This is a genomic window from Pseudomonas sp. ML2-2023-6 (assembly GCF_037055265.1).
Lineage (GTDB): Bacteria > Pseudomonadota > Gammaproteobacteria > Pseudomonadales > Pseudomonadaceae > Aquipseudomonas > Aquipseudomonas kulmbachensis.
This window is the reverse complement of record NZ_CP146347.1, coordinates 1150355-1208025: the sequence shown is the minus strand read 5'-3', so window position 1 is coordinate 1208025 and position 57671 is coordinate 1150355. Positions and strand designations below refer to the sequence as shown.

52 protein-coding genes, 4 tRNA genes and 3 rRNA genes (1 of these 59 cut by a window edge) are annotated in these 57671 nt (G+C 55.9%); 23 read left to right on the top strand and 36 right to left on the bottom strand.

Annotated features, from left to right (window positions below; all coding sequences use genetic code 11):
* The 15 genes from rplA to tyrS form a co-directional block, all read right to left on the bottom strand.
* A protein-coding gene (rplA, locus tag V6L79_RS05530) for a 50S ribosomal protein L1 (RefSeq protein ID WP_261740735.1) crosses the window boundary here: on the bottom strand, positions 1-574 show its 5' portion. It extends 122 nt beyond the left edge of the window; only the first 574 of its 696 coding nucleotides appear in the window; its start codon is at positions 572-574; the stop codon falls past the left edge of the window.
* The gene (rplK, locus tag V6L79_RS05525; RefSeq protein ID WP_008008888.1) at positions 574-1005 is read right to left on the bottom strand and encodes a 50S ribosomal protein L11; all 432 of its coding nucleotides are present in this window, start codon (positions 1003-1005) and stop codon (positions 574-576) included. The genes rplA and rplK overlap by 1 nt, the downstream gene beginning before the upstream one ends.
* 116 nt (positions 1006-1121) lie before the next feature.
* Positions 1122-1655: a transcription termination/antitermination protein NusG gene (nusG, locus tag V6L79_RS05520; protein ID WP_003444397.1), complete on the bottom strand. Its 534-nt coding sequence runs from the start codon at positions 1653-1655 to the stop codon at positions 1122-1124.
* Between the two features lie 9 nt (positions 1656-1664).
* Positions 1665-2033: a preprotein translocase subunit SecE gene (secE, locus tag V6L79_RS05515; protein WP_016779165.1), complete on the bottom strand. Its 369-nt coding sequence runs from the start codon at positions 2031-2033 to the stop codon at positions 1665-1667.
* 45 nt (positions 2034-2078) lie between these two features.
* Positions 2079-2154, bottom strand: a tRNA-Trp gene (locus V6L79_RS05510).
* Positions 2155-2396: 242 nt separating this feature from the next.
* Positions 2397-2472 (bottom strand) — tRNA-Thr (locus V6L79_RS05505).
* A gap of 26 nt (positions 2473-2498) precedes the next feature.
* Positions 2499-2572: transfer RNA gene (locus V6L79_RS05500), tRNA-Gly, on the bottom strand.
* 25 nt (positions 2573-2597) lie between these two features.
* Positions 2598-2682 (bottom strand) — tRNA-Tyr (locus V6L79_RS05495).
* 110 nt (positions 2683-2792) lie between these two features.
* Positions 2793-3269 (bottom strand): hypothetical protein, encoded by a 477-nt coding sequence (locus V6L79_RS05490; RefSeq protein WP_338579911.1) that lies wholly within the window; start codon positions 3267-3269, stop codon positions 2793-2795.
* A gap of 7 nt (positions 3270-3276) precedes the next feature.
* Positions 3277-4020: a pantothenate kinase gene (locus V6L79_RS05485; RefSeq protein WP_261740733.1), complete on the bottom strand. Its 744-nt coding sequence runs from the start codon at positions 4018-4020 to the stop codon at positions 3277-3279.
* Positions 4010-4957: a bifunctional biotin--[acetyl-CoA-carboxylase] ligase/biotin operon repressor BirA gene (gene birA, locus V6L79_RS05480; RefSeq protein ID WP_261740732.1), complete on the bottom strand. Its 948-nt coding sequence runs from the start codon at positions 4955-4957 to the stop codon at positions 4010-4012. Before birA ends, V6L79_RS05485 begins: the two co-directional genes overlap by 11 nt.
* A gap of 196 nt (positions 4958-5153) precedes the next feature.
* A 5S ribosomal RNA gene (rrf, locus tag V6L79_RS05475) occupies positions 5154-5269 on the bottom strand.
* A 161-nt stretch (positions 5270-5430) separates the two neighbouring features.
* Positions 5431-8322: ribosomal RNA gene (locus tag V6L79_RS05470) — 23S ribosomal RNA — on the bottom strand.
* 327 nt (positions 8323-8649) lie between these two features.
* Positions 8650-10186, bottom strand: a 16S ribosomal RNA gene (locus V6L79_RS05465).
* Together the 16S, 23S and 5S rRNA genes form the textbook arrangement of a ribosomal RNA operon.
* Before the next feature lie 479 nt (positions 10187-10665).
* Positions 10666-11865, bottom strand: a complete 1200-nt coding sequence (tyrS, locus tag V6L79_RS05460) for a tyrosine--tRNA ligase (protein WP_261740731.1) — start codon at positions 11863-11865, stop codon at positions 10666-10668.
* A 213-nt stretch (positions 11866-12078) separates the two neighbouring features.
* On the opposite strand from tyrS, the gene V6L79_RS05455 reads away from it, so the two are divergent.
* Both V6L79_RS05455 and V6L79_RS05450 read left to right on the top strand, forming a co-directional pair.
* Positions 12079-13482: a peptidoglycan DD-metalloendopeptidase family protein gene (locus V6L79_RS05455; RefSeq protein ID WP_261740730.1), complete on the top strand. Its 1404-nt coding sequence runs from the start codon at positions 12079-12081 to the stop codon at positions 13480-13482.
* A gap of 3 nt (positions 13483-13485) precedes the next feature.
* Complete coding sequence (locus tag V6L79_RS05450; protein ID WP_261740729.1) at positions 13486-14577, top strand: anhydro-N-acetylmuramic acid kinase; 1092 nt, start codon at positions 13486-13488, stop codon at positions 14575-14577.
* A gap of 65 nt (positions 14578-14642) precedes the next feature.
* Here V6L79_RS05450 and erpA read toward each other — a convergent pair whose 3' ends face one another.
* Together erpA and argC are read right to left on the bottom strand one after the other, a co-directional pair.
* Positions 14643-14993, bottom strand: coding sequence for an iron-sulfur cluster insertion protein ErpA (gene erpA / locus V6L79_RS05445; protein ID WP_016782396.1), 351 nt, complete (start codon positions 14991-14993; stop codon positions 14643-14645).
* 167 nt (positions 14994-15160) lie between these two features.
* Positions 15161-16195: an N-acetyl-gamma-glutamyl-phosphate reductase gene (gene argC, locus V6L79_RS05440; protein ID WP_321835556.1), complete on the bottom strand. Its 1035-nt coding sequence runs from the start codon at positions 16193-16195 to the stop codon at positions 15161-15163.
* A gap of 133 nt (positions 16196-16328) precedes the next feature.
* On the opposite strand from argC, the gene hemJ reads away from it, so the two are divergent.
* The 6 genes from hemJ (at position 16329) to coq7 (ending at position 20370) form a co-directional block, all read left to right on the top strand.
* Positions 16329-16754, top strand: a complete 426-nt coding sequence (hemJ, locus tag V6L79_RS05435; RefSeq protein ID WP_261740727.1) for a protoporphyrinogen oxidase HemJ — start codon at positions 16329-16331, stop codon at positions 16752-16754.
* 30 nt (positions 16755-16784) lie between these two features.
* Positions 16785-17756 carry a nitronate monooxygenase family protein gene (locus V6L79_RS05430; protein ID WP_321835554.1) on the top strand — a complete coding sequence of 324 codons (972 nt, stop codon included), beginning with the start codon at positions 16785-16787 and terminating at the stop codon, positions 17754-17756.
* A 62-nt stretch (positions 17757-17818) separates the two neighbouring features.
* Complete coding sequence (locus tag V6L79_RS05425) at positions 17819-18334, top strand: DUF805 domain-containing protein (RefSeq protein WP_261740725.1); 516 nt, start codon at positions 17819-17821, stop codon at positions 18332-18334.
* Between the two features lie 76 nt (positions 18335-18410).
* Positions 18411-19199, top strand: coding sequence for an SDR family oxidoreductase (locus tag V6L79_RS05420; RefSeq protein WP_261740724.1), 789 nt, complete (start codon positions 18411-18413; stop codon positions 19197-19199).
* Between the two features lie 66 nt (positions 19200-19265).
* Positions 19266-19604, top strand: coding sequence for a histidine triad nucleotide-binding protein (locus V6L79_RS05415; protein ID WP_083369746.1), 339 nt, complete (start codon positions 19266-19268; stop codon positions 19602-19604).
* Between the two features lie 118 nt (positions 19605-19722).
* Positions 19723-20370, top strand: coding sequence for a 2-polyprenyl-3-methyl-6-methoxy-1,4-benzoquinone monooxygenase (gene coq7, locus V6L79_RS05410; RefSeq protein ID WP_261740723.1), 648 nt, complete (start codon positions 19723-19725; stop codon positions 20368-20370).
* A 105-nt stretch (positions 20371-20475) separates the two neighbouring features.
* Here coq7 and V6L79_RS05405 read toward each other — a convergent pair whose 3' ends face one another.
* Entirely contained in the window at positions 20476-20898 is a 423-nt protein-coding gene (locus V6L79_RS05405; RefSeq protein WP_003444470.1) for an OsmC family protein, read from the bottom strand.
* A 222-nt stretch (positions 20899-21120) separates the two neighbouring features.
* On the opposite strand from V6L79_RS05405, the gene crp reads away from it, so the two are divergent.
* Positions 21121-21765, top strand: coding sequence for a cAMP-activated global transcriptional regulator CRP (gene crp / locus V6L79_RS05400; RefSeq protein WP_261740722.1), 645 nt, complete (start codon positions 21121-21123; stop codon positions 21763-21765).
* Here crp and V6L79_RS05395 read toward each other — a convergent pair.
* The 4 genes from V6L79_RS05395 to V6L79_RS05380 all read right to left on the bottom strand — a co-directional run bounded on the left by V6L79_RS05395 (position 21762) and on the right by V6L79_RS05380 (position 25081).
* Positions 21762-22463: a lipoyl protein ligase domain-containing protein gene (locus V6L79_RS05395; RefSeq protein ID WP_261740721.1), complete on the bottom strand. Its 702-nt coding sequence runs from the start codon at positions 22461-22463 to the stop codon at positions 21762-21764. The two genes, crp and V6L79_RS05395, sit on opposite strands and share 4 nt — an antisense overlap.
* 132 nt (positions 22464-22595) lie before the next feature.
* Positions 22596-23432 (bottom strand): indole-3-glycerol phosphate synthase TrpC, encoded by an 837-nt coding sequence (trpC, locus tag V6L79_RS05390; RefSeq protein WP_261740720.1) that lies wholly within the window; start codon positions 23430-23432, stop codon positions 22596-22598.
* The gene (trpD, locus tag V6L79_RS05385; protein WP_261740719.1) at positions 23429-24478 is read right to left on the bottom strand and encodes an anthranilate phosphoribosyltransferase; all 1050 of its coding nucleotides are present in this window, start codon (positions 24476-24478) and stop codon (positions 23429-23431) included. Before trpD ends, trpC begins: the two co-directional genes overlap by 4 nt.
* 9 nt (positions 24479-24487) lie before the next feature.
* On the bottom strand, positions 24488-25081 hold the full coding sequence (locus V6L79_RS05380) for an aminodeoxychorismate/anthranilate synthase component II (protein WP_261740718.1): 594 nt from the start codon (positions 25079-25081) through the stop codon (positions 24488-24490).
* 397 nt (positions 25082-25478) lie between these two features.
* Here V6L79_RS05380 and estP point away from each other — a divergent pair, with 397 nt between their 5' ends.
* Positions 25479-27410, top strand: coding sequence for an esterase EstP (gene estP, locus V6L79_RS05375; protein WP_338579910.1), 1932 nt, complete (start codon positions 25479-25481; stop codon positions 27408-27410).
* A 56-nt stretch (positions 27411-27466) separates the two neighbouring features.
* On the opposite strand, the gene trpE is transcribed toward estP, so the two are convergent.
* From trpE to rpe, 3 genes are all read right to left on the bottom strand, one after another.
* On the bottom strand, positions 27467-28948 hold the full coding sequence (gene trpE, locus V6L79_RS05370) for an anthranilate synthase component I (protein WP_261740716.1): 1482 nt from the start codon (positions 28946-28948) through the stop codon (positions 27467-27469).
* 70 nt (positions 28949-29018) lie between these two features.
* Positions 29019-29837, bottom strand: a complete 819-nt coding sequence (locus V6L79_RS05365) for a phosphoglycolate phosphatase (protein ID WP_338579909.1) — start codon at positions 29835-29837, stop codon at positions 29019-29021.
* Positions 29834-30508 carry a ribulose-phosphate 3-epimerase gene (gene rpe, locus V6L79_RS05360; RefSeq protein ID WP_019823117.1) on the bottom strand — a complete coding sequence of 225 codons (675 nt, stop codon included), beginning with the start codon at positions 30506-30508 and terminating at the stop codon, positions 29834-29836. Before rpe ends, V6L79_RS05365 begins: the two co-directional genes overlap by 4 nt.
* A 333-nt stretch (positions 30509-30841) precedes the next feature.
* On the opposite strand from rpe, the gene V6L79_RS05355 reads away from it, so the two are divergent.
* Positions 30842-31300, top strand: a complete 459-nt coding sequence (locus tag V6L79_RS05355) for an REP-associated tyrosine transposase (RefSeq protein WP_338579908.1) — start codon at positions 30842-30844, stop codon at positions 31298-31300.
* Here the strand turns inward: V6L79_RS05355 and V6L79_RS05350 are convergent.
* The 6 genes from V6L79_RS05350 to V6L79_RS05325 form a co-directional block, all read right to left on the bottom strand.
* The gene (locus tag V6L79_RS05350) at positions 31297-32121 is read right to left on the bottom strand and encodes an ABC transporter permease (RefSeq protein WP_261740713.1); all 825 of its coding nucleotides are present in this window, start codon (positions 32119-32121) and stop codon (positions 31297-31299) included. The two genes, V6L79_RS05355 and V6L79_RS05350, sit on opposite strands and share 4 nt — an antisense overlap.
* A 10-nt stretch (positions 32122-32131) precedes the next feature.
* A complete protein-coding gene (locus V6L79_RS05345) occupies positions 32132-33379 on the bottom strand; it encodes an ABC transporter permease (RefSeq protein WP_338579907.1) in 1248 nt (415 codons plus the stop codon).
* Between the two features lie 68 nt (positions 33380-33447).
* Positions 33448-34488 (bottom strand): ABC transporter substrate-binding protein, encoded by a 1041-nt coding sequence (locus V6L79_RS05340; protein WP_261740711.1) that lies wholly within the window; start codon positions 34486-34488, stop codon positions 33448-33450.
* Between the two features lie 40 nt (positions 34489-34528).
* Positions 34529-35653 (bottom strand): ABC transporter ATP-binding protein, encoded by a 1125-nt coding sequence (locus V6L79_RS05335; RefSeq protein WP_261740710.1) that lies wholly within the window; start codon positions 35651-35653, stop codon positions 34529-34531.
* 252 nt (positions 35654-35905) lie between these two features.
* On the bottom strand, positions 35906-36541 hold the full coding sequence (locus V6L79_RS05330; RefSeq protein ID WP_261740709.1) for a response regulator transcription factor: 636 nt from the start codon (positions 36539-36541) through the stop codon (positions 35906-35908).
* Between the two features lie 7 nt (positions 36542-36548).
* Positions 36549-38939, bottom strand: coding sequence for a PAS domain S-box protein (locus V6L79_RS05325; protein WP_261740708.1), 2391 nt, complete (start codon positions 38937-38939; stop codon positions 36549-36551).
* Between the two features lie 74 nt (positions 38940-39013).
* On the opposite strand from V6L79_RS05325, the gene V6L79_RS05320 reads away from it, so the two are divergent.
* Positions 39014-39991, top strand: coding sequence for an alpha/beta hydrolase family protein (locus V6L79_RS05320; protein WP_261740707.1), 978 nt, complete (start codon positions 39014-39016; stop codon positions 39989-39991).
* 6 nt (positions 39992-39997) lie between these two features.
* Here the strand turns inward: V6L79_RS05320 and V6L79_RS05315 are convergent, their stop codons facing one another.
* The 3 genes from V6L79_RS05315 to V6L79_RS05305 are packed head-to-tail and all read right to left on the bottom strand — an operon-like array spanning position 39998 to position 42457.
* A complete protein-coding gene (locus V6L79_RS05315; protein WP_338579906.1) occupies positions 39998-40762 on the bottom strand; it encodes a DnaJ domain-containing protein in 765 nt (254 codons plus the stop codon).
* A 1-nt stretch (position 40763) separates the two neighbouring features.
* The gene (gene murU, locus V6L79_RS05310; RefSeq protein WP_338579905.1) at positions 40764-41435 is read right to left on the bottom strand and encodes an N-acetylmuramate alpha-1-phosphate uridylyltransferase MurU; all 672 of its coding nucleotides are present in this window, start codon (positions 41433-41435) and stop codon (positions 40764-40766) included.
* Positions 41432-42457, bottom strand: coding sequence for a phosphotransferase (locus V6L79_RS05305; protein WP_321835536.1), 1026 nt, complete (start codon positions 42455-42457; stop codon positions 41432-41434). Before V6L79_RS05305 ends, murU begins: the two co-directional genes overlap by 4 nt.
* 131 nt (positions 42458-42588) lie before the next feature.
* Here V6L79_RS05305 and V6L79_RS05300 point away from each other — a divergent pair, with 131 nt between their 5' ends.
* From V6L79_RS05300 to V6L79_RS05250, 11 genes are all read left to right on the top strand, one after another.
* Positions 42589-45342, top strand: a complete 2754-nt coding sequence (locus tag V6L79_RS05300) for an LPS-assembly protein LptD (protein WP_338579904.1) — start codon at positions 42589-42591, stop codon at positions 45340-45342.
* Positions 45323-46657 (top strand): peptidylprolyl isomerase SurA, encoded by a 1335-nt coding sequence (gene surA / locus V6L79_RS05295; RefSeq protein ID WP_395247281.1) that lies wholly within the window; start codon positions 45323-45325, stop codon positions 46655-46657. The genes V6L79_RS05300 and surA overlap by 20 nt, the downstream gene beginning before the upstream one ends.
* Positions 46654-47643 (top strand): 4-hydroxythreonine-4-phosphate dehydrogenase PdxA, encoded by a 990-nt coding sequence (gene pdxA / locus V6L79_RS05290; protein WP_261740701.1) that lies wholly within the window; start codon positions 46654-46656, stop codon positions 47641-47643. The genes surA and pdxA overlap by 4 nt, the downstream gene beginning before the upstream one ends.
* On the top strand, positions 47640-48458 hold the full coding sequence (gene rsmA, locus V6L79_RS05285; protein ID WP_261740700.1) for a 16S rRNA (adenine(1518)-N(6)/adenine(1519)-N(6))-dimethyltransferase RsmA: 819 nt from the start codon (positions 47640-47642) through the stop codon (positions 48456-48458). Before pdxA ends, rsmA begins: the two co-directional genes overlap by 4 nt.
* A gap of 123 nt (positions 48459-48581) precedes the next feature.
* Complete coding sequence (apaG, locus tag V6L79_RS05280) at positions 48582-48962, top strand: Co2+/Mg2+ efflux protein ApaG (RefSeq protein WP_261740699.1); 381 nt, start codon at positions 48582-48584, stop codon at positions 48960-48962.
* Positions 48962-49843: a symmetrical bis(5'-nucleosyl)-tetraphosphatase gene (locus tag V6L79_RS05275; RefSeq protein WP_261740698.1), complete on the top strand. Its 882-nt coding sequence runs from the start codon at positions 48962-48964 to the stop codon at positions 49841-49843. Before apaG ends, V6L79_RS05275 begins: the two co-directional genes overlap by 1 nt.
* Before the next feature lie 32 nt (positions 49844-49875).
* Entirely contained in the window at positions 49876-50205 is a 330-nt protein-coding gene (glpE, locus tag V6L79_RS05270; RefSeq protein WP_261740697.1) for a thiosulfate sulfurtransferase GlpE, read from the top strand.
* A gap of 299 nt (positions 50206-50504) precedes the next feature.
* Entirely contained in the window at positions 50505-52427 is a 1923-nt protein-coding gene (locus V6L79_RS05265; RefSeq protein ID WP_261740696.1) for a PrkA family serine protein kinase, read from the top strand.
* 99 nt (positions 52428-52526) lie between these two features.
* Positions 52527-53801 (top strand): YeaH/YhbH family protein, encoded by a 1275-nt coding sequence (locus tag V6L79_RS05260; protein WP_261740695.1) that lies wholly within the window; start codon positions 52527-52529, stop codon positions 53799-53801.
* Positions 53798-55360, top strand: coding sequence for a SpoVR family protein (locus V6L79_RS05255; RefSeq protein WP_261740694.1), 1563 nt, complete (start codon positions 53798-53800; stop codon positions 55358-55360). The genes V6L79_RS05260 and V6L79_RS05255 overlap by 4 nt, the downstream gene beginning before the upstream one ends.
* Before the next feature lie 63 nt (positions 55361-55423).
* Entirely contained in the window at positions 55424-56653 is a 1230-nt protein-coding gene (locus V6L79_RS05250; RefSeq protein WP_338579903.1) for a multifunctional CCA addition/repair protein, read from the top strand.
* A 142-nt stretch (positions 56654-56795) separates the two neighbouring features.
* Here the strand turns inward: V6L79_RS05250 and folK are convergent, their stop codons facing one another.
* Complete coding sequence (gene folK / locus V6L79_RS05245; RefSeq protein WP_338579902.1) at positions 56796-57323, bottom strand: 2-amino-4-hydroxy-6-hydroxymethyldihydropteridine diphosphokinase; 528 nt, start codon at positions 57321-57323, stop codon at positions 56796-56798.
* Positions 57314-57667 carry a dihydroneopterin aldolase gene (folB, locus tag V6L79_RS05240; protein ID WP_261740691.1) on the bottom strand — a complete coding sequence of 118 codons (354 nt, stop codon included), beginning with the start codon at positions 57665-57667 and terminating at the stop codon, positions 57314-57316. The genes folK and folB overlap by 10 nt, the downstream gene beginning before the upstream one ends.
* Between the last annotated feature and the right edge of the window lie 4 nt (positions 57668-57671).

Genomic DNA, 57671 nt, shown 5'->3' with positions numbered 1-57671 from the left:
GGGCTTCAACGTTTTCCTTCAGCTTGACGGCGTCGAAACCGACCTTGCCAACGGAAGTGTGGATGATACCGTTTTTGTCAGTGCGATAACGAACCTGACCAGCCTTCGCGTTCTTAACAGCGGTGGCTACGTCTGGAGTTACAGTACCAACCTTAGGGTTAGGCATCAGACCACGTGGGCCGAGGATCTGACCCAACTGACCTACAACACGCATTGCGTCCGGGGAGGCAATAACTACGTCATAGTTCAGGTCGCCGCCTTTCATTTCGGCAGCCAGGTCGTCCATACCAACGCGATCAGCACCGGCAGCCAAAGCAGCTTCAGCAGCTGGACCCTGAGTGAACACAGCAACACGTACAGTCTTGCCAGTGCCGTGTGGCAGCACAGTAGCGCTACGAACAACCTGGTCAGATTTACGTGGGTCTACGCCCAGGTTAACGGCGATGTCAAAAGACTCGCTGAATTTTACAGTCGACAGCTCAGCCAGCAAAGCAGCAGCGTCTACAAAGTTGTAAGACTTGCCAGCTTCAATTTTACCGGCGATTGCCTTTTGACGCTTAGTCAGCTTAGCCATTACACACCCTCCACGTTAAGGCCCATGCTACGAGCAGAACCGGCGATAGTACGCACGGCTGCTTCCATATCAGCTGCAGTCAGATCCGCGTTTTTGGTTTTCGCGATTTCTTCCAGCTGAGCACGAGTTACTGTGCCAACCTTAACGGTGTTTGGACGAGCGGAACCGCTAGTCAGACCAGCAGCCTTCTTCAGCAGAACCGAAGCAGGGGTCGACTTGGTTTCGAACGTGAAGCTACGGTCGCTGTATACAGTGATGATCACTGGAGTCGGCAGGCCTGGCTCAATACCCTGAGTACGGGCGTTGAAAGCTTTGCAGAATTCCATGATGTTCACGCCGTGCTGACCCAGAGCCGGGCCTACGGGTGGACTTGGGTTGGCCTGAGCGGCCTTCACTTGCAGCTTGATGTAAGCGGTAATCTTCTTAGCCATGAGGCACTCCAATTACGGGTTCAAGCGCCTAAAGAGGCTCCCCGGTTACTTGCGCGTTTATCCCAGTGACGACAAAACCCCACAGCCTAGGCCATGGGGTTGGGATGCGTGTTTAACTAGACCTTCTCGACCTGGCTAAACTCTAGCTCTACCGGAGTAGAGCGACCGAAAATGAGCACCGCCACTTGAATGCGGCTCTTTTCGTAGTTAACTTCTTCGACTGTACCGTTAAAATCAGCAAACGGACCGTCGGTAACACGGACAACTTCGCCCGGTTCGAATAGTGTTTTTGGCTTGGGCTTGTCGCTACCATCAGCAACGCGACGCAGAATTGCTTCTGCCTCTTTATCAGTGATCGGAGCCGGTTTGTCGGCAGTCCCACCAATGAAGCCCATTACGCGCGGAGTGTCCTTGACCAAGTGCCAAGTACCTTCGCTCATATCCATCTGAACCAGCACATAACCAGGGAAGAACTTGCGCTCGCTTTTGCGTTTCTGGCCATTACGCATTTCAACCACTTCTTCAGTGGGAACCAGAATTTCGCCGAAGCCTTCTTCCATGCCTGCCAGCTTAATACGCTCAATCAAAGAGCGCATAACATGCTTTTCGTAACCCGAATAAGCATGCACTACGTACCAACGCTTAGCCACGGGACACCCTTAGCCAACAATCAAGGAAACGAGCCAACCGAGCAGGGAATCTAAACCCCACAACAGCAACGCCATAACAAGAACAACAGCCACCACGATCAACGTGGTCTGCGTAGTTTCTTGGCGAGTTGGCCATACGACTTTACGAATCTCAGTACGAGCTTCCTTTACCAGGACAGCGAACGACTTGCCTTTTGCCGTCTGCAAGCCTACATAGGCAGCAACAGCAGCAATCACAAGAAGTGCAATGACACGATACAGGATCGGCGAACCAGAATAATACTGATTCCCAACAACGCCAACCACCACAAGAGCAACCACTACAAGCCACTTGAGGAGATCGAAGCGAGAGCCTTGAACTTCAGCCTTGGGAGTCATCTAAGAGGATCCTGTGAAAAGAAAGCCAGACGCAATGAGCGAATCTGGCAGGTCAGGAGGGAATCGAACCCCCAACCTACGGTTTTGGAGACCGTCGCTCTGCCAATTGAGCTACTGACCTAAAACATTATCGAGCCGCCGATTATGCCGACACGAGAGAGACTTTTCAACAACCTATGCAATTACTTTTGCAATCAACCCTATCAAAGCAGAAAATTGCAGCGAGTAGCAGAATGCGAGCTACCTGCACCGTAACAACCAACCAGGGCAGCAACACCCAAAACAGGCATCACCAGCAAACACCCAGACAGGTTATGCACCTGTTAAAACAAAGGCAGATATTTTCATATCTGCCTTGTTATATGGAGCTCTTGAGCGGATTTGAACCGCTGACCTCACCCTTACCAAGGGTGTGCTCTACCAACTGAGCTACAAGAGCAAAACACATCGCACAAACAGCGAGACTGGAGCGGGTGGCGGGAATCGAACCCGCATCATTAGCTTGGAAGGCTAAGGTTCTACCACTAAACTACACCCGCAAATCTTGCTGTTCTTGCTTAAATATGGTGGAGGGAGAAGGATTCGAACCTTCGAAGTCGTAGACGTCAGATTTACAGTCTGATCCCTTTGGCCGCTCGGGAACCCCTCCAGAGCTAGGCAGAATTCTATATCATTCTAGCCTTATGTCAACCACTTTCTTCAATTAAATCAGGAAGTTAGCAACTTGACTCGCTTCACACCTAGTAGCCTGTCTGGCGTTCACTGTGGAGCGGGCGCCATTCTATGCAAACTATCGGGTACCTGCAAGCCCTCACAGCGCATTTTTTTGTAATTTAACCCATTGAATTCATTGGCAAGGTTACGCAGAGCCGTTTCAGTCACCGCCGCGCTGCTTTGCGACGTGATTTTGAGTACATATCCCACCAAATCATTACGCTCAGCTTCAGCCAGCAGGGACTGCATACCCATATCAGAAAGCCTGCGCTGCACTCTTCGCAAGAGATCCTCACCGGATATACCACTCAGATAGAAGCACTCCACACCGTCCACATGCACTCCCTGCACATCACTGCCAGCCACCTGAGGCCGAGCCTCACTGAGCAGCCGTATACCTTGCTGACTCCCCTTATACAAAGACAAGGAAACAACCTCCTTGGCCCTAAGCGGCGCCTCTTGCTGATGCCATACGTAATAAAAAATATTCAGAACAACCAGCAGCAGAAACAGCCAACGCATAGGAACCTCAAGGAAGGGGACAAACTACCGCCAAACCGACAAATACAAGGTCTTGAACCAAACGCGCATCAGGCACCATATCCCTCACCAGGCTTGCATCACCACCCGTGAGAAAAACCTCAAAATCCTGCCCCCAATACTCACGCGCCAACTCCAGTTGAGTCAAAACAAATCCCCTCATCATGAGCAAGCAACCACGCTCTACAGCCTCAACCGTCGTACGGCCCGGGGTGCGCTGGAGCAATGCCTGTTCCGCCGACAAGTTGTCATATCTGATTCGCCGGGTATGCGTGCGCAACTGGTCGCGCATCAATGGCATTCCTGGGCATATAAAACCACCTAGATGCTGTCCGTCGGATGTAACAAAATCTGCCGTTACCGCCGTACCGAAATCCAGAACTAGACACGCACTTTTCGCCAACTCAAAAGCACCAACCACAGCCAGCCAGCGATCCAGGCCCAGCAGGGCAAACTCCTCATATCCGTTGCGAACCCCGGCAACAGCCTTGGCTGGCTTTGCGCACTCCACCGCAACACCAAACGTTGCGGCAATCGATGCGACTAGACTCGATGTTTCATCATCACTACGCACACTAACCAGCCGGCAATGCGTCAAACACAGTGCAGGAGCAGCCAATATTGCGGCTACCAGCCCCGCATCAGAATCAACAACCCCGCCACTCACGACAACTGCGCCATCGAGAGCACGCCACTTAATAAAGCTATTACCGCAGTCCATCTCAAGAATCATGGCGCAACCTCAGACTAAGCTCGCCGCCACTGAACACTTTCTCCTCACCCTCAACTCTCATACGTAGCGCACCCTGCTGATCAATACCCAAGACTGTACCGTCCACTCGGTGCACTCCAGCAATCAAGGATACTTCACGACCTTGCCACAAATGATTTTGCTCCCACTCCGCCTGTATAGCCGAAAAACCCGAGACTTCATGGCGCTTGAGATACATGAGCAGACTATCGTTTAGCCGCGAAACCAATACATTCCGGTTTACCGCAGCCCCGGACTCCAGAAAAACAGAAGTCCACGCCTGATCAACCTCACTGGCCACTCTCATGTTGACGTTGATGCCTATACCAAGAACCACATGACATACGTCGGCCGGATCTCCGACGAGCTCAAGCAAGATGCCGGCAATTTTCTTATTGCCCACCAGGACATCATTTGGCCACTTGAGACCTACGCCTGAAACACCAACATCCCTGAGCGCATTCAGCACCGCCAGGCCAACCACTAGACTGAGCCCCTCGAGCTGACGCATCCCCCCGTCCATTCGAAGAACCAGGCTGTAGTAAATATTCTCTGCGAAAGGGCTCACCCACTTACGGCCCCGACGACCTCTCCCCGCAGTTTGCCGCTCAGCCAGAACCACAAAGGGCGCAGTTACACCACGGTCAACCGCGCGCAGAGCCTCAGCATTAGTGGAGTCTAACGAGTGATGAATTGAGACAGGCCAAGGACTGGCGGCCAATTGATCCTGCTCAAGGAGCTCAAGCGGTGCAGCCAGCTGATAGCCACGACCACGAACCTTATGAATTGATAAATTCAAGTCGGACTCCAGGTGCTGGAGCTGCTTCCATATAGCACTGCGACTAACGCCAAGCGCAGCCCCAAGTGCTTGCCCTGAATGGAATCGACCGTCTCTTAAGAGTTTCAACAACGTCAGCATGCAAGTATCGCCTCACAATGAGGCACGCATAATAGCCATGAGCAGTGCGATTGCATAGAAACCCTGTGGCTCCTTGCAAACCAGAACACGACTAAAGCGAAACCTTGATAATCAGAGCGCAGCGCTAGCCGCAACTTTTCTCGGCCCAAAAACAAACCCCCTGTCTGCGTGAGCAGACAGGGGGTTTGGAATTTAATCTTGACGATGACCTACTCTCACATGGGGAAACCCCACACTACCATCGGCGATGCATCGTTTCACTACTGAGTTCGGGATGGGATCAGGTGGTTCCAATGCTCTATGGTCGTCAAGAAATTCGGTAGCCAGGTCGTTTGCCTTTCGGCTCACGCTCCAGCGAATGGGTATGTAATAGAGGGGTGTTTTGTGAATCGCAAACTTTCGGTTTGTATCGTCTTCACACACCGCAACTTGCAGGCTCTTGTATTCAAGGGCGCAAATTGCTTGGGTGTTATATGGTCAAGCCTCACGGGCAATTAGTATTGGTTAGCTCAACGCCTCACAGCGCTTACACACCCAACCTATCAACGTCGTAGTCTTCGACGGCCCTTTAGGGAACTCAAGGTTCCAGTGAGATCTCATCTTGAGGCAAGTTTCCCGCTTAGATGCTTTCAGCGGTTATCTTTCCCGAACATAGCTACCCGGCAATGCCACTGGCGTGACAACCGGAACACCAGAGGTTCGTCCACTCCGGTCCTCTCGTACTAGGAGCAGCCCCTCTCAAATCTCAAACGTCCACGGCAGATAGGGACCGAACTGTCTCACGACGTTCTAAACCCAGCTCGCGTACCACTTTAAATGGCGAACAGCCATACCCTTGGGACCGGCTTCAGCCCCAGGATGTGATGAGCCGACATCGAGGTGCCAAACACCGCCGTCGATATGAACTCTTGGGCGGTATCAGCCTGTTATCCCCGGAGTACCTTTTATCCGTTGAGCGATGGCCCTTCCATACAGAACCACCGGATCACTAAGACCTACTTTCGTACCTGCTCGACGTGTCTGTCTCGCAGTCAAGCGCGCTTTTGCCTTTATACTCTACGACCGATTTCCGACCGGTCTGAGCGCACCTTCGTACTCCTCCGTTACTCTTTAGGAGGAGACCGCCCCAGTCAAACTACCCACCATACACTGTCCTCGATCCGGATAACGGACCTGAGTTAGAACCTCAAAGTTGCCAGGGTGGTATTTCAAGGTTGGCTCCATGCAGACTGGCGTCCACACTTCAAAGCCTCCCACCTATCCTACACAAGCAAATTCAAAGTCCAGTGCAAAGCTATAGTAAAGGTTCACGGGGTCTTTCCGTCTAGCCGCGGATACACTGCATCTTCACAGCGATTTCAATTTCACTGAGTCTCGGGTGGAGACAGCGCCGCCATCGTTACGCCATTCGTGCAGGTCGGAACTTACCCGACAAGGAATTTCGCTACCTTAGGACCGTTATAGTTACGGCCGCCGTTTACCGGGGCTTCGATCAAGAGCTTCGCGTTAGCTAACCCCATCAATTAACCTTCCGGCACCGGGCAGGCGTCACACCCTATACGTCCACTTTCGTGTTTGCAGAGTGCTGTGTTTTTAATAAACAGTCGCAGCGGCCTGGTATCTTCGACCGGCGTGGGCTTACGCAGTAAATGCTTCACCCTCACCGGCGCACCTTCTCCCGAAGTTACGGTGCCATTTTGCCTAGTTCCTTCACCCGAGTTCTCTCAAGCGCCTTGGTATTCTCTACCCAACCACCTGTGTCGGTTTGGGGTACGGTTCCTGGTTACCTGAAGCTTAGAAGCTTTTCTTGGAAGCATGGCATCAACCACTTCGTTGTCTAAAAGACAACTCGTCATCAGCTCTCGGCCTTAGAATCCCGGATTTACCTAAGATTCCAGCCTACCACCTTAAACTTGGACAACCAACGCCAAGCTGGCCTAGCCTTCTCCGTCCCTCCATCGCAATAACCAGAAGTACAGGAATATTAACCTGTTTTCCATCGACTACGCTTTTCAGCCTCGCCTTAGGGACCGACTAACCCTGCGTCGATTAACGTTGCGCAGGAAACCTTGGTCTTTCGGCGTGGGTGTTTTTCACACCCATTATCGTTACTCATGTCAGCATTCGCACTTCTGATACCTCCAGCAAGCTTCTCAACTCACCTTCACAGGCTTACAGAACGCTCCTCTACCGCATCACCTAAGTGATACCCGTAGCTTCGGTGTATGGTTTGAGCCCCGTTAAATCTTCCGCGCAGGCCGACTCGACTAGTGAGCTATTACGCTTTCTTTAAAGGGTGGCTGCTTCTAAGCCAACCTCCTAGCTGTCTAAGCCTTCCCACATCGTTTCCCACTTAACCATAACTTTGGGACCTTAGCTGACGGTCTGGGTTGTTTCCCTTTTCACGACGGACGTTAGCACCCGCCGTGTGTCTCCCATGCTCGGCACTTGTAGGTATTCGGAGTTTGCATCGGTTTGGTAAGTCGGGATGACCCCCTAGCCGAAACAGTGCTCTACCCCCTACAGTGATACATGAGGCGCTACCTAAATAGCTTTCGAGGAGAACCAGCTATCTCCGAGCTTGATTAGCCTTTCACTCCGATCCACAGGTCATCCGCTAACTTTTCAACGGTAGTCGGTTCGGTCCTCCAGTTAGTGTTACCCAACCTTCAACCTGCCCATGGATAGATCGCCCGGTTTCGGGTCTATTCCCAGCGACTAGACGCCCTATTAAGACTCGCTTTCGCTACGCCTCCCCTATTCGGTTAAGCTTGCCACTGAAAATAAGTCGCTGACCCATTATACAAAAGGTACGCAGTCACCCAACAAAGTGGGCTCCCACTGCTTGTACGCATACGGTTTCAGGATCTATTTCACTCCCCTCTCCGGGGTTCTTTTCGCCTTTCCCTCACGGTACTAGTTCACTATCGGTCAGTCAGTAGTATTTAGCCTTGGAGGATGGTCCCCCCATATTCAGACAAAGTTTCTCGTGCTCCGTCCTACTCGATTTCACTGTAAAGATGTTTTCGCGTACAGGGCTATCACCCACTATGGCCGCACTTTCCAGAGCGTTCCGCTAACATCAATACAGCTTAAGGGCTGGTCCCCGTTCGCTCGCCACTACTAAGGGAATCTCGGTTGATTTCTTTTCCTCAGGGTACTTAGATGTTTCAGTTCCCCTGGTTCGCTTCTTAAGCCTATGTATTCAGCTTAAGATACCTAACTTATGTTAGGTGGGTTCCCCCATTCAGACATCTCCGGATCAAAGTCTGTTTGCCGACTCCCCGAAGCTTTTCGCAGGCTACCACGTCTTTCATCGCCTCTGACTGCCAAGGCATCCACCGTATGCGCTTCTTCACTTGACCATATAACCCCAAGCAATCTGGTTATACTATGAAGACGACATTCGCCGAAAATTCGCATGTTCAATTAAGAACTCATTCACAAATTTTACCTTAGCCTGAATAAACACCAGTGAAAGTGTTATCCAGTCTAACTTTCTATTACATACCCAAATTTTTAAAGAACGATCTAATCAAAAGATCAGAAATCAACATTCACTCTCTTTCGAGAAAATGTTCATTTCTAAGCTTTACGATAGAGAAGCCGTACAACTTAAGTGGCTTCTACCGTCTTTTACAGTGAATCAAGCAATTCGTGTGGGAACTTATGGAGCAGCTGATGTCGTCGATTAAGGAGGTGATCCAGCCGCAGGTTCCCCTACGGCTACCTTGTTACGACTTCACCCCAGTCATGAATCACACCGTGGTAACCGTCCTCCCGAAGGTTAGACTAGCTACTTCTGGTGCAACCCACTCCCATGGTGTGACGGGCGGTGTGTACAAGGCCCGGGAACGTATTCACCGTGACATTCTGATTCACGATTACTAGCGATTCCGACTTCACGCAGTCGAGTTGCAGACTGCGATCCGGACTACGATCGGTTTTATGGGATTAGCTCCACCTCGCGGCTTGGCAACCCTTTGTACCGACCATTGTAGCACGTGTGTAGCCCAGGCCGTAAGGGCCATGATGACTTGACGTCATCCCCACCTTCCTCCGGTTTGTCACCGGCAGTCTCCTTAGAGTGCCCACCATTACGTGCTGGTAACTAAGGACAAGGGTTGCGCTCGTTACGGGACTTAACCCAACATCTCACGACACGAGCTGACGACAGCCATGCAGCACCTGTCTCAATGTTCCCGAAGGCACCAATCTATCTCTAGAAAGTTCATTGGATGTCAAGGCCTGGTAAGGTTCTTCGCGTTGCTTCGAATTAAACCACATGCTCCACCGCTTGTGCGGGCCCCCGTCAATTCATTTGAGTTTTAACCTTGCGGCCGTACTCCCCAGGCGGTCAACTTAATGCGTTAGCTGCGCCACTAAGAGTTCAAGACTCCCAACGGCTAGTTGACATCGTTTACGGCGTGGACTACCAGGGTATCTAATCCTGTTTGCTCCCCACGCTTTCGCACCTCAGTGTCAGTATCAGTCCAGGTAGTCGCCTTCGCCACTGGTGTTCCTTCCTATATCTACGCATTTCACCGCTACACAGGAAATTCCACTACCCTCTACCATACTCTAGCTTGCCAGTTTTGGATGCAGTTCCCAGGTTGAGCCCGGGGATTTCACATTCAACTTAACAAACCACCTACGCGCGCTTTACGCCCAGTAATTCCGATTAACGCTTGCACCCTCTGTATTACCGCGGCTGCTGGCACAGAGTTAGCCGGTGCTTATTCTGTCGGTAACGTCAAGACAATCACGTATTAGGTAACTGCCCTTCCTCCCAACTTAAAGTGCTTTACAATCCGAAGACCTTCTTCACACACGCGGCATGGCTGGATCAGGCTTTCGCCCATTGTCCAATATTCCCCACTGCTGCCTCCCGTAGGAGTCTGGACCGTGTCTCAGTTCCAGTGTGACTGATCATCCTCTCAGACCAGTTACGGATCGTAGCCTTGGTGAGCCATTACCTCACCAACTAGCTAATCCGACCTAGGCTCATCTGATAGCGCAAGGCCCGAAGGTCCCCTGCTTTCTCCCGTAGGACGTATGCGGTATTAGCGTCCGTTTCCGAACGTTATCCCCCACTATCAGGCAGATTCCTAGGTATTACTCACCCGTCCGCCGCTCTCAAGAGAAGCAAGCTTCTCTCTACCGCTCGACTTGCATGTGTTAGGCCTGCCGCCAGCGTTCAATCTGAGCCATGATCAAACTCTTCAGTTCAAACATCTTTGGGTTTTTAAGAAACCCTAAACTTGGCTCAGCAATCGTTGGTTACATCTTTGATTTCTCGCGGAGTAACTTGTGATGCTGATAATCTTGTTGACTATCAGTCTGACTCCACAAGCACCCACACGAATTGCTTGATTCAGTTGTTAAAGAGCGGTTGGTTAGCTTTCGCTGAACCGAGGCGCGCATTCTACAGCAGCCTCTGTTGCTGTCAAGCGGTTATTTTAAGATGTTTTCAAAGTTTCCTCTGTAACATCAACCACTTGCGCTTTCGATCTCTCGTTAGCGGGAGGCGAATTCTACAGCGTTACACGCTGCTGTCAACACCTCATTTCCTGCTTCGATGACTTGAAGCTGACACTGCCGAAAACCAATCCAACTCATTGAAACCCAAGGAGTTTTCCGTTTCGACTGCGCCGGAAGTGGGCGCATTATAGGCTAATAAAATGCGCCGTCCAGCACTAACATCCGGTTTATTCAGCTTTTAGCGTGATTCGTGCAAAAGCCTTCTTCCCGGCCTGGCAAACGTGAGTGGAACCCAGTGCATATATATAGGTGCGATCAACCACCTCACCATCTATACGCACACCACCCGAACCAAGCAGATCTCGCGCCACCGCAGAGTTCTTCACCAAGCCCGCCTTATTAAGGACAGCTGCAATAGGCATGTCTTCAGCAGCCGTCAGTTCGATCTCTGGCAGATCTTCTGGCAGCTCGCCATCTTTCATCCGGTTACCGGCACCACGATGAGCATTAGCTGCTGCCTCTTCACCATGGAAACGAGCAACAATTTCTTCAGCCAGCTTGATCTTGATATCGCGCGGATTAGCCCCCGCCTCGACCTCAGCCTTGAAAGCAATGATTTCGTCCATCGAGCGAAAGCTCAACAGCTCGAAGTAACGCCACATCAATACATCAGGAATAGACACCAGCTTGCTGTACATCACCCCCGGCGCTTCCTGGATACCCACATAGTTACCCAGGGACTTGGACATCTTCTTGACACCATCCAACCCTTCAAGCAGAGGCATCGTCACAATGCACTGCGCTTCCTGACCGTAGCCACGCTGCAGCTCACGCCCCATCAGCAAGTTGAACTTCTGATCAGTACCACCCAACTCAACGTCGGCCTTCAATGCGACCGAGTCATACCCTTGCACCAACGGATAAAGAAACTCATGGATAGCGATAGGCTGATTAGTGGTGTAGCGCTTATCAAAGTCATCGCGCTCAAGCATGCGAGCAACGGTGTATTGGGACGTCAGACGAATGAAATCGGCAGGACCCATTTGATCCATCCAGGTGGAGTTGAATGCCACCTCGGTTTTCGCCGGATCAAGGATCTTGAACACCTGAGTCTTATAAGTCTCCGCGTTCGCAAGGACCTGCTCGCGCGTCAACGGTGGACGCGTTGCACTCTTGCCGCTCGGATCACCGATCATCCCGGTGAAGTCACCTATAAGGAAGATCACGTGATGGCCCAGTTCCTGGAACTGGCGCAGCTTATTGATGAGCACGGTATGACCCAAGTGCAGATCGGGCGCCGTCGGGTCGAATCCGGCCTTGATACGCAACGGCTGGCCGCGCTTGAGTTTCTCGACCAATTCAGACTCGACCAGTACCTCTTCGGCACCCCGCTTTATTAGCGCTAGCTGCTCTTCAACCGACTTCATATCAGACCCGTAAGGCTCAAATTCAAAGGGAACCAACGATACAAGATCAGGGACTAATTACAAGTTCTGGCCGGCATACGGCTGATATACGCGCGCGAATAGCTCGCGGACTTGCTTCAAGGGCGATTTGGTTATATTTTATACAGTTATTTCATATTCATTGTGCCAGTCATCTTTTCCAATTCATCCTTTATCTCAAAGTCAAAATCATCTATGACCAGTCAACCGCCTAAAGCGCCACCGCTTTATCCGAAGACCCACCTGCTTGCAGCAAGTGGTATCGCCGCTCTCTTAAGCTTGGCCTTGCTGGTATTTCCTTCCAGCGAAGTAGAAGCCAAAAGAACGACTCTGAATCTGGAGTTGGAAACCCCTGCTGAACAACTGACACAAGATCAAGACGCTTCAGAGCTCGTCCAAGCCACAAATGAAGCGAGCCCACCACCATTTGCCCAGATTGAACAGCAGGACAGCGCCCCTGTAGAAACGGCCAAAATCGAGCCACCAAAGGCTCCCAGCCACCGCGAAGTCATCGTCAGCAAGGGTGATACGCTCTCGACCTTGTTCCAGAAGGTTGGCCTGCCTGCGACCTCCGTACATGAAGTACTGGCCAGCGACAAACAAGCCAAGCAGTTCAGCCAGCTCAAGCACGGCCAGAAGCTCGAATTTGAAATGAGCCCCGACGGCCAGCAGTTGAACAAATTGCACAGCCAGGTCAGCGATCTTGAGACGATCACCCTCAACAGAAGCGCCAAAGGCTATACCTTTCGCCGGGTCACCACCCAACCAACCATGCGTTCGGCGTATGTACACGGCGTTATCAGCAGCTCGCTTTCTGTCTCCGGCCAGCGTGCAGGCCTGCCACACAGCATGACGATGGACATGGCCAAAGTGTTTGGTTACGACATCGACTTCGCTCAGGATATTCGCCCAGGCGACCAATTCGAAGTGGTCTACGAGCAGAAAGTGGTCAACGGCAAAGCTGTTGGCACGGGCAATATCCTCTCGGCTCGCTTCACTAACCGCGGTAAAACCTTTACCGCCGTGCGTTACACCAGCAAGCAGGGCATTACCAATTACTACACCGCTGATGGCAACAGCATGCGCAAGGCATTTATCCGTACACCGGTAGACTTCGCCCGCATCAGCTCGCGCTTCTCCTCGGGCCGCAAGCACCCGATCCTGAACAAGATCCGCGCCCACAAAGGCGTGGATTACGCAGCACCGCGCGGCACACCAATCAAGGCAACCGGTGACGGCAAAGTACTCTTGGCTGGCCGTCGCGGCGGCTATGGCAACACCGTCATCATTCAACACGGCAATACCTATCGCACGCTTTACGGGCACATGCAGGGCTTCGCCAAAGGCGTTAAAACTGGCGGTTCGGTCAAGCAAGGCCAAGTGATTGGCTACATCGGTACAACCGGCCTTTCGACCGGCCCGCACCTGCACTACGAGTTCCAGGTCAATGGCGTACACGTTGATCCATTGGGCCAGAAGCTGCCGATGGCCGACCCGATTGCCAAAGCCGAGCGCACTCGCTTCCTGCAACAAAGCCAGCCATTGATGGCCCGCATGAACCAGGAAAAGGCCACCCTCCTGGCCTCGAGCAAGCGCTAAGTCATGGCCCTCTATATAGGTGTGATGTCCGGAACCAGCCTCGACGGTATGGACATCGCCCTTGTTGAGCTGGGGCCGAGCATCACCTTGCTCGCCACCCATTACACCCCCATGCCAGAAGCCTTGCGAAGTGAGCTGCTTGGCTTGTGCGCGAGCGGCCCGGACGAAGTGGCACGCTGTGCAATCGCAGAGAACCATTGGGTCGAGCTGGCTGCACAGGGGGTTAACGCACTCCTCGCGCAGCAACAACTCTCCCCGACAGATATCCGCGCTATCGGCAGTCATGGCCAGACCATACGCCACGAACCCGCCCGGGGCTTTACCGTACAGATCGGCAATCCGGCTCTGCTGGCCGAACTAACCAGCATCTGTGTCGTAGGTGACTTTCGTCGTCGCGATGTGGCTGCCGGAGGCCAGGGTGCACCCTTGGTTCCCGCTTTCCACGAAGCCTTGTTCACGAATGAAATCGGAAACAGGGCAGTGCTGAACGTAGGCGGATTCAGCAATCTAAGCCTGATAACACCTACTGCTCCGGTTGCAGGGTTCGATTGTGGCCCAGGAAATGTCCTGCTGGATGCCTGGATACAAGAGCAGCGCGGCGAACTGTACGACCGCAGCGGTCAGTGGGCCGCCAGCGGCAAGATTGAGCCACTGCTGCTCAACGCCCTGCTCAGCGATCCTTTCTTCCAGACCAAGGGCCCAAAAAGCACAGGGCGTGAGGTTTTCAATCTGGCGTGGCTGAAACAGCACCTGTTCCGCCTGCCAACCTTCCCAGCAGAAGATGTTCAGGCAACCCTGCTGGAGCTCACCGCGCAGACCATCGTGCAGTCACTGCGCGCTGCTCAGCCACATACTGATGAACTGCTGGTATGTGGTGGCGGCGCCCACAATGCGGCGCTGATGGCCCGCCTGGCAGACTTGCTGGCGCCAGCCAAGGTAAGCAGCACCCAAGCCAAGGGCGTTGATCCCGACTGGGTTGAAGCAATGGCCTTTGCATGGCTTGCGCACTGTTGCCTGGAAAGCATCCCCACCAACCGCCCCAGCGTCACGGGCGCACGCGGTTTACGCGTATTGGGCGCCATCTACCCTGCCTGACAAAGTGCAGACAGCAAAACGCCGCGAATCTACGCGGCGTTGAGTTTGAAGCCTTTACAACACAATCAGATCGAGAACGATGATCCGCAACCACAGGTTGTGGTGGCATTCGGGTTCTTGATCACAAAGCGCGAGCCTTCCAGACCTTCCTGATAATCCACCTCGGCGCCCGCCAGGTACTGGAAGCTCATTGGATCGACCACCAGGCTAACGCCTTCGCGCTCAACAAGGGTGTCGTCATCGGCCACTTCTTCATCGAAGGTGAAACCATACTGAAAACCGGAACAACCGCCGCCCGTAACGAATACGCGCAACTTCAAACGATCATTACCCTCTTCATCGACCAGGCTCTTCACCTTGTGCGCAGCACCTTCGGTGAATTGCAAAGCCATGGGGGTGAAGGATTCGACGCTCATGCTGACTATCTCCCGGCGTTATGCCGCCATAATGCGTGATAACGCGCATTATCCGCTTCTCCTAGAAAAGCGGTCAACTATTTGAGGGTAGCGGCAAGCGATCAGCTACCAGCCGCAAGTGAAAAGCTCGCTACTTGCAGCTTATAGCTTGAAACCTGCAGCTGCTTTTAAGGCAGCATCCCTGCGTGCGACAAGCCCAGGCGCTCGTCCAGACCGAACATGATGTTCATGTTCTGCACTGCTTGGCCAGAAGCGCCCTTGACCAGGTTGTCGATGACCGACAACACCACAACCAGGTCGCCGTCCTGCGGCCGATGCACGGCAATACGGCACACGTTGGCGCCGCGTACGCTACGGGTTTCCGGATGGCTGCCCGCTGGCATCACATCCACGAAAGGCTCGTTGGCGTAACGCTTCTCGAACAGTGCCTGCAAATCGACAGAACGATCGACCACGGTCGCATACAACGTGGAGTGAATGCCGCGAATCATCGGTGTCAGATGCGGCACGAAGGTCAGACCCACGTCTTTGCCGGCAGCACGACGCAAACCTTGGCGAATCTCTGGCAGATGACGATGACCTTTAACTGCATACGCCTTCATGCTTTCTGACGTTTCGGCATACAACGAGCCCACGCTTGCACCACGACCGGCGCCGCTCACACCCGACTTGCAGTCCGCGATCAATTGCGCGGTATCAGCCAGGCCCGCTTCCAGCAAAGGAATAAAGCCCAGTTGTGTTGCCGTTGGATAGCAACCCGGCACAGCAATCAGCCGCGCCTGTTTGATTTGCTCACGATTGACTTCCGGCAAGCCGTAAACGGCCTCCCCCAGCAATTCTGGCGCACCATGGGGCTGGCCGTACCACTTGGCCCACTCATCAGCATCCTGCAGCCGGAAATCAGCCGAGAGGTCGATAACCTTTGTACCTGCAGCCAGCAATTCGCCAGCCAACGCATGGGCTACACCGTGTGGTGTTGCGAAAAACACTACATCGCACGCGGCCAGCGTTTGTGTGTCCGGCACGCTGAAGGCCAGACCATCGTAGTGACCGCGCAGGTTGGGATACATATCGGCAACTGGCAGGCCAGCCTCGGATCGAGAAGTGATGACAACCACTTCAGCCTGCGGATGCTGTGCCAGCAAACGCAGCAATTCGACCCCGGTGTAACCCGTGCCGCCGACAATACCGACCTTGACCATAACCTGCCCTCAACGAAACCACTGGAAAGCCTTCGATAATAGGGACACCACGCCCCTGCGACAACCGCCAAGGTGACTCCCGGACGCTCTACTACTACTATTTGATCTACCGTGAACCTGGGAATAACTAAAAATGCTTTATCTATGGCTCAAAGCCTTCCACATCATCAGCATCGTCTGCTGGTTTGCTGGCCTTTTTTACCTTCCGCGCCTCTTTGTTTACCACGCACAAAGCGAAGATTCCGTTAGCAAAGAACGATTCATCATCATGGAGCGCAAGCTGTATCGCGGCATCATGGGCCCGGCAATGATCGCATCCCTGATTTTCGGGGGCTGGTTGCTCATGCTCAACCCTGGCTTTCTCAGCCAAGGATGGATGCACGTCAAACTGACGCTGGTCTTTCTGCTCATCGGTTATCACCACATGTGTGGCGCGCAGCTAAAACGCTTCGCTCGTGGTGAAAACAAGCGCACTCACGTGTTCTATCGCTGGTTCAACGAAGTGCCCGTGGTGTTCTTGCTGGCTATCGTAATTCTGGTGGTGGTCAAACCGTTTTAAACTCACTTCCTGAAGATCCGAGGTTATCCAATGTCACTGCCCGCCCTGCTTGAACAACGCTTGCGCCTGCCGGTAGTTGCCGCCCCCATGTTTCTGATTTCCAACCCTCAACTTGTCCTGGCCTGCTGTCGTAACGGGGTTGTTGGCAGTTTTCCTGCGCTCAACCAACGCGAGAGCAGCGGATTCAAGGCATGGCTTGAAGAAATAGAAGCAGGGCTCGCCACATTGGATAACCCTGCGCCCTACGCCGTAAACCTGATTGTGCACAACAGCAATCCACGGTTGCAGGCAGATCTGGCGATCTGCATTGAACACAAGGTGCCAATCGTCATCACCAGCCTTGGGGCAGTCAAAGAGCTGGTGGATGCCGTCCACAGCTATGGCGGCCTGGTGTTCCACGATGTCACCACCCGGCGTCATGCAGAAAAAGCCGCAGAAGCCGGAGTCGATGGTCTGATTGCCGTCGCCGCTGGTGCTGGCGGTCATGCCGGCACCTGGAGCCCTTTTGCCCTGCTGGCCGAAATTCGTCAGTTCTTCGACAAAACCGTGCTGCTGTCTGGCTGCCTGAACCACGGCCACGAGATTCTGGCGGCACAAGTTCTGGGGGCAGACCTTGCCTACCTCGGCACACGCTTTATCGCTACCCAAGAGAGCCATGCTCCTGACGCCTACAAAGATATGCTGCTGACATCCCGCGCCGCCGATATCATCCACACCCCAGCGGTATCAGGTGTACCCGCCAGTTTTATGCGCCAAAGCCTTGAAAACGCAGGTTTCGACCTCGCCGCACTCCAGGGTAAAAGCGAAACGGGGGCAGGCAATAAACTCAAGCCGCTTACCGATGAAGCCAAAGCATGGAAAACGGTATGGTCTGCCGGGCAAGGTGTCGGGGAAATTCACGATCTGCCAACCATCGATCAATTGATCGCGCGCCTGGATGAGGAATACCGCAAGGCGCAAGACCTCACCTCAAGGCTCTCGCAACATTGGCCGCACCACTGACATTGCCAAGCCCGCCATTTTCGGCGGGCTTTTGTTAAACATATCCGGACAAGGATGCCACCATGCCCGAGCTTAGCCTGGACAAAATCCCTCAAGAACCCTATGCGGCACTGGACCCTGTAGGGTTCAGCGGCCGCATCGGGCGTTTAAGGCTGCTGGCCTGGAGCATGGTACTCACCGTCATCGCCATGGTGACGTCGCTTCTGGTTCTGCTCGCAGTCAAGGTGTCGCCCACCCTTGGCATTACCTGCGGGGCTACACTCTCGATGGTCTATTTCATCCTTGGCCTGAGAATGGGTGCCCAGCGTTTGCACGACCTCAATTGGTCCGCCTGGATGCTGTTGCTGCATCTGGTGCCCGTGGCCAACCTGGTTCTGTCCCTGATGATGCTATTGATGCCTGGCACTCCCGGCCCCAATAAATATGGTCCCCCGCCGCCACCGAACAGCCGGGCGGTCAACGTCATCGCCTCGATCACCATCTTTTTGATTGGTCTGAGCATCTGCGCAATGATCGCCCTCTTTGCTTTGGGCCTGTTGACTGCGTTGATCAACGCAGTCAACAGCAACAGCCTGTAGACTGCCCGCCTTAATGAACGCGTTAACGCCAGGGACATCATTGTCACCGGACTGTACCGTTGCAATGGAGAACAGCATGACCCGTTACGCTTTAATCACTGGCGCCTCCAGCGGCATTGGCCTGGCCCTGGCTGAAGCCCTTGCCCGACGCGGGCGCAGTTTGATTTTGGTGGCCCGCCAGCGGGATGCTCTGGAAACCATTGCACTTGAACTGACCCAGCGTTTTGGGGTTGAGGTTTTGTTCCGCGCCTGCGATTTGGGCGAACCCCTGCGTTTGTCAGGTTTCTTGCTGGAGCTAGAAGAAGGTGACCGCCAGATCGACTTGCTGGTCAATTGCGCAGGCATCGGCACCTGCGGCCCTTTTCTGGCTCACGACTGGAGCGCCGAGCAAGACCTGATTGAACTCAACGTTCTGGCACTCACCCGCTTGTGCCATGCCATCGGCAACATGATGGCAGTTCAGGGCGGCGGGCAAATCCTCAATGTGTCCTCGATCGCAGCTTTCCAGCCCGGGCCGTGGCTCAGCACCTACTTTGCCAGCAAGGCGTATGTGCTGCACTTTTCTGAAGGTTTGCGCGAAGAAGTGAAAAAAACCGGCATCAAGGTCTCGGTCCTTTGCCCTGGCATTACCCGAACCGGCTTTTTCGATGCGGCTAAAATGAACACCGACGCCATCAAGCAAAACGCCAGAGCCCTGAGCCCCGAAGAAGTTGCGCTCTACACCGTGCGCGCCCTCGATAAAAACAAGGCGATCATCATTCCGGGTCGACGCAACCGCTGGCTAACCCGTCTCCCACGAGTCTTCTCGCGCTGGATGACGCGGAAAATTGCCGCCTCAGTCAACAAATCCTACTGCCCTCGTTAACGAGACTGGGCGTAACTCACCACCCTGAGTACACTCAGACCGGACTTCACTCAAGGAGACACAGCTTTGGATACTCTGTTCACCAAGATCATCAACCGTGAAATACCCGCAAAGATCATTTACGAAGATGATCAAGTGCTCGCCTTTCACGATATAGCCCCACAAGCGCCGATCCATTTTCTGGTCATTCCGAAAAAACCGATACGCACGCTTAACGACTTGACCGAAGAAGACAAACCTCTGGCAGGCCATATCCTGTTCACAGCGCAACGTCTGGCCAAAGAACTGGGTTGCGAAGACGGTTTCCGCGTAGTGATGAACTGCAATGAAAAGGGTGGCCAAACGGTCTACCACATTCACATGCACGTTTTAGGTCAACGCCAGATGAACTGGCCACCGGGCTGATTGGCCAACGATTCTGCCGTGGGAGCTGCAGAGCTCCCACATTCACCCATGATCCAACGCAAACTCCGCCCGCCTGATTGGGGTAAACTGACCGCCGTGATTTTTTCCGGAGGTAAGCATGACTACCCAACGTCACTACTCGCCGATTGACCGTCTTCTGTTACAAGCCGATACCGCCTTGCGCACACTGCTGCCTTTCAGCGGTATGCCTCATCGGCCGTCGCCTGCCATCGTCAAACCTGAAAACCCGTTAGACGCGCAGGCCACTCGCCATGTAGCCGGGCTGATGCGTATCAACCATACCGGCGAAGTCTGTGCCCAAGCCTTGTATCAGGGCCAAGCGCTGACTGCCAAGCTGCCCCATGTGCGCGAAGCGATGGAACATGCCGCTGAAGAAGAAATCGACCACCTGGCCTGGTGCGAGCAACGCATCCGTCAGTTGGGTAGCCACCCAAGCGTACTGAACCCGTTGTTTTACGGGATGTCGTTTGGCATCGGCGCGGCAGCAGGGCTGATCAGCGACAAAGTCAGTCTGGGGTTCGTGGCGGCGACCGAAGATCAAGTGTGCAAACACCTGAACGAACATCTTGAGCAACTGCCGGCTGAAGACGAGAAGTCTCGGGCAATTCTCGAGCAAATGCGTATCGACGAAGAACAACACGCAGAATCGGCGCTCAATGCAGGCGGCTACCGCTTCCCTGCCCCGGTCAAATTTGGCATGAGCCTGATGGCCAAAGTCATGACCAAAAGCACGTACCGCATCTGATCGCAGCCTCTAACTTTGGGCAGCTACAGTTTGTAGCGGTACTTTGCGCATAAAAAGGGCTGAACTCAGGCCCTTTTTTATGCTGCAACCGTAATGGCGACTCGCTCAGCCCAACTCGATGATTTCGTAGTCGTGGCTAATCGCAACACCTGCAGCGCCCAGCATGATGGATGCCGAGCAATACTTCTCGGCCGACAGCTCGATGGCGCGCTTGACCTGAGCTTCTTTCAAACCTCGGCCCTTGACCACAAAGTGCAGATGGATCTTGGTGAACACCTTTGGATCTTCGGTGGCGCGCTCTGCTTCCAGGAACGCCTCGCAGCTCTCAACCGCCTGACGCGATTTTTTGAGAATGCTGACAACGTCAAAGTTGCTGCACCCACCGAGCCCCAACAACAGCATTTCCATCGGGCGTACGCCCAGATTGCGACCACCACTTTCAGGCGGACCATCCATCACAACGACGTGGCCGCTGCCTGATTCGCCCAGAAACATGGCTTCGCCAGCCCATTGAATGCGTGCCTTCATCGCCCAGACTCCACTGTTTTAAAAGGGGCGCCAGCTTAGCACAGGGCCAGAAACTGATAACTCGCCACACTGAAGCGTTTCTCTGGCATCCGGTGGGGAAAATTCTGCAAACCCAGCAGAACCTGTCTGGTAAGCTGGCGCCAAATCGCTGGCGCCAGCCAGCAAGCGCTCTATATAAAAATAGATCTAACCCTTACTGTGCAAGCTTTTCGGGATACAACCATGGTTGCTCTTTCTCCCATACCCAAAATCAAGAACCTCGACAAGTTTTTGACTTTTTGCCAGCGCAAACGTTATCCGGCCAAGAGCAATATCATCTGCGCAGGCGAGTCCTCACACACACTGTTCTTCATTATCAAAGGTTCGGTAACGGTTTTGATTGAAGACGAGGACGGTCGTGAAATGATCATTGCCTACCTCAATAGCGGAGACTTTATTGGCGAGCTGGGTCTGTTTGAACAACCGGGACAGGAACAGACACGCAGCGCATGGGTTCGGGCCAAGACCGAGTGCGAATTAGCAGAGATCAGCTATTCAAAATTCAGAGAATACACACAGCAAGAGCCAGAAATTCTTTACGCGCTAAGTGGCCAAATCGCTCAACGCCTGCGCAACACCACGCGCAAGGTCGGCGACCTGGCGTTCTTTGATGTCACGGGAAGAGTTGCTCGCTGCCTGCTTGAGCTGTGCAAACAACCTGACGCCATGACCCACCCTGACGGCATGCAAATCAAGATTACCCGTCAGGAAATCGGCAGGATTGTCGGTTGTTCGCGAGAGATGGTTGGCCGCGTACTAAAAGGTCTGGAAGAACAGAACCTGGTGAACGTCAAAGGCAAGACCATGGTGGTGTTCGGTACACGTTAAGGCTTGAGCAAGGGCGCCAGGATCTGTTGATAGCTGGCACTCAGGCGCTCAAAGAAGTCGGGGGCAACAAACGCTTCGTGCAAGGCAATGTGGCTGTCAGCCAAGCAGCGTTGCTCAAGATCGCACAGTTGATTGAAACGATTGACCGCAGCCACCATCGACTCACGCTCGTTATCGACCAGCAATGCACCGTGCACCAGGCCGACAGGTCGCTGCCCACCTTGGCTCTGTCGCCAGCGCTGAGCAGTTCCGACCAGCTTGCGAGCATTGAGATTGACGTTGAAACGACCATCACAAAACGCGCCCTCAACCTCACCCAAAGACGCAGCCCCACCCAAGTGAGTCAACAAATCGCAAATGGGCTCGCACAAGCGTCGATACGCGGTTTCGATACGCCCATGGTCACCTTCACTGCGCAAAGGCGCGTAGACCAGAGCGATATTGATCGTCGACGCAGACTGAGGAACCGGCTCGCCACCCGTTTCACGTAACAGAATAGGCCAGCCGCTGGCTGCCAACTCGACACTGGCCTGTTCAAAACCCGGCAAGCGACTCAAGCGGCGCGGCATGACCAACGCCCGATCCGTGGGTTGCCAGAACAGCACTCCAGCCTCCAACTCCCCGGCACAAACCGAGGCCAGCAAATCCTGCTCGGCCTTGAGGCCTGCTTCGACAGTGAGTTGTTTGACCAGCGGCATAAGATTCCTTCCAAACGCAGAACAACAATGACGGTGGGAGCGAGCTTGCTCGCGATGGCATCACCGCATTTACCTGACAGATCGCGTTGCCTGCATCGCGAGCAAGCTCGCTCCCACAGGAAGTTTTGCAGGTCAGTCCAGTGTCGAACCCGTCACCGGCACAACCCGCTCAGGGAAGAACAAGCGCTGCAGTTCGGTACCTGGATTCTCGGCGCGCATAAAAGCTTCGCCAACCAGGAACGAATACACCTCGCTGATTTCCATCAGTTCGACATCCGCACGATTAAGAATCCCGCTTTCGGTAATCACCAAACGGTCACGAGGAACACGTGGCAACAGATCCAGCGTGGTCTCCAGGCTGACTTCAAACGTGTGCAGGTTACGGTTGTTGATCCCCACCAAAGGCGTATCGAGGGTTTTAAGTGCGCGTTCAAGCTCATCGCCATCATGCACTTCAACCAACACATCAAGCCCTACGCTTTTGGCAACGGCAGCCAGTTCGGCCATTTTCACGTCGTCCAGAGCGGACACGATCAACAGCACGCAGTCGGCACCCAACGCACGGGCTTCGACGATTTGATACGGATCGATCATGAAGTCCTTGCGAATTACCGGCAAGGTACAGGCCGCGCGTGCCTGTTGCAGGTACGCATCGGCGCCTTGAAAGTAGTCGATATCGGTCAGCACGGACAAACAGGTCGCGCCGCCCGTTTGATAGCTCTTGGCAATTTCGGCAGGCACGAAGTGCTCGCGAATCACACCCTTGCTGGGTGAAGCCTTTTTAATTTCGGCAATTACCGCGGGCTGTTTCTTCTTGGCTTGTGCCAACAAGGCATTGGCAAAGCCGCGAACCGGATCAGCCTGAGCAGCCAGACGTTCGAGTTCTGCCAGGCTCACGCGAGCACTGCGCTCGGCAACCTCCTGAACTTTACGCGCCAGAATATTCTCCAGAACGGTTGGCACACTCATGCTTCATTCTCCTGCTTGAAAATCGCGGTAAATGCGCCCAGCTCTTCGAGCTTCTCTCGGGCCAACCCGGTGTGCAGCGCGTCATGGGCCAATTCCACACCTTCTTTAAGAGTGTAGGCAAGGTCAGCGGCATACAGTGCAGCACCCGCATTGAGAACAATCATTTCAGCGGCTTTCTGGCCCGCTTCAGTTTTGCGACGACCCAAGGCATCGCGGATCAACTCCAGCGATTGCTCCGGACTGTCGACCACCAGGCCAAACAGGCTTTGGCTCTTGATGCCCAGGTCTTCAGGCTGGACCCAATATTCCTTGATTTCACCTTTATGCAACTCCGCCACATAGGTCGGCGCTGCCAGGCTGAACTCATCCAGGCCGTCTTGCGAATGCACCACCAGCACATGCTTGCTGCCCAGACGCTGCAACACTTCAGCCAAAGGCCGGCACAGTGCCTGATTGAAAACACCCACTACTTGATGCAACACACCAGCCGGATTCGTAAGCGGGCCAAGCATATTGAACAGGGTTCGCAGGCCAAGGTCGCGACGCGGAATGGCTGCGTGTTTCATGGCGCCATGATGACACTGGGCGAACATGAAACCGATACCTACGCTGTCGATGCAACGGCCTACTTGTGCAGGGGTCAGGTTCAGATATACACCCGCTGCTTCGAGCAAGTCCGCACTGCCGCTCTTGCCAGATACCGCACGGTTACCGTGCTTGGCCACGGTGCAGCCTGCAGCCGCAATCACCAGAGCCGAAGCTGTGGATACGTTGAAGATATTCGCGCCGTCACCACCGGTGCCGACAATATCGACCACGCCATCGAGGGTTTTGAGCTCTACCTTGTCTGCCAATTCGCGCATTACGGTCACGGCACCGACGATTTCGTCGATGCTTTCGCTCTTCATGCGCATGCCCATCATGAACGCGCCAATCTGCGCCTCGGTGCATTGACCGGTCATGATGTCGCGCATTACATCGCGCATTTCATCGGTGCTCAGATCGAGATGACCGACGATACGGTTCAGGGCTGTCTTGATATCCATTTGAAGTCCTTAGCGCGTGCCGCCGGTTTGTTTAAGAAAGTTGGCAAACAGTTCATGACCTTGTTCGGTCAGGATCGATTCAGGGTGAAATTGCACCCCTTCAATATTCAGTGTCTTGTGGCGCAAGCCCATGATCTCGTCGACCGTGCCATCTTCAAGCCGAGTCCAGGCGGTCAGCTCGAGACAGTCAGGCAGGGTTTCGCGCTTGACCACCAGCGAGTGATAACGGGTCACGGTCAACGGGTTGTTCAAGCCCTGGAACACCCCAGTATCGAGGTGATACACCGGGCTGGTTTTACCGTGCATCACTTGTCGGGCGCGAACCACATCACCGCCAAAAGCCTGGCCGATGGACTGATGGCCCAGGCACACGCCCAGAATTGGCAGCTTGCCTGCAAAGTGTTTGATCGCTTCGAGGGAGATACCCGCCTCGTTCGGTGTACACGGGCCGGGCGAGACCACAATACGCTCAGGCTTGAGCGCTTCGATCTGGGCCACGGTCAGTTCGTCATTGCGCACCACCTTGACCTCGGCACCCAATTCGCCGAGGTACTGCACAACGTTGTAAGTAAAAGAGTCGTAATTATCGATCATCAGCAACATGTTGCTAAACCTCTGAATTCACTGACATTCAAAACTGTTTTCAGAACTCTATGCCCGCAGTTTCAGTTGCTGGTTTGAACACACCAACCGAGGGGGAGCCATTCAGGAAAACGCAGGGGGCAGGTCCGGCGGGGCCGGCAGAGAAATATTAGGCGCGCCAACGCCAACGGCCTTGGGCCTTAACAACTCGCATAAAGAGTTTGCTGATGATCAACACAGGAAGGGTCTCATTTCTACGTCATGGCACAGTAACGTAGCCTCGCGACAGGTGCAACATGGGGTAGCGAATACAGGGGAAAACAACCATTAAGTACTTTGTGACTTTGTTTTACACGAAACAATTAATACAGATCGTTTTGTTAATGTCCGCGCTCTTAACAATAAAAAAGGTCGTCCCATGCGCAGGCTTTCACTACTTATCCCTCTGGCGGGATGCATTTTGTCCATCGTCAGCGAACGCGCCATAGCGGCCCCAACTCCCTACTCCACCATGATCGTGTTCGGCGACAGCCTGAGCGATTCGGGGCAATTTCCAGGTGTAGGCAGTGGCATGCGTTTCACCAATCACACCGGGCCCACGTACAAGGAATACAGCGGCGAGGAGTATGTTGCCGTAGCGCCCATGCGGCTGGGCGCAAAACTGGGTATTGCACCCGGTGATCTGGGCCCGTCCACATCGATGACAAATTCCGTCACAGGCTCGCCCGATGGCAATAACTGGGCGGTCGGTGGTTACCGCACGGACCAGATACTCAATTCCGTCACAACTGTTTCAAAAGTCACCGTCCCTGATGACTGGTTTTTAATTGGCGGTTCCGTACTGCGCAGCAAGCCTGGTTACCTTGTGGAGAACAACTTCAAGGCTGACCCCAAGGCGCTGTACTTCATTTCCGGTGGCGGTAATGACTTCATTCAAGGAAAGGTCACCAGTCCCGCTGAAGCAGGCAAAACCGCACAAAGGCTGGCTGCAAGCACCTACGCCCTGCAACAGGCCGGGGCGCGCTACATCATGGTCTGGCTGCTGCCCGACCTGGGCCTGACCCCGGCCATTTACGGCACATCTGCCCAAGCGGGTACCAGCTACCTCAGCACCATGTTCAACCATGAGTTGGTACAGCAACTCGAACAGATAGACGCCGAAATCATCCCTCTCAATATCCCGCTGTTGCTGCGTGAAGCCGTTACCGATCCTGCCCGTTATGGCTTGGCACTTGGACAGGACCTTATCGGTACTTGCTTCAACGGTGATGAATGTGCGGAAAACCCGAAGTACGGCCTCAACAGCTCAACTCCCAACCCGGGCAAACTGCTGTTCAACGACAAGGTGCACCCCACCGAGGTGGGTCAGCAGTTAATTGCCGACTACGCCTATTCATTGCTTGCCGTCCCTTGGGAACTGACTTTGTTACCAGTCATGGCTCAAGGCACGCTAAACGCCCATCAAGACCAACTGCGCAACCAATGGGCTGGCGACAACGGTCAATGGCAAGCCATTGGCCAATGGAGATCCATGGTTGCTGGTGGTGGGCAGCGCCTGGAAATCGACGGACAGGACACCTCCGTGAGTGCAGATGGCAGAGGCTATAACGTCAATATCGGCACCAGCTACAGGGCAGATGAAAACTGGCGTTTTGGAGTAGCAGGCGGGTTTTATCGGCAACACCTGGAAGCAGGCGCCAATGAATCGGATTACAAACTCAATAGCTATCTGGGCAGTGTGTTTGCGCAATACCAACACAATCATTGGTGGGGTGATGCCGCGCTGACGTTGGGAAGGCTGGATTACGACAGCCTAAAGCGAAAATTCGCGTTTGGCATAGGTGAAGGCATGGAGCAAGGGCAAGCTAACGGGCACCTTCGGGCGCTAAGTACTCGCCTTGGTTATGACATCGCACCGGCCTCAGACCTGTGGCACCTGTCGCCTTTTATCAGCGCCGAATATTCGCGGGTGGAGGTTAATCGCTATGAAGAAAAGGGGCGACGTTCGACTGCATTGAACTACGAAGAGCAGACGCTTGTTTCAAATCGCCTTGGTGCGGGTTTGCTCGCCAGTTACCAGGCCACCCCTCAGACGCTGTTGTTTGGCGAAGCCGCCCATGAACATGAGTTCCAGGACCAGACCCAACGCCTGAACATCGCGCTTAACAGCCTGCCCAATAATCGTTTCAAGCTCGAAGGCTATACACCGCCAAGTAACCTTGCCCGTTTGAGCCTGGGGGTCAGCCACAAACTGACCTCCGACCTTATGCTGCGGGCGGCTTATAACGCGAGAAAGAGTGACGGGGTTATGCAGCAGGGGGTGAATGTCGGGGTTAGCCTGAACTTCTAAAATCTCGAGGGTGGGCGTGTGGGAGCGAGCTTGCTCGCTCCCACAAAGGGACGCAATCAATCCCGTGGGGTTTGTTCGGCCAGGGCAACAGCACGGAACATTGCGCGGCGTTTGTTGAGGGTTTCTTCCCACTCAAGGGCCGGGACCGAGTCAGCGACAATGCCGCCACCAGCCTGCACATGCAATTCACCGTCCTTGATCACTGCGGTACGGATCGCAATGGCCGTGTCCATATTGCCGTTCCAGGCAAAATAACCGACCGCGCCGCCATACACACCACGCTTGACCGGCTCCAGTTCATCGATGATCTCCATCGCGCGGATTTTCGGTGCACCGGACAACGTACCCGCTGGCAAAATCGCCCGCAGTGCGTCCATCGCTGTCAGTCCGCTTTTGAGCTGGCCGGTGACGTTGGACACAATGTGCATCACGTTGGAGTAACGCTCGATCACCATCTTCTCGGTGAGCTTGACCGAGCCGATTTCTGAGACGCGGCCCGTGTCGTTACGCCCCAGGTCAATCAGCATCAGGTGCTCGGCGATTTCCTTGTCATCACTGAGCAGGTCCTCTTCGAGCGCCAGATCGGCCTCTTCAGTCGCACCCCGAGGGCGCGTCCCGGCAATCGGGCGTACGGTGATCAGGTTGTCTTCAACCCGTACCAGCACTTCAGGCGAACTGCCCACCACGTGGAAGTCACCAAAATTGAAGAAGTACATATACGGCGTTGGGTTGAAGCAGCGCAGCGCACGATACAAATCGATCGGCGCGGCCTTGAAGTCGATAGACATGCGCTGCGACGGCACCACTTGCATGCAATCGCCTGCGAGGATGTAGTCTTTGATCGTGTCGACGGCTTTTTCGTAGTCGTCCTGGGTGAAGCTGGAACGGAACACTGGATCAGCCGCTTGCTGCGCAGTGAAGTCCAGACCTCGGCGCGGCGTAATCGGTTGACGCAGTTGCTCTAGCAGCGCCTCAAGCCGGGCCTGACCCTCTTCATAAGCGTCAGGCCGCGCCGGATCGACCAGCACGATGGCGTGCATCTTGCCAGCCAGGTTATCGAATACCACAACAGCGTCGGACACCATCAGCAGAATGTCCGGCACGCCCAGCGGATCAGGGTTCGGGCACTTGCCCAGACGCTTTTCCACGTAACGCACGCAGTCATAACCGAAATACCCTACCAGGCCACCGTTGAAACGCGGCAAGCCGGCAATGGTCGGCACGTTGTAACGAGCCTTGAACTCCTCAACGAAGGTCAACGGATCTTCAGCTTCGAGGGACTCGATCTCGACACCATCGTGGGTCACGCTGACCTGATGATCATGCACACGCAGCACCGTGCGGCATGGCAAGCCGATGATCGAGTAACGGCCCCACTTCTCGCCGCCCTGCACCGATTCCAGCAAATAGGAATTGGGCTGATCGGCCAGCTTCAGATAGATCGACAGCGGTGTGTCGAAGTCGGCCAAGGTTTCGCGTGCAAGGGGGATACGATTGTAGCCAGCAGCGGCCAAACGCAGGAATTCTTCGCGGATCATGAGGTGCCTCGTGGTCTGAGGGTAAAACGGTCAGGTATGCAAACGTGCCGGCTATGCGGCCAGATTCAAGTCAGGCGCGCCAACGCCAGCGGGCCAGGGCCTTGATAACTTTCATCCAGAGTTTGCGAGTGACCACCACGATGGAATCTCTTCGAGAGGAGGAAACAGAATTGCCCAACGTTATCTCAGGCGCAGAATCTAAGCAACCGGCTATCAGCTCTTGCAGGTTGCCAATCACCATATCCGGTGATTCTTCTTCAATCGGTCGGCCGTGGTTGTAGCCATAACTCAGGGCTACGCAGCGCACACCTGCGGCCTTCGCCGCCAGCACGTCATTCCGCGAATCGCCGATAAACATTGATTGCGCAGGAGTGGTGCCAGCCATCTTCATCACAAACAGCAACGCGGCAGGGTCGGGTTTTTTCTGTGGCATGGTGTCGCCACCGACAATCCAGCGAAAAAACCGCCCCAGCTTCAGCTCATCCAACAAGGGCGCTACGAAGCGCTCCGGCTTGTTGGTGATCAGGGCCATTTCAACGCCCTGTTTTTGCAGCCACTTGAGGCTTTCGCGTACACCGGGATAAACCTTGGTGTGTTCATGGCCACCATCGTAGGCCTCCATGAAAATCTCCAGCGCCAGTTCGGCCTCAGTGTCGTCAACACCGCTGCCTTCCATGTTGCTGGCCAGGGCACGGCGCACCAGCATGGGCGCACCGTTGCCGATCCACAGCCGCACGTTCTCAATCCCGGCGGGCGGGCGACCCAACTTGAGCAGCATGGCCTCCACGGCGACGGCCAAATCCGGTACTGAGTCAATCAGGGTGCCATCCAGATCGAACATCACCAGCTTTGGCAGCCGCCCCTGAAGTAGCTGCTCAAAACGGCTCATGGACGGGCCAACGCTAGCTCGGCACGCATTTTTTGAATGACTTCTTCATAGTTTGGCGTGTTGAAAATCGCAGAACCGGCGACAAAGGTGTCAGCACCGGCTTCGGCGATTTCACGGATATTGCCAACGTTCACGCCACCGTCGATTTCCAGGCGAATCTCGCGCCCGGATGCATCGATCAGTGCACGGGCTTCACGCAGTTTATCCAGCGTGCCGGGGATGAATTTCTGCCCGCCGAAGCCTGGGTTTACGCTCATCAGCAAGATCATGTCGACCTTGTCCATCACGTACTTGAGCACATCCAGCGGGGTCGCCGGGTTAAACACCAGACCTGCCTTGCAGCCACCTTCGCGGATCAGTTGCAGGGAGCGGTCGATGTGCTGCGTCGCTTCGGGGTGGAAGGTGATGTAGGTCGCGCCAGCTTCGATAAAGTCGCCGATGATCCGGTCGACCGGGCTAACCATCAGGTGCGCATCGATGGGAGCGGTGATGCCGTACTTGCGCAAGGCAGCGCAGACCATCGGGCCGATGGTCAGGTTGGGTACGTAATGATTGTCCATGACATCGAAGTGAACGATATCAGCACCCGCGGCGAGTACGTTGTCCACTTCTTCGCCAAGACGGGCGAAATCGGCGGAAAGAATCGATGGGGCAATAGCGAAGGGCTGCATGACGCACCTTTTAGTGGGCTAAACACGGTGGCGCGCATTGTATACCGCCCACCGTGACGCGCGCACCGCCTTGCCACGATGATTGGCCATATGCCATGCGTAGCAGCTGCCGAAGGAACGAGGCGGCGTTCGGTTGCGCAGCGACCGCAAATCCTCAATCCCCGTTTTACCTGACCCACCGCAATTTCAGGTTTTGCGACGGCTACGCCGTCGAACGCAGCCTCGTTCCTTCGGCAGCTGCTACGCCGGGTGCAATATCCGGTTAAAGGTTGGCTTTGTTACTTGCCGATGGCTGATCTAGCGTTAGTAATCATCAAACCGGAGGGCAAAGGATTGCCAGTTTTAAACAACGCATGCCGCCTGCGTATAGGCCGCTACTCAGAACCGGGTGGTATCTATCTGCTCACCACTATCACCGACCAACGGCGGCCAGTATTCAATGACTTTCACCTAGGCCGCCTCGTAGTCAACCAGCTCCGGCACGCTCACGACGAAGGCGTCGTCAACTCAATTGCCTGGGTAGTCATGCCCGACCATTGCCATTGGCTGGTCGAGCTACGTCATAAATCGGTGAGCGAGCTGATGTGCCGCATAAAATCACGCAGTAGCGTGGCAGTTAACCACGCAAGCCAATCCAATGGCCGACTGTGGCAAAAAGGCTATTACGACAGGGCACTACGCCATGAAGAGGACCTTAAGGCCGCAGCCCGCTACATCATCAGAAACCCGATCCGTGCACAGCTGGCCACACGGATCGGCGATTACCCCTTGTGGGATGCCTGCTGGTTCTAGGCCTGCGCCGTACGCAGCTTTTCACTGCGCCCACGCAACCATTCAAGGGTCAGCAACAACACCACCGAAAAAGCGATCAGCAAGGTTGCCGCAGCAGCTATGGTCGGGCTGAGGTTTTCGCGGATGCCGCTGAACATCTGCCGTGGCAGGGTCGCCTGCTCGGGCCCGGCCAAAAACAGCGTGACCACCACTTCATCAAACGAGGTGGCGAAGGCAAACAGCGCACCGGAAATAACCCCCGGTGCAATCAACGGCAAGGTCACCCGGCGAAAGGCAGTCAACGGCGATGCACCCAAACTGGCCGCCGCCCGTACCAGATTGTGATTAAAACCCTGCAAGGTTGCTGACACGGTAATGATCACAAACGGCACGCCCAACACCGCGTGCACCACAATCAACGAGATGTAGCTGTTACCCAACCCCAGCGGGGCAAAAAACAGGTAACTGGCCACACCGATAATCACCACCGGCACCACCATCGGCGAGATCACCAACGCCATCACCAATGCTTTGCCGGGGAAGTCACCACGGGTCAGACCAATTGCCGCCAGCGTGCCGAACACCATCGCCAGCACCGTGGCCGCCGGGGCCACGATCACACTGTTTCTCAGGGCACGCATCCATTCGGCCGAAGCAAAGAAGTCCTGATACCAGTGCAGCGAAAACCCCTGCAGCGGATACACCAGGAAACTGCCCGAGTTGAATGACAACGGAATAATCACCAGTACCGGCAAAATCAAAAACAACAGGATCAGCCCGCAAAGAATGCGCAAGCTGTAGAACCAGACCCGCTCAACGGGTGACATGTATGGGCTCAGCATGGCGTTCTCCTTAACTCAAGCGCAGGCGGCTGGCGCCTACCAGCCAGTTGTACATCAGGTACAGCACCACGGTAGCCAGCAACAACAAACCACCCAATGCTGTCGCCATACCCCAGTTGATGCTGGTGTTGGTGTAGAACGCCACGAAGTAGCTGACCATCTGGTCGTTCGGGCTTCCGAGCAAGGCAGGGGTGATGTAGTAGCCAATGGCGATAATGAACACCAGCAAACAACCTGCCCCTACACCGGCGTAAGTCTGCGGGAAATACACCCGCCAGAAGCTGGCAAACGGATGGGAGCCAAGTGAGATCGCTGCACGCATATAGGTAGGCGATATACCTTTCATCACGCTGTAAATCGGCAGAATCATGAACGGCAACAGAATGTGCACCATTGAGATGTAAACCCCGGTGCGGTTGAACACCAACTCCAGCGGCTTGTCGATCAGCCCCATGCTAATCAGCGCGCTATTGATCAGCCCGCCCGATTGCAGCAACACAATCCAGGACGCAACCCGCACCAGCACCGACGTCCAGAACGGCAACAGCACCAAAATCATCAGCAGGTTGCTTTGCCGGGTCGGCAGGTTGGCCAGCAAGTACGCCAACGGGTAGGCCAGCACCAGACAAATGCAGGTAATCACAAAGCCCATCCAGAAAGTACGGGCGAAGATGTCCAGATAGATCGACTGATCCGGCGTGGCCTGGGCAATTTCACCCAGGTCGTCGATACGGTGATCCACAGCCGCCAGCAGATAAAACGGGGTCACGCTGGAAGTATTGCGCTTGATCGCCTGCCAGTAAGCCGGGTCGCCCCAACGCTCATCAATGACTTCCATCGCATCTTTGTACGACTCAGGTGCCGCTTTGAATGGCAGCGCCTTGGCGGTTTTCATCAGCAGGCTGCGATAGCCGGCCAATTCCATATTCAGACGCTTGGACAAATCGCCCAAGACTTGATTCTTGCGCGCTTGGGCCAGGTCTTCACTCAGTGCCTGATACACCGGTTCCGCTGGTAAACCCTTGCCATCCCACCCGGCAACAGCCACGACGGTGCGGGGCAAGCCTTCGACCACTTCCGGGTTACCCACGCTTTTGTAGAGCAGGGCCGCAATCGGCACCAGAAACACCAGCAGCAGAAATATCACCAGGGGCGCAATCAGCGCCTGCGCCTTCCAGCGGTTAATCCGCTCGGCATGTGCCAGGCGTTTCTTCAAGGTGGGGCTGGAGACCTCGTTCAGGGGAACGGCGACGGCCATGGCGAACTCCGAAAATCTTTAAACGATGGCGGCGCGACCCAGTGGGTCGCACCGCATGTCAACGCTGCTTACTTGGCAGCCCAGGCGTTGAAGCGTTGTTCCAGTTGCTCACCGTTATCAGCCCAGAAGCTGACGTCGATCTGCACTTGGTTAGCGATGTTTTGCGGGGCTGTAGGCATATCGGCCTGCACCTCTTTAGGCAGCAGTGGCATCGCTTCCTTGTTGGCCGGACCGTAAGCGATGTTCTGCGAGTACACACTCTGCTGTTGTGGCATCAGCGTGAACGCCATGAACTTCTTGGCTGCGTCCGCCTTGGCTTTGCCCAACCCTTTAGGAATGGCCCATGCATCGAAATCGTAAATGCCGCCATTCCAGACGATCTTCAGATTGCTTTCTTTCTGCACGGCAGCGATGCGACCGTTGTAGGCCGAGCTCATTACCACATCGCCAGAGGCCAGGTACTGGGGCGGCTGTGCGCCCGCTTCCCACCACTGAATGTTCGGTTTGAGTTCATCGAGCTTTTTGAAGGCACGGTTCTGACCGTCTTTGCTCGCCAGCACGGTGTACACATCCTTGGGCGCGACACCGTCGGCCATCAAGGCGAATTCCAGGGTGTACTTGGCGCCTTTACGCAGCCCGCGTTTACCCGGAAAGGTTTTGGTGTCCCAGAAATCGGCCCAACTGGTCGGCGCGGTTTTCAGCTTGTCGGCGTTGTAGGCCAGCACGGTAGACCACACGAAGAAGCCAGCTCCGCAGGATTGAATCGCGCCTTTGACGTATTGCTCGGGATTGCCGAACAGTGCCGGGTCCAGAGGCTCGAACATGTCCTCGTCGCAACCGCGGGACAGTTCCGGGGATTCCACTTCTACCAGATCCCAGGAGATGCTTTTGGTGTCGACCATGGCCTTGATCTTGGCCATTTCACCGTTGTATTCCCCGGCGATGATCTTGCCTTCGCCCTTGGCTTCCCAAGGGGCATAAAACGCTTTGACTTGAGCCGCCTTGTTCGCGCCGCCAAACGACACCACGGTCAGATCGGTTGCGGCCAGAGCATTGGCCGCGAACATCAGGCCCAGACTTAAGGCCGTGAATTTGAAGGATGTATGCATTGTTGTTCTCCGCTGTGCAGGGTTGGTGAAGCCGGGGCGATCAATTCGCCTCTAAGAGAGGGTCCAGCGCACGTACATGTTCGACCTGCCAGCCCAATGGCACGACGTCACCGACGGCCAGGGTGGGGTCCAGCTCGGCAATCGGCTGTTTCACAAAAAAATCGTTCATGCCGCAGACTTCCATACGCACCCGAACGTGATCGCCCAGGTAGATAAATTCTTCAACCCGGCCCGAGAAGCGGTTGGCGCATGACTCACTGGAACCATTGAGGCTAATGCGTTCCGGACGGATCGACAGGGTCACCGGATCACCTGTACGACCGACATTCACCGCCAGCGCCTGGACCTTCTCGCCCCTGCTCAGCTCGACCACACAGCGATCACCGTTCTGACTGTGCAGACGGCCATTGAGGCGGTTGTTTTCGCCGATGAAGTTGGCAACAAAGGTATTTTTCGGCTCCTCATAGAGCATGCGCGGCGGGGCAATTTGCTGGATTTCACCTTGATGAAATACCGCAACGCGATCAGACATGGTCAGGGCCTCACCCTGGTCGTGTGTCACGTAGACCACGGTCACGCCGAGACGCTGATGCAGGTGTTTGATTTCCATCTGCATGTGTTCACGCAATTGCTTGTCCAATGCGCCCAACGGTTCGTCCATCAGCACCAGCTGTGGCTCGAATACCAGTGCGCGAGCCAGTGCCACGCGCTGTTGCTGGCCGCCAGAGAGCTGGGCCGGATAGCGCTGGGCGAAAGCATCGAGTTGCACCATGCTCAATACGCGCTTGACCCGTTCACTGATGTCGGTGCGGTTCAGCCCACGTACTGACAGCGGAAAGCCGAGGTTTTCGGCCACGGTCATGTGCGGGAACAGCGCATAGTTCTGGAACACCATGCCGATATCGCGCTTGTGCGGAGGCACATTATTGATCGAGCGCCCCGCCAGCAGAATCTCACCCGCGGTTGGGGTCTCGAAGCCGGCCAGCATCATCAGGCTGGTGGTTTTGCCCGAACCGGACGGCCCGAGCAAGGTCAGGAACTCGCCTTTGCGAATCTCCAGATTGAGATCTTTAACGATCAGGTTTTCGCCGTCGTAGCTCTTTTGCACGCCACGAAAGCTGACCAGAATCTCATCTGCCCCAGCGCTTGCACCGACCTCACTCATAACCACACCTTTTTGTTTTGGACTGCCGTAGCCCAAGACTAAAGAAGCGACCACCGCACAGTAATCGGGGGGCAAGAGAGATTCACATCAGGAGGCTGGAAGGGCTTGGGTAGGGATTGCCCTACAGGGATGTCGCGATTGGGATGGTTGCATCGATTAAGCCCTGCATAACGCTGCAGGGTTATGTCATAAGGGTCGTAAACAGATATGTGGGGCATGCCACAATCCCGCAGCTGCCCGCTTCGAATACGGTTACAACAACTTGTGTTCCATCGCGTACTTCACCAAATCAGCCAGCGAAGTGATATTGAGCTTTTGCATCAGCCGCGCCTTGTGGGTGCTGATGGTCTTGCTGCTCAGCGCCAGCTGTTGGGCAATATCGTTGACGTTAACCCCCTGGGCCAGTCGCTTGAACACCGAAAATTCGCGCTCGGACAGCAAGGCATGCAAAGGGCGTGAATCGGTCAGGCCAACCTCGAACACCATGCGGTCCGCCAGGTCCGGGTCGATATAACGCCCACCTGCCGCCACCTTGCGAATAGCCATCAGCAATAGCGCCGGGTCACTGTCTTTGGTGGCATAGCCCGCCGCACCAAACTTCAGCGCGCGCGCCGCCATTTGTGCTTCGTCGTGCATCGACAACACCAGAATCGCCGGTGGATTGTTCAAGGCACGAATCCGCGGTATCGCCTCCAGGCCATTGACCCCGGGCATGGAGATATCCAGCAGCACCACCTCACACGGAACATGGCGCAAGGTTTCCAGCAACTGCTCGCCATTACTGGCCTCGCCCACCACCAGCAGGTCTTTGGCCAGGCCGATCAATTGCTTGATCCCTTCACGCACGATGGTGTGGTCTTCTGCTACCAGTACACGAATCACGAGCATTTCCTCATCAACGTTTATCAACCAAAGGCACGCGGACCGTCAGGGTCGTTCCCTCTCCCGGAATGCTGTGCAAAGACAGCGTTCCGCCCAGCATCAAAACCCGCTCGCGCATTCCTACCACGCCGAACGAAGTCGGCCGGCCAGTAGACGGCACAAAGCCCTGCCCATCATCACTGATGCTCAGGCACAGCTCCTTGCCTTCCACGCTCAGGGTCAGCTCAACCGTATGCGCATGGGCATGGCGCATCACATTGGTCAGAGCTTCCTGCAGGATACGAAATAACCCCACTTCCTTGGCCGCGCCAAGCGGCGGCAAGTGTTCCGGCACCTGCACCAGACACGGAATGTGGGTACGCGCTTCAAAGCGTCTGGCCTGCCATTCGATGGCTGAGCTGATACCCGCATCCAGAATCGGCGGGCGCAGTGAAGTGGCCACATCACGCACTAGCTGGAAGAGCTGTGCAATCAGTTTTTTCATGCTGTTGAGCCGTTCATTCAACCCCGGATCGAGCTGCGCATAGGCCAGCTCGCACATCGAGGTTTCCAGCTTGAGCACCGTCAGCATTTGACCTAACTCATCATGAACTTCACGGGCGATGCGCGCCTTCTCTTCTTCACGCACGCTTTCAAGGTGCGCCGACAATTCGCGCAGTTGCCCACGGGAGCTGTCGAGTTCGAGTTCAATGCGCTTGCTTTCGCTGATATCCCAGACAATGCCGTCCCACACTACGGTGCCATCATCCAGACGGCGAGTGATCGCCTTGATTTCAGCCCAGCGCTGCTGGCCTTGGCGGGTCAGAATCCGACCTTGCCATGACCAGTCACTGTCGCTGTCCAGCGCCAGATCCTGCACCCGGTGGTAGTCGGCCCGGTCATCAGGATGCACCAGGCTGCGCAAGCCCACCTCGCGCAAGCGCAACGTCGCCGGGGAGAAACCCGCCAGGCTTTCGCTGCCTTCACTGATATAGGGAAAGTCCAGTTCGCCAGTCAGCAATGAGCGCTCCAGACGAAAGACCAACCCTGGCACATTGGCGGCAATGCCCTGCAAACGTGCATCGCTCTCTTGCAGTGCGGCCTGCACCCGGTGCCGTTCGGTGATGTCATTGAGGTACACGACCAGGTATTCCGCCGTCTGAAAGCGCAGAAAACTCAAGGTCACATCCGCCGGAAACTCACTGCCATCGGCCCGCACACAGAGGCTTTCACTGCGGTGCACGCCCTCTTTGCGATTGCGTGCACGCCGCCACATATTCAACCAGCGGTCCATGTTCAGGCCTGGTTCAAAATCGCTCAACGGCCGGTCCAGCACAGCCCCCGGCTGATAGCCGAGCATGTCTTCGGCAGCCCGATTGGCGTAGCGCACATGGCTGTCCCAATTGACCCACAGGATGCCCACCGGGCTTTGGTCGATTGAAAATTGGCTCAAGCGCAAAGCCTCGGCACTGGCAGTATGCAAGACCAAGTCTTCACGTGCGCCGAGCAAGGCGCGCTCCAGAGCCGTCTGCTGACGACGTTGCCACACCACAATGGCCATGCTGGCCAACAGCAACGTACCGATCAATAAACACAGGTTCTGCCAAAAGCCGGGCGATGGCCCAAGGTGCGGATACTTGGGTTGCAGCCAGCGGCTGTGCAGTTGCTCCATGTCCCGCGCCGGAATTGCATGCAACCCACGCTCTACGATACCGGCCAACTGCGGCCAGTCACGGCGCGTCGCAACCCGCAACAATTGCGGCAAGCCAACATCACCCACCACCGCCAGCCCCGCAAACTCTGGCTCGGCAGACAGCCGGCTGAGCTGAGCTTCGTCGATTACCGCGTAAGTGGCTTGCTGGCTGAGCAACAACTGTAGGGCCTGACGCTCCAGCGGCACGCCTTGCAGGTTGAGGCCGGGGTAACTGCTGCGCAAAAAATCAGCCGTGGCGCTGGGCATGCGCACTGCGACCCGGGTCTTGCTATCCACTCTCTCCAGGTCGACCGAGCCGGTGCCATTGCGTACGCCAACCAGTAACTGCGGAACCCGCATGTAAGGATCGGAAAACAGCCACAAGCGCAAACCGGCAGGGGTTTGCGTCAACCCCGGCACGAGATCGATCTCTCCCGCTCGGGCGGCCTGCTCAAGCTGTGCAAGGTCCGGGTAGTTACGCCACACCAGTTCAACATCGAGCGCCTGCGCCAGCCACTTCATCAGTTCGACATTGGCGCCCGAGAGCTGCTGAAGCCGTTGATCAAACCTGGCATAGGGTGCCTGCAAGACCAACCCCACCCGCAGCTCTTTATGCTGGGCCAGCCATTGGCGCTGCTCCTGCGACAATTGAGCCGCAGGCACAGGTGCCGCATGGCCCATCAAGGGCAGCCACAACCAGCCGATAACCCACAGATAGCAAAAACGTCTCATCTAAACGCTCACACCCTGACAAATACTGATCAACCCATTACGCTGCCGGGACTACTTCTGGCTTGGAATATCCGATGTTTTCTTATCGTCTGGCGCTACCGGCCTTGTGCCTGTCGCTGATGTTGCCACTCGCCCTGCCAGTATTTGCAGCCGAGACCGAATCCGAGACCAAGCCGCCCGTGCGCGAACCGTTGCCCGAACGCAGCCAGGAAGATGCGGCGGCTCTGCAGCGACAAATTCCGCAACAAGAGCAGCAACAACTGCAGGCCCCGAACGATAGCTTTCTCGCCCTGTGGAAACCTGCCAACAGTAGTGCCGCCAGCGGTGCGGTGATTATCATCCCCGGTGCTGGTGAAACTGCCGACTGGCCATTGGTCGTGGGCCCGTTGCGCAACAAGCTGCCGGACGCCAACTGGGCCAGCCTGAGCCTGAGCTTGCCGGACATGCAAAGCGAGGCCAGCCAGCCGCGGGAGGTCGAACCAGAGAAACCTCCTACGACATTAGCGACAGACAGTAGCAGCAAAGCGGCCAGCACCACAGCCAAACCCATCGAGCAGGCGGCCAGTGCTGGTACAGAAAGCCCGGACTCCGAGACCACGCAAAACCCTGACGAATTGAGCAAGCTCGATGCCGAACGCATCTTCGCGCGCATCGAAGCGGGCATTGCCTTTGCCCAGCAACAGAACATGCGCAGCATTGTTTTGCTCGGGCATGGCTCGGGAGCTTACTGGGCATCACGCTATATCAGTGCTAAGCACCCGGCCCAGATTCAAAAACTGATCATGGTTGAAGCCCACAAGCCCGTTCAGGCCCAACCTGATTTGAGCCAACTGACGCCCGCCTTGAATATCGCGCTGCTGGATATTTTCTATAAAGACCAACCATTGGCTCGCGAAGCCGCCTTGCAACGGTTACAGGCCAGCAAGCGGGCTAACGGGGCGAATTTCAAACAAGTGGGACTGGTTGCCACCCCGGGAAACCGGGATGGCGAACAGGAGCAGTTGTTCCGTCGAGTGCGTGGCTGGCTCAGCCCGCAGCCTGTGGACAAATGAACGGTGCTAGAAGCCGCGCCGCTCACGAATCAAGGCGTAGGCATGATGCAATTCGCGGGTTTTTTCCGTGGCTTCACGCACCTGAGCCGGGCTGGCTCCGGTGCCAGCTACCTTGTCCGGGTGATGACGGCTGAGCAAACGTCGATAGGCACGTTTGATGTGTGCCGGTTCACAGGTGGCCGTGACCCCCAGCAAGGTCAGCGATTGCTGATAAGTACCGCTACGGGTGGCCAGGGGTTTTCTTTGGGTATCATGTTCACCCCCCAGCAACAGAACCTGTTGCCGGGTCCAACCCAGCCAACTCCCCCAAAGCACAATCAGCTCGCGCTCTTGGGGAGCGACTCGGCCGTCCGCCAGAATCATCCGCCAACAGGCACGCAACACCCCTTCTGCCGCATGGGGTTGAACCTTGAGACGACGCAGATAGCCGCGTAATGAATCACTCCCGGACTTGCCACGATTGAACGCGGCAATCGCACGCTTCTGCGCAGAGGGTTGCATATCGAGTTGACGCATTTCCAGCCGCGCCTGCTCGATATGTTTATCCACTACACGACCACCGCTTTTCGCCAATCGGCCAAGCAGGAGAAACAGCAGTTCATCGTTGCGCAGCACCGGCCGGGCACCAAGACGTTCAAGCAGATGCGCCCAACTGTGCAGTTGCAAACGCCGATCCAGCGCTTGCCCCAATAAAGCACCGAGCATGGCCCCCGGAATGCTGGCAATGAAAAAGCCCGCTCCGGCTCCAATCAGAGTCCCTGGCCACAACATTTTAGCTGGCGCCCTTGATCAACGACTCGACCTCGGCCAAGCGTTCATGCGTGCCCACATCCACCCAATGCCCCTGCAAACGTTCCCCTGTCACTTGCCCTGCGGCGATCGCCTTGCGTAATAGCGGCGCCAGCTTGAACGCACCCGCAGCGCAACCCTTGAACAGCTCAGGGTCGAGTACTGCGATCCCGCTGTAGGTCAGCGTATCGGCACCCGGCAGGCCGTCTTGAACGTGTTCGCCGTTAAGGCTGAAATCCCCGCTCGTGTGGTGCGCCGGATTAGCTACCAGCACCAGATGCGCCAGCCCTGTGAGTGGCTGGCGCAAGGCGCCAAAGTCGTAGTCGGTCCAGATGTCACCGTTGACCACGGCAAAAGGTCCATCGCCCAGCAATGGCAGGGCTTTAAAAATCCCGCCACCGGTTTCAAGCGGCTCACCTTCCGGGGAGTACTGGATGCTGACGCCAAACCGCGAGCCGTCGCCCAGGTGGTCTTCAATTTGCTGACCCAGCCAGGCGTGGTTGATCACGATGTCGGTAAAGCCCGCCGCTGCCAGTGCCCGCAAGTGGTACTCGATCAGCGGCACGCCACCCGCGCGAATCAATGGTTTTGGCGTGTGCAGGGTCAGCGGTCGCAAACGCTCGCCCTTGCCTGCTGCCAGAATCATCGCTTTCATGCATCGGCCTCGCTGGCCAGGCCAAGGCTGGCGAACAATTCACTCAGTTCAGCCAACTCGGGACGCCGCGCCAGCACTGCTTCTATATAAGAGAAGAAACGCGGCACATCGGCCAAATAGCGTGGTTTGCCATCGCGATGGCAAATTCGGGCAAAAATACCGATCACTTTCAAATGCCGCTGCACACCCATCAGGTCGCTGGCACGCAGGAACTCTTCAAAGTCGCGTTGCACCGGGATACCCAACGGCAGCGCCAGCTTCCAGTAGTCCTGCAACCACACACGCACACGCTCTTCGGGCCAGCTCAAGAAGGCGTCCTTGAACAGGCACGTGATGTCGTAGGTCACCGGGCCATACACCGCGTCCTGAAAATCCAGCACCCCGGGGTTGGGGATGCTGAGCATCAGGTTGCGCGGCATAAAGTCGCGGTGAACCAGCACCTGAGGCTGTGCCAGGGCACTGTCGATCAGCAGCCCGCTGACCCGTTGCCAGGCGCCCAGTTGCTGTTCATTGAATTCCACGCCCAGGTGAGCGCGCACATACCACTCGGGGAACAGTTCAAGCTCACGGCGCAGCAAGGCCACGTCATAGCTGGGCAAAGGAGTGGTCATCGGCAATTGCTGAAAGGCCAGCAAGGCTTCGATGGCATCCTTGAACAATTCATCGGCGTTGGTGCTGTTAATCACATCGAGAAAGGTTTTATTACCCAGATCGTTGAGCAAAAGAAAGCCGCGCTCGAGGTCCTGGGCATAAATTTTCGGTACGTTTATCTGGCAGGTTCGCAAGAAATCAGCGATATCGACGAAAGGTTTGCAGTTTTCCTGGGGCGGCGGCGCGTCCATGACGACAAAACTGCGCCCCTCGCCTTCCCAGCGAAAATAGCGTCTGAAACTCGCATCGCTACTGGCAGCAGTCAACGTGGCTGGGGGTACAGGACCCCAACCCTCATTCGCGAACAAGGTTGCCAACTGTTCATCCAGCCAAACTTTCAGGTGTTGCAAGCGTACATCTTGGTCAGGCATTACAAGGGTCTCCGACGGCGCTAGCCGTCAAGCGGGTCATGCTTTATTATCCAGAATCTTTTCCAGACCATCGATAGGCGTGCGGTCCCCCACCGCGGGCTGATGGCACGCAGGAAGCCCGGACTAATAAGATGGCATTGAAATCCCCCGCGTTTCGTAAAAAATTTCCGTTGCTGGTAACCGGCAGTTTGCTGGCCATGCAACCTCTAGCTACGCCGTTCGCTTTTGCCGAGGAACAGTATGACTGTTCCGTGTCGGCTACGGGTGGCTGGGATTGCGCGCCAAAAACCAACGTTGCGCAGTTGCCGCCACGTCCGTCACACAGTGACGGGTCTTTAGGCGCCAACGGTGAAACCGCCGAGCAAGCCGCACAGGCTCCGCTGGTAACTGAAGCCAAAGGCCGCGGGCTCAAGGCTCGCAGTGCTGACTACAGTCACCTCGACTGGGTTCCGCGTGAGCAGCTGACAGCCGCGCAACTGGCCGAAACCGGTCCGTACTGCTCCGGGTCTTACGTCGAGCCCAACCGTCCGGGCATGCATGACACCACCAGCAAAAGCGATGCGCCTACGTTTGTGGGCGCCAAAGCCTCCCGCTATCAGCAGGAAGAGCAGGTCGCGACCCTGGCCGGTGACGTCGTCATGCGCCAGGGCAGCATGCAGGTCGAAGCCGACGAAGCCAGCCTGTATCAGGCTGAAAGCCGTGGCGAACTCAATGGCAACGTCCGCCTGCGTGACAACGGTGCATTGATTGTTGGTGATCACGCCGACGTTCAACTGGACACCGGCGCTGCCAAGGTCGACAACGCCGAATACGTGCTGCACAAGTCGCGTATTCGCGGCAGTGCGCTGTACGCCAAACGCGCTGAAGACTCGATCATCCGTCTCAAGGACGGTACGTACACCACGTGCGAGCCGAGCAGCAACGCCTGGCAACTCAAGGGCAACAACATCACGTTGAACCCGGCTACCGGTTTCGGTACGGCGACCAACGTGACGCTACGGGTCAAAGACATCCCGATCTTCTACACCCCGTACATCTATTTCCCGATCGACGATCGCCGTCAGTCCGGTTTCCTGCCGCCGTCTTTCAGCAGCAGTTCCGACACCGGCTTTATGCTCGTGACTCCGTACTACTTCAACCTGGCACCTAACTACGATGCCACGTTGTACCCGCGCTACATGACCAAGCGCGGCTTGTTGATGGAAGGTGAGTTCCGCTACCTGACCGAATCCAGCGAAGGTCAGTTTGGTGCCGCGTACCTCAACGACGACAATGACGACCGCAAACGTCAGACCGACTACACAGACAAGCGCTACATGCTTAACTGGCAGCACAAGGGCGGCCTGGATTCGCGCGTCCTGACCGAAGTTGACTACACCAAGATCAGCGACCCGTATTACTTCCAGGACCTGGAAAGCGACCAGATCGGCGTTGAAAGCCGTGACTACCTGAACCAGCAGGGTGCCGTCAGCTACCGTGGCGATGACTACACCGCCAAGCTGAACGTGCAGGCTTATCAGCTGGCCACCGTTACTCAGGTCACGCCTTACGACATGCTGCCGCAGCTCACCCTCAATGGTGTCCTGCCGACGCAACCGGGTGGTCTGAATATCGGCTACAACACCGAGCTGGTTCGCTTCGATCGCAACCTCGAAAACGGCAGCTACACCAACGAAGATGGCACGGTAGATCCTCGCCTCGACAACAACGTGGCTGGCCTGGCCCGGGCCAACGGTACGCGTCTGAACCTTGCGCCGAACGTCAGCATGCCGCTGAACTGGAGCTACGGTTACCTGACGCCATCGTTGAAGTACATGTACACCCAGTACGATCTGGATCTGGATGGCATCGGCAAGACAGAAATGGTCAAAGACGGCCAGAAATTCAACAGTTCGGTCAACCGCAGCGTGCCAATCGCCAGCGTCGACAGCGGCCTGTATTTCGACCGTAACACCAACTGGTTCGGCACCGACTACCGCCAAACCCTGGAACCGCGTGCGTTCTATCTGTATGTACCGGAGAAAAATCAGGATGACATCCCGATTTTCGATACCAGCCAGAGCACCTTCAGTTATTCCTCGCTGTGGCGTGACAACCGTTTCACCGGCACCGACCGTGTGGGCGACGAGAACAAGCTGTCGCTGGGCCTGACCAGTCGCCTGATCGAAGACGACGGCTTTGAGCGTCAGCGCATCAGCCTGGGCCAGGCTTACTACTTCCAGGACCGCAAGGTTCAGTTGCCTGGGATTGACGCAAACCGTAAGGACGCAACTTCCAGCGTGTCTCCGTATGCACTGGAATACGCCTACCGCTTCAACCGCGACTGGCGCGCAACAGCCGACTACAACTGGGATCCGGAAACCCACAGCCCGCGCTCGGGCAGTGCGATGCTGCACTACCAGCCTGAAGACAACCCGAACAAGGTTATCAACGTCGGCTACCGCTATCGCGACGACCAGGTCCGCTACGACCAGTACACCGGCAAATGGACTGTGGGCGGCGGCGACTACCTGTCTCCAGGACAACCGGGCTACATCAAGGATTACTACAAAATCCAGCAGCACGATTTCTCGGTTATCTGGCCGATCGTGCCGCAATGGAACGCCATCAGCCGCTGGCAGTACGACTACAACCGCAACCGTACCCTGGAAGCCTTCGGTGGTTTCGAGTACGACAACTGCTGCTGGAAGCTTCGTCTGATCAGCCGTTATTGGGTATCCAACGACGAGTACACCCAAGCAGCCCCTCTTAATGAGAAGGGCGACCATGGTCTCTTCCTCCAAGTTGTGCTGAAAGGTCTCGGTGGCGTTGTTGGCACCAAAGTAGAGAGCTTCCTCGACAAAGGCATCCAAGGTTATCGTGAACGTGAAGATCAAGCTTTCTGAGTGTCTGCGCCCGCTAATGCTGGGCGCGTTGTTCCTGGGTACCGCAGCTAGCGCTGCGGTACAGCCCCTGGATAAGGTGGTGGCCATTGTCGACAACGACGTGATCATGCAGAGCCAATTGGACCAGCGTGTCCACGAAGTTCAGCAAACCATTGCCAAGCGTGGCCAAGGCGTACCGCCTGCCAGCGTTCTGGATCAGCAAGTGCTTGAGCGCCTGATCGTCGAAAACCTGCAACTGCAGATCGGCGAACGCTCAGGTATCCGTATCGCGGATGAAGAGCTGAACCAGGCCATTGGCAGCATTGCCCAGCGCAACGGCATGTCCATCGAACAGTTCCGTCAGGCTCTGGCCCGCGACGGCCTGTCTTATGAAGATGCCCGCGAGCAGGTTCGTCGCGAAATGATCATCAGCCGTGTGCGTCAACGCCGCGTGGCTGAGCGCATTCAGGTAACGGATCAGGAAGTGAAGAACTTCCTGGCCTCTGACCTTGGCAAAATGCAGCTGTCCGAAGAGTACCAACTGGCCAATATCCTGATTCCAACGCCTGAAAGCGCGAATTCGGAAGCCATCCAGAACGCAGCCAAGCAGGCTGAGGACGTCTACAACAAGCTCAAGCAAGGCGCGGACTTTGGCCAAATGGCTATCGCTCGCTCCGGCAGCGATACGGCACTGGAAGGCGGCGACATGGGCTGGCGTAAAGCTGCCCAACTGCCACCTCCTTTCGACCGTATGCTCAGCGAAATGCCTGTGGGTGACGTGACGCCTCCAGTGCGTACGCCTGGCGGCTTCATCATCCTCAAGCTGAATGCAAAACGTGGTGGCGGATCGGTTGTAGTGGACGAAGTTCATGTTCGCCACATCCTGATCAAGCCAAGTGAAATCCGCAGCGAAGCGCAAACCAAAGAGCTGGCAGCCAAAATCTACGACCGCATCACATCGGGCGAAGACTTTGCCACTCTGGCCAAGACGTATTCGGAAGACCCGGGTTCTGCCCTTAACGGCGGCGACCTGAACTGGGTTGACCCCAATTCGCTGGTACCCGAGTTCCGCGAAGCCATGGCCGATACTCCGCAAGGCGTACTGTCCAAGCCGTTCAAGACTCAATATGGCTGGCATGTCCTGGAAGTCCTTGGCCGCCGCGCCACTGACAGCACCACCCAGGCCCGTGAACAGCAGGCAATGAACGCACTGCGTAACCGCAAGTACGACGAAGAGCTGCAAACCTGGCTGCGTCAGATCCGCGACGAAGCCTATGTAGAAATCAAACTTCCTGGCGCTAGCGCAACAGATGGCGCAGGTCAGGCCGCGCAGTGAAAACACAGCGTTTTGCACTGACACCCGGCGAACCGGCAGGTATAGGTCCAGACCTGTGCCTGCTACTCGCCTCGCAACCCCAGCCGCACCCCCTGATAGCAATCACCAGCCGCGACCTGCTCCTTGAGCGGGCCGCGCAGCTCGGTGTGGCTGTCAGCCTGTTACCGGTCGAGCCTGGCAACTGGCCCGAAAAACCTGCCCCAGCAGGCAGCCTGTACGTCTGGGATACCCCACTGAATGCCAAAGTCACTGCAGGCACACTGGACAAGGCCAATGCAGCGTTTGTGCTGCAAACCCTGACCCGCGCCGCGCAAGGCTGTCTGAATGGCGACTTCGCGGGCATGATCACCGCCCCGGTGCATAAAGGCGTGATCAACGAAGCGGGCATCCCGTTCTCCGGGCATACCGAATTCCTTGCTGACTTGACCCAGACCGAGCAGGTCGTGATGATGCTTGCCACCCACGGACTGCGCGTGGCACTGGTAACCACTCACTTGCCACTGCGCCTGGTCAGCGATGCAATCACACCCGAGCGTCTGATGCGGGTTACCCGTATTTTGCACGCCGACCTGCAACAAAAATTCGGCATTGCCCAACCGCGTATCCTGGTCTGCGGGCTCAACCCCCATGCCGGTGAAGGCGGACATTTGGGCCATGAAGAAATAGACATCATCGAACCAACCCTGGAGCGCCTGCGCAGCGAGGGCATGGACCTGCGTGGCCCGCTGCCTGCCGACACTCTGTTTACCCCCAAATATCTGGAACACTGCGACGCAGTGCTGGCGATGTACCACGACCAAGGCCTGCCCGTACTCAAGTACAAGGGGTTCGGTGCCGCAGTCAACATCACCCTGGGCTTACCGATTATCCGCACCTCTGTCGACCACGGCACCGCCCTGGATCTGGCGGGTAGCGGCAAGATCGATACCGGCAGCCTGCAAGTCGCCCTGGAAACCGCCTACCAGATGGCCGAGACCCGTATATGAACGAGCAATACCAACACAAGGCGCGCAAGCGCTTTGGTCAGAACTTCCTGCACGATGCGGGCGTTATTGACCGCATCCTGCGTGCCATCCACGCCAAGGCTGACGATCGCCTGCTGGAAATCGGGCCGGGCCAGGGTGCCCTGACCGAAGGCATTTTGAACAGCGGTGGCCAGCTCGACGTCGTGGAGCTCGACAAAGACCTGATCCCGATCCTCAATCGCCAGTTTGCAGGCATGAGCAACTTCACCCTGCACCAGGGTGACGCGCTGAAGTTCGACTTCAAGAGCCTTAATGCAGCACCGCGCACCCTGCGCGTGGTCGGAAACCTGCCGTACAACATTTCCACCCCGCTGATTTTTCACCTGTTGAAAAACGCCGACCTGATCCGCGACATGCACTTCATGCTGCAAAAAGAAGTGGTTCAACGCATGGCCGCTGGTCCTGGCGGTGGCGACTGGGGTCGTCTGTCGATCATGGTTCAGTACCACTGCCGCGTCGAACACCTGTTCAACGTAGGCCCCGGCGCGTTTAATCCACCGCCAAAAGTTGATTCGGCAATTGTCCGCCTGGTGCCGCACGAAGTGCTGCCGCATCCGGCCAAGGACCATCGCATGCTTGAGCGCGTGGTTCGCGAAGCCTTCAACCAGCGCCGCAAAACCCTGCGCAACACCCTCAAAGCCTTGCTCAGCAACGCTGAAATCGAAGCTGCCGGCGTCGATGGCAGCAAGCGCCCAGAGCAACTCGACCTGGCCGCCTTTGTGCGTCTGGCCGACAAGCTCAGCGAACAACCTGTCGAAGCGCCCGCTGCCGACTGACCGCTGAGAAAAAACGGGTACCCGGTCAGACACCACGTCTGGCCTAGTACCCGTTGTTTGGCCTAGACTCAGGCATCAGTTTTATCCCGAACTGTGTCTCCGCTTTCAAGTAAGGCCTTTCGCATGCCCGATCCCCGCTATCTGGTCGACGTCAGCGTCGTCACGCGTTACCTGCCAGAACAATCACAGCCCGAACATCAGCGTTTTGCCTTTGCTTACACCATCACGGTGCGCAACAACGGCTCAGTACCCGCGAAGCTGTTGTCCCGGCACTGGGTGATAACCGACGGCGATGGCCATGTCGAAGAAGTCCGCGGCGCTGGCGTTGTCGGACAACAACCGAAAATCGACCCCGGTAGCGAACACACCTACAGCAGTGGTTCGGTGATCATGACCAAGGTCGGCACCATGCAAGGCAGCTACCTGATGCATGCCGACGACGGTCATGAGTTCAAAGCCATCATTGCGCCCTTCCGCCTTGCGGTGCCCGGAGCCCTGCACTGATGACGGTATATGCCGTTGGCGACCTGCAGGGCTGCCTGCAGCCACTCAAGCGCCTGCTGGAGCGCGTAGCGTTCGACCCGGGTAAAGACAAGCTCTGGCTGGTAGGTGATCTGGTCAACCGTGGCCCGCAATCGCTGGAAACCCTGCGGTTTCTATACCGCATGCGTGAATCACTGGTATGCGTACTGGGCAACCATGACCTGCACCTGCTGGCTGTGGGCTATAACATCGAGCGCCTGAAAAAAGGCGACACACTGCGCGAAATCCTCGAAGCACCCGATCGTGATGAGTTGCTGGACTGGCTACGCCAGCAACCGCTGCTGCACCACGACAGTGAGCGCAACATCGCACTGGTGCATGCCGGGATTCCGCCGCAATGGACGCTGAAAAAAGCCCTCAAGTGCGCCAGCGAAGTCGAGCAGGCCCTGCGCAATGACGATCTCATCAGGCCGTATCTCGATGGCATGTACGGTAATGACCCGGCCAAGTGGGACAGCGACCTCACCGGCGTCACCCGTCTGCGGGTTATTACCAACTACTTCACCCGGATGCGTTTTTGTACCCGCGAAGGCAAGCTCGACCTCAAAAGCAAAGAAGGCCTCGGCAGCGCCCCGCCCGGCTATGCGCCGTGGTTCAGCTATAAAGAACGCAAAACCCAAGGCCTCAAGATCATCTTCGGGCATTGGGCGGCGCTGGAAGGCAACTGCAAGGAGCCCGGCATTTTCGCACTCGACACAGGCTGTGTTTGGGGTGGAGCCATGACTCTGCTCAATGTCGACACCGGCCAACGCCTGAGTTGCGACTGCGACGGCCCTGGCATTGCCGCACCCTCCATCGTCCCGCAATCAGCCCAACCTTCCCAACCCTTGGGCGCCGGCTAACCGCGCCCGCTGTCAGGCCACAGGAACTTCCCATGACCGAATTCAAACGTATCCCGCCAGAGCAGGCCCAGGCCTTGCGCGAACAAGGCGCCGTAGTGGTTGATGTACGCGACCCGCAAGCCTTCGCAGCCAGCCATATCAGCGGCGCGAAGCACCTGGACAACCACTCGCTGCACGACTTCATCACCAACGCCGACCTCGACGCACCACTGATCGTCGCCTGCTACCACGGCAACTCCAGTCAAAGCGCCGCAGCGTATTTGGTAAGCCAGGGTTTTAGCGAGGTCTACAGCCTGGATGGCGGCTTCGAGTTGTGGCGTACAACCTATCCAGCCGAAACCGCTCAAAGCACAAACGAATAATATTTTTATTTACGCCAGCCCCCGTGATCAGTGGGCTGGCGCCCTTCCTGACCAACGGTCAAACGCAACAATTCACGCATCGCGCCTTGACCTTGCGGATTACCAACTATCCTTTACCTCAGGCCATCCAAATCTGGGGAGAGCCGGTACACCGGCGAATGGATCATCGGTAGTAACTTCAAGGGCTTAGCCACCTTGATGGTGTCCTGGGGGGTACACAGCAGCTGAAATGCTGCTGCATGCCAGCACTCGAACTGACCGGTCTATCGCCGACTCCACGTATCGAGCGAGGTGACGTCATGAGTATTTTTAGCCACTTCCAACAACGCTTTGAATCCACACGCCAGGAAGAGCTCACGCTCCAGGAGTATCTTGAGCTGTGCAAGCAAGACAAAAGCACTTATGCCTCTGCCGCTGAAAGGCTACTGCTGGCCATTGGTGAACCGGAACTGCTGGACACCTCCAACAACTCTCGCTTGTCGCGAATCTTCTCCAACAAAGTGATTCGCCGCTATCCGGCCTTTGAAGACTTCCACGGAATGGAAGAATGCATCGACCAGATCGTTTCCTACTTCCGCCATGCCGCGCAGGGTCTGGAAGAAAAGAAACAAATCCTCTACCTGCTGGGCCCGGTCGGGGGCGGCAAGTCATCGCTTGCCGAAAAGCTGAAACAACTGATTGAAAAAGTCCCTTTCTACGCAATCAAGGGCTCACCGGTCTTTGAGTCGCCTTTGGGCCTGTTCAACGCCACCGAAGATGGCGCAATCCTCGAAGAGGACTTCGGCATTCCGAAACGCTACCTGAGCACCATCATGTCGCCGTGGGCCACCAAGCGTCTGGCCGAGTTCGGTGGCGATATCAGTCAGTTCCGCGTGGTCAAGCTCTACCCTTCGATCCTCAACCAGATCGCAGTAGCCAAGACTGAACCAGGCGATGAGAACAACCAGGATATTTCGGCACTGGTGGGCAAGGTCGATATCCGCAAGCTCGAAGAATTCCCGCAAAACGACGCAGACGCCTACAGCTATTCCGGCGCACTGTGCCGATCCAACCAGGGCCTGATGGAGTTCGTGGAGATGTTCAAGGCACCGATCAAGGTGCTGCACCCACTGCTGACCGCCACCCAGGAGGGCAACTACAACAGTACCGAAGGCCTGGGCGCGATTCCGTTTACGGGCATCCTGCTGGCCCACTCCAACGAGTCGGAGTGGCACACCTTCCGCAACAACAAAAACAACGAAGCGTTTATCGACCGGATCTACATCGTCAAAGTGCCGTACTGCCTGCGTGTCAGTGACGAAGTAAAAATCTACGACAAACTGCTGTTCAACAGCTCACTGGCCAAAGCCCATTGCGCACCTGACACCCTGAAAATGCTGGCCCAGTTCACCGTACTCTCACGCCTCAAAGAGCCGGAAAACTCCAACATCTACTCCAAAATGCGGGTCTATGACGGCGAGAACCTCAAGGACACCGATCCCAAAGCCAAGTCCATCCAGGAGTACCGCGACAACGCAGGCGTCGACGAAGGCATGAACGGCCTTTCGACCCGCTTCGCGTTCAAGATCCTGTCCAAGGTATTCAACTTCGACCCGCACGAAATTGCCGCCAACCCGGTTCACCTGCTCTACGTGCTCGAACAACAGATCGAACAGGAGCAGTTCCAGCCCGAAACCCGCGAGCGCTACCTGCGTTTCCTCAAAGAATACCTGGCGCCGCGCTACATCGAGTTTATCGGCAAGGAAATCCAGACCGCTTACCTGGAGTCCTACAGCGAGTACGGGCAAAACATCTTCGATCGTTATGTGCTTTACGCTGACTTCTGGATTCAGGACCAGGAATACCGTGACCCGGAAACCGGCGAAATCCTCAACCGCGTGGCGCTCAACGAAGAACTGGAGAAAATCGAAAAACCGGCAGGCATCAGCAATCCGAAGGATTTCCGCAACGAAATCGTCAACTTCGTACTGCGTGCCCGTGCCAACAATAACGGCAAAAATCCGACCTGGCTCAGCTACGAAAAGCTGCGCGTAGTCATCGAGAAAAAAATGTTCTCCAATACCGAGGACCTGCTGCCGGTTATCAGCTTCAACGCCAAAGCGAGCAAGGAAGACCAACAGAAACACAACGACTTTGTCACTCGAATGGTCGAACGCGGCTACACCGACAAACAAGTACGACTGCTCTCCGAGTGGTACCTGCGGGTCCGTAAGTCGCAGTAAGGCAGCTGTAAGCCACCAGCGGCAGCTGCAAGAAGAGCCCGTGTGCGTGCTTTTTCTTGCAGCTTGCAGCTCACAACTTGAAGCTGCCCGGAGGGCTCCATGAGCTATGTGATCGACCGACGCCTCAATGGCAAAAACAAGAGCACGGTAAACCGTCAGCGTTTTCTGCGGCGCTACCGTGACCACATCAAGAAGGCCGTAGAAGAGGCCGTGGGCCGCCGTTCCATTACTGACATGGAGCATGGCGAGCAAATCAGCATCCCTGGCCGCGATATCGACGAGCCGGTGTTGCACCATGGGCGCGGTGGCAAACAGACAGTGGTTCACCCTGGCAACAAGGAATTCACCAGCGGTGAGCACATCCCCCGACCTCAAGGCGGAGCGGGAGGTGGTGGTGGTCCTGGCAAGGCGGGCAATTCCGGCGAAGGCATGGACGAGTTCGTATTCCAGATCACCCAGGAAGAGTTCCTCGAATTCATGTTCGAAGACCTCGAGTTGCCCAACCTGGTCAAACGCAACCTGACCGGTACCGACACTTACAAAACTGTACGCGCCGGTATCAGCAACGAAGGCAACCCGTCTCGCATCAATATCATCCGCACCTTGCGCTCAGCTCACGCGCGGCGCATTGCCTTGTCCGGCAGCAGCCGGGCAAAACTCAGGGAAGCCAAAGCCGAACTGGAACGGCTAAAACGCGATGAGCCAGACAATTTCGGCGATATTAAAGAAATCGAAGCAGAAATCGAGAAGCTCAGCGCGCGTATTCACCGCATACCATTTCTCGATACTTTTGACCTGAAGTACAACCTGCTGGTCAAGCAGCCCAATCCCAGCTCAAAAGCCGTCATGTTCTGCCTGATGGACGTTTCAGGCTCCATGACCCAAGCCACAAAAGACATCGCCAAACGCTTTTTCATCTTGCTGTACCTGTTCCTGAAACGGAACTACGACAAGATTGAAGTAGTGTTTATTCGCCATCACACCAGTGCACGCGAGGTCGATGAGGAGGAGTTTTTCTACTCCAGAGAAACTGGCGGCACCATCGTCTCAAGCGCACTCAAGCTGATGCAGGAGATCATGGCCGAACGCTATCCTACCAACGAGTGGAATATTTACGCCGCGCAAGCTTCTGACGGGGATAACTGGAACGACGACTCACCCATTTGCCGCGACATACTGATCAACCAGATCATGCCATTCGTGCAGTACTACACTTATGTAGAGATAACCCCGCGCGAACATCAGGCCCTCTGGTACGAGTACGAACGTATCAGCGAGGTGTTTTCCGACACCTTCGCCCAACAGCAACTGGTCTCGGCCGGCGATATTTACCCGGTCTTCCGTGAACTCTTCCAGCGCAGGTTAGTGACATGACCGCCAAAGAAAATAAACGCCATCCCATCTCCACGGGCTCAGAGTGGACCTTCGAACTGATCCAGGCTTACGACCGTGAAATCGGCCGCCTGGCGGAACGCTATGCACTGGACACCTACCCCAACCAGATCGAAGTCATTACCGCCGAACAGATGATGGATGCCTACGCCTCTGTGGGCATGCCGCTGGGCTATCACCATTGGTCCTACGGCAAACACTTCTTGAGCACCGAGAAGTCCTACAGTCGCGGCCAGATGGGGCTGGCCTACGAAATCGTCATCAACTCTGACCCGTGCATTGCGTATCTGATGGAAGAAAACACCATTTGCATGCAAGCACTGGTGGTGGCCCATGCCTGCTATGGCCATAACAGCTTCTTCAAGGGCAATTACCTGTTCCGCACCTGGACCGACGCCAGCTCGATCATCGATTACCTGGTGTTTGCCAAGCAGTACATCATGCAATGCGAAGAGCGCCACGGCATCGACGCGGTCGAAGACTTGCTCGACTCTTGCCATGCCCTGATGAACTACGGCGTAGATCGTTACAAACGGCCCGATCCGATTTCAGCCGAAGAAGAACGCCGTCGGCAAAAGGAACGGGAAGAGCATCTGCAAAAACAGATTAATGATCTGTGGCGCACCATCCCTAAAAGCGCGGACAAATTCAGCGAAAAGGACAACGCGCGCTTCCCCGACGAGCCTCAGGAGAACATCCTCTACTTCATCGAAAAACACGCACCACTGCTGGAGCCCTGGCAGCGCGAAGTCGTGCGTATCGTGCGCAAGATAGCCCAGTACTTTTACCCACAACGGCAAACACAAGTGATGAACGAGGGGTGGGCAACTTTCTGGCACTACACCTTGATGAACGACCTCTACGACGAAGGCCTGGTGACCGAGGGCTTTATCATGGAATTCCTCATTTCACACACCAGTGTGGTGTTCCAGCCCGGCTTTGACAGCCCTTACTACAGCGGCATCAACCCCTACGCGTTGGGTTTTGCGATGTATTGCGATATCCGGCGCATGTGCGAGCACCCTACCGACGAGGATCGTTACTGGTTCCCGGACCTGGCTGGCAGCGACTGGCTATCGAGTATCAAATTCGCCATGAGCAGCTTCAAGGACGAGAGTTTTATCCTGCAATACCTGTCACCCAAAGTGATCCGCGACCTGAAGCTGTTCAGCATCATGGACGACGATCAAAAAGACGACTTGCTGGTGCCTGCCATTCACGACGAAAACGGCTACCGCATCATTCGTGAAACCCTGGCCGCGCAGTACAACCTGGGTAATCGTGAACCCAACATACAAATCTGGAGCATCGACCGGCGTGGCGACCGCTCACTGACCCTGCGCCATCAGCAACATGACCGTAAACCGCTAGGCGACTCAACCGACGAAGTCCTCAAGCACCTGCACCGTTTGTGGGGGTTCGACATCCATCTCGAGACACTGCAAGGCGACCAGATAATGAAAGTCCACCATGTGCCGCCAAAAGGCGATCACGGTGATTCTGACCGCGGGCGCCTGGATATGGGCGCCATCCACCTGTAACACACCCAAGCCTCCGTTCACGCGACACAAGGGTTATCCTGTCGCGCTAACGGAGGCTTTTTTATGCAGATCTATAAAGTTGGCGGCGCCGTACGTGATCGCCTGCTGGGCAAGCCCGTCACCGATATTGACTGGGTGGTGGTCGGCGCAACTGCCGAACAGATGCAGGCCTTGGGGTATCGCCCTGTAGGCTCGGATTTCCCGGTATTTCTACACCCCAAAACCGGCGACGAATATGCGCTGGCACGCACCGAGCGCAAAAGCGGTCATGGCTATGGCGGTTTTATCTTTCATGCCAGCCCCGATGTCACCCTCGAGGATGACCTGATTCGCCGCGACCTGACCATCAATGCGATGGCGGAGGACGATGCAGGCAATGTGACGGACCCGTACCACGGCCAACGCGATCTTGAAGCCCGAATTCTGCGCCACGTTTCCCCCGCATTCGCCGAAGATCCTCTCAGAGTTCTGCGGGTTGCCCGCTTTGCAGCGCGCTACGCCAGCCTCGGTTTCACAATCGCGCCCGAAACCCTGGAGTTGATGCGCCAACTATCCAGGTCTGGCGAACTGCAAGCCCTGACTGCGGAGCGCTGCTGGAAGGAAATATCCCGCGCCTTGATGGAGGATCAGCCACAGGTTTTTATTGAAGTGCTGCGCAGTTGCGACGCGCTTGAAGTGCTGCTGCCCGAGGTGAACGCTCTGTTTGGAGTGCCACAACCGCCGCTCCATCACCCGGAAATCGACAGCGGCGTACACACTCTGAGCGTGCTGGAACAGTCCGCGCTGCACAAGCAGCCGCTAACTGTTCGCTGGGCCTGCCTTCTGCACGATCTGGGCAAGGGGCTTACTCCGGAAAAAGACTGGCCAAGACACATTGCCCACGAGCACAAAGGGCTGCGTCTGATCAAAGTCGTCAATGATCGCTACAAGGTTCCGCGAGATTGCCAGGAGCTGGCATTGCTGGTGGGCGAATATCACACCCACGGTCATCGCGCCCTTGAACTCAAGGCTTCGACGCTACTGGAGTTACTGCAGCGCTTTGACGTGTACCGTAGACCACAGCGGTTCGAGGAATTTATCGTCGCGTGCGAGATGGACGCCAAAGGCCGCCTTGGACTGGAGAGCCGCCCATATCCGCAAGCCGACTACTTGCGCGGCGCGGCGAAGGCCGCCCAGGCAGTGGCGGTGCAACCATTGCTGGAGCAAGGCTACAAAGGTCCGGAACTGGGCGAAGCGCTGAAGCGCGAACGGCTCAAGGCACTGCAAGCCTACAAGGATGCGGCAAAAGCCTGATACCGAGCTTGTGTAGCCTCTGCCGCAGGCTGCGATAGCGCCGCAGGACCTTCAAGAAAGGGCCGCTGCGCTGCCCATCGCAGCCTGCGGCAGCGGCTACAGAGATACTTCAAACGTGGGAGCTTGACCTGGAACAGAGTATCTACAAAGGTAAAAGCAGCTCTACCGGCGTCAACTGCTCACCCCGCCACTCAAACGCGGCAGGCGCGAGCACTTGATCAATCTGCGCCTCTGCCCACATTTGAGAAAGGGTCTTACCCACACCTGGATGCACTTTGTCGGGCGCTATCAACGACAGCGGCCACAACACAAAAGCGTTCTTGAGAATCTCGGCACGGGGCAAGGTCAACCCGTCAAAATTTCCCACCAGATCGCCGTAGAACAACACGTCGATATCCAGAGGCAATCCCTTGCGATCCTGAGCATAACGCCCGTTATCCGCCTCGATCAGCTTCAATCGTCGGCTTAAATCAATCAGCGACAAATCGGTTTTCGCCGACACGACCAGATTGAAAAAAGGCCCGCTTTTGATCCCCACCGGCTGGCTTTCAAACACTGCCGAGCAACGCGTATCCCGCAAAAAACCGGTCAATGCGTCCAGCCCCGCCAGCAAATGCTTTTCGCGCTCGACATTGCTGCCCAGCCCGAGATAAACCTGAGTTAGCGACATCCGCGCTCAATCTCCACGCCCACCCCAGTGGCCGCTGCAACGGCTCCGGGCTTGGTCAGTTTGAGGTGCAGCCAGGGAATATTGAACTCACTCATCAGCACTTGCGCCAGACGCTCTGCGAAAGTTTCGACCAGCTGGAATTGAGCCTGCTCGGCAAACGCCTGAATTCGCGACGAAACACTCGCATAATCCAGTGCCAGCGTCAGATCATCACCAGCCGCAGCCGGCCGGTTATCCCACGCGAAACTCAGATCCAGGCGCAGGCACTGACGGATGCCACGCTCCCAGTCATAGGCACCAATCACGGTGTCAACTTCCAGGCCTTCGATAAACACTCTGTCCAAGCAC

What these genes read in the sequence shown, in the direction of transcription:
- rplK (WP_008008888.1), bottom strand. Translation starts at nt 1,005, where the DNA reads ATGGCTAAGAAGATTACCGCTTACATCAAGCTGCAAGTGAAGGCCGCT.
- secE (WP_016779165.1), bottom strand. Translation starts at nt 2,033, where the DNA reads ATGACTCCCAAGGCTGAAGTTCAAGGCTCTCGCTTCGATCTCCTCAAG.
- V6L79_RS05490 (WP_338579911.1), bottom strand. Translation starts at nt 3,269, where the DNA reads ATGCGTTGGCTGTTTCTGCTGCTGGTTGTTCTGAATATTTTTTATTAC.
- V6L79_RS05485 (WP_261740733.1), bottom strand. Translation starts at nt 4,020, where the DNA reads ATGATTCTTGAGATGGACTGCGGTAATAGCTTTATTAAGTGGCGTGCT.
- birA (WP_261740732.1), bottom strand. Translation starts at nt 4,957, where the DNA reads ATGCTGACGTTGTTGAAACTCTTAAGAGACGGTCGATTCCATTCAGGG.
- tyrS (WP_261740731.1), bottom strand. Translation starts at nt 11,865, where the DNA reads ATGAAGTCGGTTGAAGAGCAGCTAGCGCTAATAAAGCGGGGTGCCGAA.
- V6L79_RS05455 (WP_261740730.1), top strand. Translation starts at nt 12,079, where the DNA reads ATGACCAGTCAACCGCCTAAAGCGCCACCGCTTTATCCGAAGACCCAC.
- V6L79_RS05450 (WP_261740729.1), top strand. Translation starts at nt 13,486, where the DNA reads ATGGCCCTCTATATAGGTGTGATGTCCGGAACCAGCCTCGACGGTATG.
- erpA (WP_016782396.1), bottom strand. Translation starts at nt 14,993, where the DNA reads ATGAGCGTCGAATCCTTCACCCCCATGGCTTTGCAATTCACCGAAGGT.
- argC (WP_321835556.1), bottom strand. Translation starts at nt 16,195, where the DNA reads ATGGTCAAGGTCGGTATTGTCGGCGGCACGGGTTACACCGGGGTCGAA.
- hemJ (WP_261740727.1), top strand. Translation starts at nt 16,329, where the DNA reads ATGCTTTATCTATGGCTCAAAGCCTTCCACATCATCAGCATCGTCTGC.
- V6L79_RS05430 (WP_321835554.1), top strand. Translation starts at nt 16,785, where the DNA reads ATGTCACTGCCCGCCCTGCTTGAACAACGCTTGCGCCTGCCGGTAGTT.
- V6L79_RS05425 (WP_261740725.1), top strand. Translation starts at nt 17,819, where the DNA reads ATGCCCGAGCTTAGCCTGGACAAAATCCCTCAAGAACCCTATGCGGCA.
- V6L79_RS05420 (WP_261740724.1), top strand. Translation starts at nt 18,411, where the DNA reads ATGACCCGTTACGCTTTAATCACTGGCGCCTCCAGCGGCATTGGCCTG.
- coq7 (WP_261740723.1), top strand. Translation starts at nt 19,723, where the DNA reads ATGACTACCCAACGTCACTACTCGCCGATTGACCGTCTTCTGTTACAA.
- V6L79_RS05405 (WP_003444470.1), bottom strand. Translation starts at nt 20,898, where the DNA reads ATGAAGGCACGCATTCAATGGGCTGGCGAAGCCATGTTTCTGGGCGAA.
- crp (WP_261740722.1), top strand. Translation starts at nt 21,121, where the DNA reads ATGGTTGCTCTTTCTCCCATACCCAAAATCAAGAACCTCGACAAGTTT.
- V6L79_RS05395 (WP_261740721.1), bottom strand. Translation starts at nt 22,463, where the DNA reads ATGCCGCTGGTCAAACAACTCACTGTCGAAGCAGGCCTCAAGGCCGAG.
- trpC (WP_261740720.1), bottom strand. Translation starts at nt 23,432, where the DNA reads ATGAGTGTGCCAACCGTTCTGGAGAATATTCTGGCGCGTAAAGTTCAG.
- trpD (WP_261740719.1), bottom strand. Translation starts at nt 24,478, where the DNA reads ATGGATATCAAGACAGCCCTGAACCGTATCGTCGGTCATCTCGATCTG.
- V6L79_RS05380 (WP_261740718.1), bottom strand. Translation starts at nt 25,081, where the DNA reads ATGTTGCTGATGATCGATAATTACGACTCTTTTACTTACAACGTTGTG.
- estP (WP_338579910.1), top strand. Translation starts at nt 25,479, where the DNA reads ATGCGCAGGCTTTCACTACTTATCCCTCTGGCGGGATGCATTTTGTCC.
- trpE (WP_261740716.1), bottom strand. Translation starts at nt 28,948, where the DNA reads ATGATCCGCGAAGAATTCCTGCGTTTGGCCGCTGCTGGCTACAATCGT.
- V6L79_RS05365 (WP_338579909.1), bottom strand. Translation starts at nt 29,837, where the DNA reads ATGAGCCGTTTTGAGCAGCTACTTCAGGGGCGGCTGCCAAAGCTGGTG.
- rpe (WP_019823117.1), bottom strand. Translation starts at nt 30,508, where the DNA reads ATGCAGCCCTTCGCTATTGCCCCATCGATTCTTTCCGCCGATTTCGCC.
- V6L79_RS05350 (WP_261740713.1), bottom strand. Translation starts at nt 32,121, where the DNA reads ATGCTGAGCCCATACATGTCACCCGTTGAGCGGGTCTGGTTCTACAGC.
- V6L79_RS05345 (WP_338579907.1), bottom strand. Translation starts at nt 33,379, where the DNA reads ATGGCCGTCGCCGTTCCCCTGAACGAGGTCTCCAGCCCCACCTTGAAG.
- V6L79_RS05340 (WP_261740711.1), bottom strand. Translation starts at nt 34,488, where the DNA reads ATGCATACATCCTTCAAATTCACGGCCTTAAGTCTGGGCCTGATGTTC.
- V6L79_RS05335 (WP_261740710.1), bottom strand. Translation starts at nt 35,653, where the DNA reads ATGAGTGAGGTCGGTGCAAGCGCTGGGGCAGATGAGATTCTGGTCAGC.
- V6L79_RS05330 (WP_261740709.1), bottom strand. Translation starts at nt 36,541, where the DNA reads ATGCTCGTGATTCGTGTACTGGTAGCAGAAGACCACACCATCGTGCGT.
- V6L79_RS05325 (WP_261740708.1), bottom strand. Translation starts at nt 38,939, where the DNA reads ATGAGACGTTTTTGCTATCTGTGGGTTATCGGCTGGTTGTGGCTGCCC.
- V6L79_RS05320 (WP_261740707.1), top strand. Translation starts at nt 39,014, where the DNA reads ATGTTTTCTTATCGTCTGGCGCTACCGGCCTTGTGCCTGTCGCTGATG.
- V6L79_RS05315 (WP_338579906.1), bottom strand. Translation starts at nt 40,762, where the DNA reads ATGTTGTGGCCAGGGACTCTGATTGGAGCCGGAGCGGGCTTTTTCATT.
- murU (WP_338579905.1), bottom strand. Translation starts at nt 41,435, where the DNA reads ATGAAAGCGATGATTCTGGCAGCAGGCAAGGGCGAGCGTTTGCGACCG.
- V6L79_RS05305 (WP_321835536.1), bottom strand. Translation starts at nt 42,457, where the DNA reads ATGCCTGACCAAGATGTACGCTTGCAACACCTGAAAGTTTGGCTGGAT.
- V6L79_RS05300 (WP_338579904.1), top strand. Translation starts at nt 42,589, where the DNA reads ATGGCATTGAAATCCCCCGCGTTTCGTAAAAAATTTCCGTTGCTGGTA.
- rsmA (WP_261740700.1), top strand. Translation starts at nt 47,640, where the DNA reads ATGAACGAGCAATACCAACACAAGGCGCGCAAGCGCTTTGGTCAGAAC.
- apaG (WP_261740699.1), top strand. Translation starts at nt 48,582, where the DNA reads ATGCCCGATCCCCGCTATCTGGTCGACGTCAGCGTCGTCACGCGTTAC.
- V6L79_RS05275 (WP_261740698.1), top strand. Translation starts at nt 48,962, where the DNA reads ATGACGGTATATGCCGTTGGCGACCTGCAGGGCTGCCTGCAGCCACTC.
- glpE (WP_261740697.1), top strand. Translation starts at nt 49,876, where the DNA reads ATGACCGAATTCAAACGTATCCCGCCAGAGCAGGCCCAGGCCTTGCGC.
- V6L79_RS05265 (WP_261740696.1), top strand. Translation starts at nt 50,505, where the DNA reads ATGAGTATTTTTAGCCACTTCCAACAACGCTTTGAATCCACACGCCAG.
- V6L79_RS05260 (WP_261740695.1), top strand. Translation starts at nt 52,527, where the DNA reads ATGAGCTATGTGATCGACCGACGCCTCAATGGCAAAAACAAGAGCACG.
- V6L79_RS05255 (WP_261740694.1), top strand. Translation starts at nt 53,798, where the DNA reads ATGACCGCCAAAGAAAATAAACGCCATCCCATCTCCACGGGCTCAGAG.
- V6L79_RS05250 (WP_338579903.1), top strand. Translation starts at nt 55,424, where the DNA reads ATGCAGATCTATAAAGTTGGCGGCGCCGTACGTGATCGCCTGCTGGGC.
- folK (WP_338579902.1), bottom strand. Translation starts at nt 57,323, where the DNA reads ATGTCGCTAACTCAGGTTTATCTCGGGCTGGGCAGCAATGTCGAGCGC.